The sequence below is a fragment of the Lysobacter olei genome (assembly GCF_054777355.1).
Genome location: NZ_BAAHAT010000002.1, coordinates 283691 through 339460, shown reverse-complemented (window position 1 = coordinate 339460; position 55770 = coordinate 283691). Strand labels below are relative to the sequence as shown.

Here is a 55770-nt window from a genome sequence, read left to right as displayed (position 1 = left end):
GGGCGATGCGTCACCACCATTGGCTGTTGGCTGCCGTCGTGTTGCTGGGGTTGTGGATGTGGTCCAAGCGGGTGGACAACCCCGATACCGTGCCGCCCACGCCCGCCACGCAATCGGCACCGCCGGCGCCCGCGGGCGTCGCAGCCCCCGAGGGCGATCGCGCCACGTCCCCAGCCGCACCTGCACCGGGCGATGCCGCCACCGTACCGCGCGATGCCGGCACCGCGGCGGCATACCCGGCATTCCTGCCGGCGCAAGCCCACCCGGTGCTGGACGCCATCGCCCGCGGCGGCCCCTACCGGTACCGCCAGGACGGCAACGTGTTCCAGAACCGCGAGCGCCGCCTGCCGGCGCAGGCCAGCGGCTACTACCACGAGTTCACGGTCGACACGCCCGGCTCCGACGACCGCGGGGCGCGGCGCATCGTCACCGGCGGCAACCCACCGGTCGAGTACTGGTACACCGATGACCATTACCGTACCTTCCGCCGCTTCGAACTGACGGACGCGACGCGATGAACGACACCGACCTGCGCAACGTGCTGGCCGACCCGGCGCAGAGCGGCGCCTACTTCGTCGAGGAAGACGACAGCGCGGCGATGGCCGAGGCCGGCGAAGCGCTGGACTACCACGTCTATCGCATCGACCTGACCGGCTGCCCGGACAAGGTGGAGCTGATGGAGCGGCTGGCGGCGGCGATGCGCCTGCCCACCTGGTTCGGCGGCACCTGGGATGCGCTCGCCGACGTGCTCGGTGACCTGTCCTGGCAACCGGCGGTGGGCTACCTGCTGCTGATCGAGCACGCCAGCGACCTGCGCGACGCGTCGCCGGAGGACTTCGATACGCTGCTGGAGATCCTCAACGAGGCCGCGTTCCGCTGGGCCGAGGACGACCGCCCGTTCTGGGCGATCCTGCCGATGCCGGCAGGGGCGTTGCCCGATGACGAGGGCGAGGACGACTAGTCGTCGCGTGTGGCCTCACGCGCAGGCCGACACGAAAACACGCAGGGTGGATCAGCGCGCCGACGGCTCCGGAGTGGCCTGGGCGGCATTCTCCGCCGGCACCTTCGCGAACTTCCACGCCAACGCCACGGCGCAGGCCAGCAACGCCGCGGCGATGAACCACGGCGCGCTGGGCAGTTGCACCGGCGCGGACTTACCAATGAAGTAACCGAAGCTGCCGGCAAACAACGACGGCCCGATGATCCCCGCGAGGCTGACCAGGCTCATCAGCGCGCCCTGGATGCGACCCTGCACCTGCGCGCCGACCTGGCGCGTGATCAGGGCCTGCGTCGATGGCGAGGCCAGCGCCCACAGCGCGCTGACCGGAATGCCCAGCCAGAACATCCAGCCCTCGCTGGCCAGGCCGTAGAGGATGAAACCGGTGACGCCGCACGACAGCCCGAACAGCAGCGCGCGACGCTCGCCGAACGCCTTGACCACGCGCCCGACCAGCGCCCCGTTCACGATGACGCTGCACACCCCCACCACCGCCAGCACCCACGCCACGTCGCGCGGGCCCCAGTCGAAACGGTAATCGGCGAACAGCACGAAGATGCTCGGGTACACGTAGTGCGCGAGGTTGGCGATGAACACCACCGCCGCCAGCCCGAACACCTGCGGGTACTGCTTGAGCAGCACCAGCGAGCCGACCGGGTTGGCATGCGACCAGTCGAACTTCGCGCTGCGCTTTTCCGGCGGCAGCGACTCGGGCAACACGAACCAGCCGTACAGGAAGTTGCACAGCGCCAGCGCCGCGGCAAACCAGAACGGCCAGCGCAGGTTGATCTCGCCCAGCCACCCGCCGATCAGCGGGCCGATGATGAAGCCCAGGCCAAACGCCGCGCCGATCAGGCCGAAGCTCTTCGCCCGCTGCTCGGGCGGGGTGACGTCGGCGATGTAGGCGTTGGCCGTGCTGAAACTGGCCGAGGTGATGCCGGCGATGATCCGCCCCACCAGCAGCCACGGCAGTGAGTTGACCAGCGCCATGAAGATGAAGTCGATGCCCAGGCCCAGGCACGACAGCAGGATCACCTTGCGCCGGCCGAAGCGGTCCGACAGTGCGCCCTGGATCGGTGAGAACACGAACTGCACCGCAGCGAACACCGTGCCGAACACGCCCACCCAGTAGGCGGCGTTGGCGGTGTCGCCACCGGCGAACTGTTCGATCAGGTGCGGCAGCACCGGGATGATCACACCGAACGACAGCACGTCGATCAGCACGGTGATGAAGATGAAGATCAGCGCGGCCTTGCGCACGCGCGGAGCAACGGAATCGGTCACGGACACTCGCCGGGCTCGGGGCAGTCGCGCAGTCTAGCGCGGGCGCGTGGAGCGCAGGTTCCAGCCACGCCGGGGATACTCGGGAAACAGGCGGCCGTTACGCAGGAAACTATTTCAGTTTCAACTATTTACGTATTTGCCGCGTTGCACAAAATGTGCTTTATTCGGGTCATACACGGACACGTACGGTCTGTCGCGGCGAACCCGGTCCGCGACGGACGGCCGTGCCCTGCCCCATCGCCAAGGAACCGTCATGTCCACTGCCGCCTCCACGCCGCTGTACGACCCGCGCGACGAGCACGACGCGTGCGGCTTCGGCCTGATCGCCCATCTGGACGACACGCCCAGCCGCGCCATCGTCGATCGTGGCATCGAGGCGCTGGTGCGCATGACCCACCGCGGTGGCGTGGCGCGCGACGGCCTCAGCGGTGACGGCTGCGGCCTGCTGCTGCGCCAGCCCAGCGCCTTCCTGCGCCGGCTGGCCGAGGAAAGCGGCATCGCGGTGCGTGGCCACTTCGCCTCCGGGCTGGTGTTCCTGCCGCACGATGCCGAAGACGCCGCCCGCGCGCGCGACACGCTCACTGCGCTGCTCGAGGATGAAAGGCTCGCGGTCGCCGGCTGGCGCGAAGTGCCAGTCGACCCATCGGCCTGCGGCGCGCTCGCCCGCGCCTCGATGCCGCGCATCGAGCAGGTGTTCGTCACCCCGACGGGCGGCTTCGATGCGGTCGGGTTCGAGCGCTCACTGTTCCTCGCCCGCCGCCGCGCCGAGCAGCAGTTGCGCGAGGTGGCCGACTTCTACGTGGTCAGCCTGTCGGCGGCGAGCATCGGCTACAAGGGCATGGTGCTGCCCGACCGACTGGCGCAGTTCTACCCCGACCTGCAGCGCACCGACCTGGCCGCAAGCGCGGTGGTCTTCCACCAGCGCTTCTCCACCAACACCACGCCGCGCTGGCCGCTGGCGCAACCGTTCCGCCTGCTGGCACACAACGGCGAGATCAACACCATCGCCGGCAACCGTGCCTGGGCGCAGGCGCGCGCGCACGTGTGGCGCACGCCCGCGCTCGATCTGCGCGAGTTCGACCCGGTGATCACCACCAGCGGCTCGGACTCGCAGAGCCTGGACGACATGCTCGCGCTGCTGCAGGCGGGCGGCATGGACCTGCTCAAGGCGATGCGCATCCTGATCCCGCCGGCGACGCAGTCGCTGGAATACAAGGACGCCGACCTCGCCGCGTTCTACGAGTACTACGCGCTCAATACCGAGCCGTGGGACGGCCCCGCCGGCATCGTCACCATGGACGCGCGCTACGCCGCCTGCACGCTCGATCGCAACGGCCTGCGCCCGGCGCGCTGGCTGCGCACCCGCGACCGCCATTTCCTCATCGCCTCCGAAGCGGGCGTCTGGGAACTGCCGCCCGAGGAGATCGAGGCCAAGGGCAAGCTCGGCCCGGGCGAGATGATCGCCGCCGACCTGTACTCCGGCGAGCTGCTCGACAGCGAGGACATCGACGCGATCAACCGCGCCCGCGCACCGTACAAGCGCTGGCTCAAGCAGGGCACCACCCACCTGCAGACCGAACTGATCGACCCCAACCTGACCGCCGATCCGTTCGACGCGGAAACGTTGGAAGGCTTCCAGAAGCTGTTCCAACTCACTCGCGAGGAACGCGAGCTGGTGCTGCGACCGATGGCCGAGCTGGAGCAGGAAGCCACCGGCTCGATGGGCGACGACGTGCCGATGGCCGTGCTCAGCCAGCGCGTGCGTCCGCTGTACGACTGCTTCCGCCAGGCGTTCGCGCAGGTGACCAACCCGCCGATCGACCCGCTGCGCGAGGACTGCGTGATGTCGCTCTCGACCCAGGTCGGGCGCGAGGGCAACGTGTTCGTCGACGGCCCGGGCAACGTCAACCACGTGGTGCTGAACTCGCCGATCCTCGCCCAGCGCAAGGTCAAGCAGCTGCTGTCGATGGCGCCGTACGACAGCTCGCACCACTACCTCGACCTCAACTACAAGCCCGAGGAAGGACTCGAAGCCGCGCTGCGCCGACTCTGCGCCGAGGCCGAAGCGGCCGCGCGCGAAGGCCACGTACTGCTGATCCTCACCGACCGCCGTCCGCAGCGCGGCTGCGTGATGATGCACGCGCTGCTCGCCACCGGCGCGGTGCACCAGCACCTGGTGCGCACCGGCCTGCGCTGCGACAGCAACCTGATCATCGAGACCGGCACCGCGCGCGACCCGCACCACTTCGCCTGCCTGATCGGTTTCGGCGCCACCGCGGTGTACCCGTACCTGGCCTATCAGACGCTGCACGACCTGGGCACGCGCGGCATCCTCAAGACCGCGAGCGGCGAGGTCACCGAGATCGGCCGCAGTTACCGCCGCGCGATCAAGAAGGGCCTGCTCAAGATCATTTCCAAGATGGGCATCAGCACCATCGGCAGCTACCGCGGCGCGCAGCTGTTCGAGATCATCGGCCTCGACAGGGACGTGGTGGAGCTGTGCTTCGCCGGCACCGCGGCGCGCATCGGCGGCGCGGGCTTCGATGCGCTGCAGGCCGACGCCGAGTTGCTCGCCGAGCAGGCGTGGGACGCGACCACGCCACCGGAGATCGGCGGCCTGCTGCGCTACGTGCCCGGCGGCGAGTACCACCTGTTCAACCCCGACGTGGTCACGCGCCTGCAGCGCGCGGTGCACACCGGCGACTGGGCCGACTGGCACCACTACGCCACCGCGGTCAACGAGCGGCCAACGGCCGCAATGCGGGACTTGCTTCAACTGCGCACCGCCACCACGCCCCTTCCGCTCGACGAAGTGGAACCGATTGAAGCAATTGTTCGCCGCTTTGACACGGCGGCGATGAGCCTGGGTGCGCTGTCGCCCGAAGCGCACGAAGCATTGGCCATTGCGATGAACCGCCTGGGCGGGCGCAGCAACTCCGGCGAAGGCGGCGAGGACCCGGCGCGCTACGGCACCGACAAGGTGTCGAAGATCAAGCAGATCGCGTCCGGCCGCTTCGGCGTCACCCCCGAGTACCTGGTCAACGCCGAGGTGCTGCAGATCAAGATGGCGCAGGGCGCCAAGCCCGGCGAGGGCGGCCAGCTGCCCGGCCACAAGGTCAACGCGATGATTGCGGAACTGCGTTACGCGCGGCCAGGCATCGGCCTGATCTCGCCGCCGCCGCACCACGACATCTATTCGATCGAGGACCTCGCGCAACTGATCTACGACCTCAAGCAGGTCAACCCGCAGGCGCTGATCTCGGTGAAGCTGGTCTCGCACGCCGGCGTGGGCACCATTGCCGCCGGCGTGGCCAAGGCCGGCGCGGACCTGGTCACCATCTCCGGGCACGACGGCGGCACCGGCGCGAGCCCGCTGTCGTCGATCCGCTACGCCGGCACGCCGTGGGAGCTGGGCCTGTCGGAGGCGCGGCAGGCGCTGCTGGCCAACGACCTGCGCGACCGCGTGATCGTGCAGGCCGACGGCGGGCTCAAGAGTGGCCTCGACGTGGTCAAGGCCGCGCTGCTTGGCGCGGAGAGTTTCGGCTTCGGCACCGCGCCGATGATCGCGCTGGGTTGCAAGTACCTGCGCATCTGCCACCTCAACAACTGCGCCACCGGCATCGCCACCCAGGACGACGCGCTGCGCCGCGACCACTTCACCGGCCTGCCCGAGCGTGTGGAGAACTTCTTCCGGCTGATGGCGGAGGAGGTGCGCCGCCTGCTGGCGCAGCTGGGCGTGCGCACGCTGGGCGAGATCGTCGGCCGCACCGACCTGCTCGAGCAGGTGGCCGGTCGCGGTGGCCGCCTGCCGCCGGCTGGGAAGGTAGCGATGGCAACTTCTTCAACTACCGGGACGGCAGCATCCACATCGGCCGCGAACGACGCGGCCGGCCCGCGCCAGCGCCACCTCGACCTGTCGCCGCTGCTGGCCAGCGACGGCCTGCTGCACGGCGGCCACTGCGGCGTGGCCGCGCCGCGCGAACTGGCCACCGGCCTCGCCGCGCAGCTCGACAGCGAGCTGCGCGACGCGATCACGCACAAGCGCGGCGGCCGCTTCGAATACGCCATCCGCAACACCGACCGCAGCATCGGCGCGCGCCTGTCGGGCCGCGTGGCGCGGCTGCACGGCAATCACGGCATGGCCGATGCCCCGCTGCACCTGCGCTTCAACGGCACCGCCGGGCAGAGCTTCGGCGCGTTCAACGCCGACGGCCTCAACTTCGAACTGATCGGCGAGGCCAACGACTACGTCGGCAAGGGCATGGCCGGCGGCCGCATCGTGCTGCGCCCACCGCAGGGCGCGCGCTGGCCGGCGCACGAGTCGCCGATCCTCGGCAACACCTGTTTGTACGGCGCCACCGGCGGCGAGCTGTATGCGGCCGGCCGCGCCGGCGAGCGCTTCGCGGTCCGCAACTCCGGCGCCACCGCGGTGGTGGAAGGCGCGGGCGACCACTGCTGCGAGTACATGACCGGCGGCGTGGTGGTGGTGCTCGGCCGCACCGGCCTGAATTTCGGCGCCGGCTTCACCGGCGGCATGGCCTACGTGCTCGACACCGACCGCGATTTCGTCGACCGCTACAACCACGAACTGGTCGACATCCTGCGCATCGCCGGCGACGGCTTCGAACACCACCGCGCGCACCTGCGCGGCCTGCTCGAGGCGCACCTCGCGCACACCGGCAGTGCCTACGCGCTGCGCGTGCTCAGCGACATGCGCGACTTCATGGGCAAGTTCTGGCTGGTCAAACCCAAGGCCGCCAGCTTCGCCTCGCTGGTCGAGAATCTGCGGAGGGCCGCATGAGCAAGAAGGACACCCCGAAGAAGGACGTCTTCCAGTTCCGCAACGTGCAACGTGAGATGCCCGCGCGCATCCCGCTGCAGCTGCGCCGCGACGGCGACTGGGGCGAGCTGTACGGCCGCTTCGGCGAGGCCGAGGCGCAACACCAGGCCGGCCGCTGCCTGGACTGCGGCAACCCGTACTGCTCGTGGAAGTGCCCGCTGCACAACATCATCCCGCGCTGGCTGGAGCTGGCGCGCGAGGGCCGCGTGCATGAGGCGGCGGACCTGTGCCACGAGACCAACCCGCTGCCCGAGATCTGCGGCCGCGTGTGCCCGCAGGACCGCCTGTGCGAAGGCAGCTGCACGCTAAACGACGGCTTCGGCGCGGTGACCATCGGCGCGGTGGAGAAATACATCGTCGACCGCGCACTGGCCGAAGGCTGGCGCCCGGGCCTGGACAAGGTGCAGCGCACCGGCCGCCGCGTCGCCGTGGTCGGCGCCGGCCCCGCCGGCCTCGCCTGCGCCGACCGCCTGGCGCGTGCCGGTATCGACGCGGTGGTGTTTGACCGCTACGAAGCGGTCGGCGGCCTACTGCAGTTCGGCATCCCCAGCTTCAAGCTCGACAAGTCGATCGTCGCCCTGCGCCGCGAAGTGCTGGAAGGCATGGGCGTGCAGTTCCGCCTCGGCGTCGAGGTCGGCCGCGACATCAGCCTTGACCAGCTGATCGCCGAATTCGATGCGGTGTTCCTCGGCTTGGGCAGCTACCGCTACACCGACGGCGGCCTGCCCGGCCAGGACCTCAAGGGCGTGCTGCCCGCGCTGCCCTTCCTCGTGCAGAACGGCCGCGTGGTGCACACCGTCACCCACCACGACGAAGGCGTGGACCCGACCGTGCACAGCCGCCCCATCGCCGGCTGGGAAGACCGCATCGACCTGCCCGACCTTGCCGGCAAACGCGTGGTCGTGCTCGGCGGCGGCGACACCGGCATGGACTGCGTGCGCAGCGCGATCCGCCTCGGCGCCGCGCAGGTCACCTGCGCCTACCGCCGCGACGAAGCCAACATGCCCGGCTCCGCGCGCGAGGTCGCCAACGCCCGCGAGGAAGGCGTGACCTTCCTGTTCAACCGCCAGCCGCTGGCCCTGCTCGGCGACGGCGCGGTGACCGGCGTGCGCGTCGCCGAAACCACCCTCGGCGCGCCCGACGCCAATGGCCGCCGCAACGCGGTGATCGTCGAAGGCAGCGAAACCGTGCTTGAGGCCGATGTGGTCATCATCGCGTTCGGCTTCCAGGCCGACGCACCGGAGTGGCTGTCCCGCCACGGCGTGGCGCTGGCCAGCAGCGGCCGCATCGTCACCAGCGGCGAGCACGGCGCGTTCCCCTACCAGACCGCCCACCCCCGCCTGTTCGCCGGCGGCGACTGCGTGCGCGGCGCCGACCTGGTGGTCACCGCCACCTTCGAAGGCCGCGAGGCGGCGGCGGGCATCGCGCGCTACCTCGCGCAGCAGCCGGAGGCTGAATTGGTGTCCACATCGAAGGTGGATGCGGCGGCGTAAAGCAGCGGAGCGATCGACTTCGGGTGGGTGGCGGCGGCCAGCCGGGGCATGGCTCCGCCCCTCCGTCCGCGCAATCCCGCGCGGAGTCGGGGCCGCGGACCATCCCTGGCCCGCTCTACGCCATACCCCGACTGTCCACCCCCACGCTTCTGCGGTGAATTTCCGGCGCGCCGATGGTCGGCTGAGGGGCGATTCCCACAGCATTTCTGAACGGCCACGGAGCGCTCGGGGCCGTAGGTGGGACTTTGAGGCCCGATAGCCACGCTTCAACGGTAATGAATGGCGGTTTTTTCGCCATCGATGAGCCCGCGCATGCCACGCGTGCTGCTATTTGCCGCACCTATGAGGAAATCAGGTCCAAGCGCCAGGCTTCTTGACTCGCGCACGAGTCTTCCAGGGGCGTGTGCGGGTCAAAAAGACTCACGCGTGAGGCTCACACCGCCGCCATCGAGACTGGTCGCCTCATGCAGGAGGCTTTTTGGCTCAGCCACAAGTCAACGAGTAGTGAGAGCGACCCTCCGACTTCATCGCCGAGGCCGCGTTTGCGTCACCGCAGGCTTTGCCCCGCTCTCCCCCGGACCCAACACCACGCGTCATCAGGCGTCGGGATGCGTGGGGTATCGCGTAGAGCGGGCCATGGGTGAGAGCGGGCTGCTTACGCGGCACTGCCGCGTGGCCCGGTCGAACGCCCGGCGCGCTGCGCCGGGCCGGACTGGCCCGCGGCCCGACTCCGCGCAGGACTGCGCGGACGGAGGGCCGAAGCGATGCCCCGCGCAGCCCGGCGCCATCCCGCCACCCGGTTTTGACGTTGAATCGCCGCTCAGGGCGAACTCAGCGCCCTGGCCCCACATCAATAAACCGCAGGAACTCCGCCCGCGTCCGCGCATCCTCGCGGAACGTGCCCAGCATCTTCGACGTGATCATGCTCACCCCGCGCTTGTGCACCCCACGCGTGGTCATGCACTCGTGCGCGCCCTCGACCACCACGGCCACCCCACGCGGCTGCAACACGTCCTGGATCACCTGCGCGATCTGCGCCGTCATCTTTTCCTGCACCTGCAGCCGCCGCGCATACGTCTCCACGACGCGGGCCAGCTTGCTGATGCCCACCACCTTGCCGTTGGGCAGGTAGCCCACGTGCGCCTTGCCGATGATCGGCGCCATGTGGTGCTCGCAGTGGCTCTCGAACTCGATGTCGCGCAACACGATCATCTCGTCGTAGCCCTCGACTTCCTCGAAGGTGCGCTTGAGGTACTCGGCCGGGTCCTCGATGTACCCGCTGAACCAGTCGCCATACGCTTCGACCACGCGCTTGGGCGTATCGATCAGGCCTTCGCGTGTCGGGTCGTCGCCGGCCCAGCTGAGCAGCGTGCGGATGGCGGCTTCGGCCTCTTCGCGACTGGGCTTGCGGGGGGTGTCGGCCATGACGGGGCTCCTGCGGCGTGGGGGACGGGCATCCTACTCCATGGCCGGGGCCGTCGCCCGCGCGGGCTCGTGGCCCACCGCGCCGTGCCCGGCGATGCGCGCGCTCACCAGGGCCCGCTCCGCCCGCGCCAGGAGCGTCGCCACCGAATCACCCGGCTGGGACATCACCACGCCGATGCTGATGGTGGCGGTGATCGCCTGGCCGTCAATGCGTAGCGGGCGCTTGCCGACCACGTCCGACAGCCGGTAGGCCAACTGCTCGCAGTCCTTGCGCTCGCATTCGGTCACCACGGCGAAGCTGTCGGCCTCCAGCCGGGCCACCACATCGTCGGGCCGCAGCACGCTGCGGATCCGGGCCAGCACCTGCTGCAGCACCGCGTCGCCCACGGCGCGACCGTACCGGTGGTTGAGCTGCCGCAGGTCGTCGTGGTCGATCAGCAGCAGGCCGTAGCGTTTCTTGGCCAGCCCGCCCAGGTGCTGCCAACCGTCGAGCAGCTGGTGGAAGGCCTTGGCGTTCATCGCCCCGGTCAGCGGGTCGCGCTCGACCGCCTCGCGTGCCAGCACGGTCAGGCGGTGGCGGTTGGCGGCGTGCTGGCTCAACGCCAGCACCAGCACGCCCGACTCCAGCACCGCCATCGCCGGCAGCCATTGCTCCGCCCAGGGCGCGTTGACCACGCCCAGCAGGTGGCCGGCGACCAGCAGCACCATCGCCAGCAGCGGCGCCCAGCCCAGCAGGTAATAGCCGGCGTAGGTCGCGCCCTTGCGCCACGCCCACACGGCCAGCACCAGCACCAGGGGCACGCAGAACACCAGCAGCCCGTTGCCGACCAGGTAGTACCAGCCCAGGACATGGCGGCCGCCCACCAGCAACGTCGCCAGCAGCGCGATGTGCAGCCATTGCAGCACGCGCACCAGTTGGGCCCCGGGACGCAGGCGCTGCGGCAGGTCCAGGAACAACCGGGTGAATTCCAGCTGGGCGATCACCGCCAGCGTGGCCAGCCCCCACTGGCCGATGAAACCGCTGCGGCTCAGCCACGCCAGGCCCCGCATCTCGGCCGCATCCCCGGACAGCAGCATCATGTACAGCGCCAGGCACACCAGGTAGGCGCCATAGCTGACGTACAGCCGTTCGCGGAAGTTCAGCCCGATCACCAGCATCACCAGCGCCATCAGCGCCAACCCGGTGAACGCGGCGGTGAAGAAGCGCGTCTGGGCCCGTTGCTCGCGGGCCAGCGTGGACACGTCGGAGAACCGCAGGCGCAGCGCCTCGGTCGAGGCCCCGCCGACCCGCAGGTACGCAACCGCGCCCGACGGCCAACCGTTGGGCAGCGCCAGCACCCAGCCCCGGCGCAACAGCCCGGACCCGCCGCGGCCGGATTCGTGCACCACCCGCACCGCGCCGGCCGGCGGGTAATAGATCACCGGGCCAAGGGCGTGGGCCCCCTCCAGGACCAGCACCCGGCCTTCACCGGGCCGGATCGTCCGGTCGGCGGTCAATCGCAGCCAATGGGTGCCCGGGTCATAGGGTGCGTTCAGGACCGCTTCGGGAGTGTGTGCATCGGTCCGCGCGGCCGCCAGCACGGACGCCGACAACGGCGGCGATGCGGACTCGCCCCCGTTCAACAACAGTTCCGCCTTCAGTGCCTGCGCGGCAACCGGGAAGGCGCATAACCACGCGCCCAGCACCAGCCACCACGCCCATCCCCTGCGCCGCATCCGTGTTCCCCCAACGTGCCGGGTCAGTCTAGCGCGAAGCGGCCACCGGCCCGTCGCGGGTGCACCGGCGGGGTGGGGGTGGTAGTCTGACCCACCCCCGACCGGTCGTTCCGCGCGAAGCCGCGAGCCTCGCGCCGACCCTCTTTTGCCTTTCCGGATTGACCCTGCCCGATCTATGGACGCTTGGCCCCGCTGCCTTGAACGCCTTGAAGCCGAATACCCGGTCGAAGACGTCCACACCTGGTTGAAGCCGCTGCAGGCCACCCGCCGCGACGACCTCACCGTGCTGTACGCCCCCAATGCCTTCGTGGTCGAGCACGTGCGCGACCGCTACCTGCCGCGCATCCGCGAGCTGCTGTCGTACTTTGCCGGCAGCGACCAGGTCGCGCTGGAAGTCGGCTCGCTGCCCCGCGCCCCCGCCGCGCCCTCGCCCACCGCGGCGCTGGCCGCCGCCCGGTCCGCCGCGCCGGCCCCGGCTGCCGAGCCCTTCCAGGGCCATCTGGACAACCACTACACCTTCGACAACTTCGTCGAGGGCCGCAGCAACCAGATGGGCCGCGCCGCCGCGTTCCACGCCTCGATCAAGCCCGGCGACCGCGCCCACAACCCGCTGCTGCTGTACGGCGGCACCGGGCTGGGCAAGACGCACCTGATGTTCGCCGCCGGCAACGCCATGCGCGCCAACAACCCGGGCTTCCGGGTGATGTACCTGCGCAGCGAGCAGTTCTTCAGCGCCATGATGAAAGCGCTGCAGGACAAGACCATGGATCAGTTCAAGCGCCAGTTCCAGCAGGTGGACGCGCTGCTGGTGGATGACATCCAGTTCTTCGCCGGCAAGGACCGCACGCAGGAGGAGTTCTTCCACACCTTCAACGCGCTGTTCGACGGCAAGCAGCAGATCATCCTGACCTGCGACCGCTACCCGCGCGAGGTCGAAGGGCTGGAGCCGCGACTGAAGTCGCGCCTGGCCTGGGGCCTGAGCGTGGCGATCGAGCCGCCGGACTTCGAGACGCGCGCGCAGATCGTGCTGAGCAAGGCGCGCGAGCGCGGCCTCGCCATCCCCGAGGATGTCGCGTTCCTGCTGGCCAAGAAGATGCGCAGCAACGTACGCGACCTCGAGGGTGCGCTCAACACCCTCGCCGCGCGCGCCAACTTCACCGGCCGCGCGATCAGCGTGGAGTTTGCCCAGGAAACCCTGCGCGACCTGCTGCGTGCGCAGCAGCAGTCGGTCGGCATCCCCAACATCCAGAAGGTGGTGGCCGACTACTACGGGCTGCAGATCAAGGACCTGCTCAGCAAGCGCCGCACGCGCTCGCTGGCGCGCCCGCGGCAGATGGCCATGGCGCTGACCAAGGAACTGACCGAGCACAGCCTGCCCGAGATCGGCGACGCCTTCGCCGGGCGCGACCACACCACCGTGCTGCACGCCTGCCGGCAGATCCGCACGCTGATGGAAACCGACGGCAAGCTGCGCGAGGACTGGGACAAGCTGATCCGCAAGCTCAGCGAGTAAGTCACGGCGTGCGGTGCGCCCGCACCAATGCCGGTCCCGACGAACGACCCGCCAGGCTTCCGGCCAGCGGGTCGTTTGCGTTTGGGGCCAGTGCGGCCCCGCGACCGGGTCAGGTGCCCCCTCCTCCGCCACCGCAGGCGCGTCAGGCGACGCCCGAGGCCACACGACGCCCTCCTTCATGCGCACACGCCCCAGGCGCGTCAGGAGCGCGCCAGGGCGCTTCTGGAGCGGTGGACAGCCTCCCGGGGTGTCGGGCCCTCACCGCGGCTCCTGGCGCGCGTTGTGGCGCGAAAACCGGGTGCGCCCAGCCCTAGTGGTCGGAAAGCAAGCAAAGTGCTTCAGATTGTGGAAAATGGCGGCAGTGCATCGGTTCTGGGAAACCTGTGGCTGCGCCGCGGACAAATTGTGGATAACTGAGCCTCCCGGCCAGACCCTGAAATTTGTCCACAGCTTGTGCGCACGCAACCGGGTCCGTTATACAGCCGTTTGGGTTGCCGAAATTCATATGTAAATCAAAGGCTTGATGTGGTTTTCCCGCGTTTTTCGCGACTCCACCGCCACTAAGCTTTTGATTTATTCAACAACTTGATCTTGGAAAGGGGAGCGGGTCCACATGCGTTTCAGCCTGCAACGCGAAGTGTTTCTCAAGCCGTTGGCTCAGGTCGTCAACGTCGTCGAGCGCCGCCAGACGCTCCCGGTGCTCGCCAACCTGCTGGTCCAGGTCAAGGACGGCCAGTTGTCGTTGACCGGCACCGACCTGGAAGTCGAAATGGTCTCGCGCATCGCCGTCGATGACGCCCAAGACGGCGAGACCACGATTCCGGCGCGCAAGCTGTTCGAGATCGTTCGCGCCCTCCCCGATGGCAGCAAGGTCACCATCAGCCAGAGCGCGGAGAAGATCACCGTGCAGGCCGGCCGCTCGCGCTTCACCCTGTCGAGCCTGCCTGCCAACGACTTCCCCTCGATCGAGGAGATCGAGACCACCGAGCGCGTGCGCGTGCCCGAAGCCTCGTTGAAAGAGCTGATCGAGCGCACAGCGTTCGCCATGGCACAGCAGGACGTGCGCTATTACCTCAACGGCCTGTTGTTCGACCTGCGCGAAAGCTCGCTGCGCTGCGTGGCCACCGACGGCCACCGCCTGGCGCTGTGCGAGGCCCAGCTGGAAGGCGGCGCGCAGACCAAGCGCCAGATCATCGTCCCGCGCAAGGGTGTCAGCGAGTTGCAGCGCCTGCTGGAAGGCGGCGACCGCGAGATCGAGATCGAGATGGGCCGCGGCCACATCCGGGTCAAGCGTGACGATGTCACCTTCACCAGCAAGCTGATCGACGGCCGCTTCCCCGACTACGAGGCCGTGATCCCGATCGGCGCCGACAAGGAAGTGCGCATCGACCGCGAGGTGCTGCGTGCGTCCCTGCAGCGCGCCGCGATCCTGTCCAACGAGAAGTACCGCGGCGTGCGCATCGAAGTGTCGCCGGGCCAGCTGAAGATCAGCGCGCACAATCCGGAACAGGAAGAGGCCCAGGAAGAAGTCGAGGCCGACACCCGCGTCGATGACTTGGCCGTGGGCTTCAACGTCAACTACTTGCTGGACGCGTTGACCTCGCTGCGCGACGAGCACGTGGTGCTGGCCCTGCGCGACGCCAACTCGTCGGCGCTGGTGCGTGAGGCTTCGAACGAGCGTTGCCGCCACGTGGTGATGCCGCTGCGGCTCTGACCCGCCGGCCGGTTTCGGGTGTTCCACGTGGAACAGTCGGAACCGCCCTGGCCCTGCTTCCTCTGGACGCCCGGCTTGCCCGGGCGTCCTTCTTTCTGTTTCCCTAGCCTGCCATGCACGTCACGCGCCTCGACATCCACCGCCTGCGTCGCTTCGACGAGGTGCAACTGTTGCCGGGACCCGGGCTGAACCTGATCACCGGGGACAACGGCGCCGGCAAGACCAGCGTGCTGGAGGCCTTGCACCTGATGGCCTACGGCCGCAGCTTCCGGGCCCGGGTACGCGATGGCCTGGTCCGCCAAGGGGCGGACGCCACCGAGGTGTTCGTCGAGTGGCGGGAACGCGCGACCTCCGGGGCAACCCTCTCTTCGGAAGGGGATCCGTTGACCGCCGCCGCTGGGTTTCGCACCCGGCGGGCGGGCTTGCGGCATTCCGGCCGTGACTGGGAAGGCCGGCTGGACGGGCAATCGGTGTCCCAGCTCGGCGACCTGTGCGCGGCGTTGGCCGTTGTGAGTTTCGAGCCGGGCAGCCATGCGTTGATCACCGGGGCCGCCGAGAACCGGCGTCGCTACCTCGATTGGGGCTTGTTCCACGTGGAACACGAGTTCCTGCCGCTGTGGCGCCGCTATGCGCGCGCCCTGCGGCAGCGCAATGCCCTCCTGAAGGCCCGCGCCGGCAATGACCAACTGGATGCCTGGGACCGTGAGCTGGCCCAAGCCGGTGAGCCATTGGGGCAATACCGCCAGCGTTACCTTGAGGCGATCGAGCCGGCGGTTGCCCAACTCGCGTCGGAATTGGCCCCGGGGCTGGGTGGCGTGCAGCTGAGTTACCAGCCGGGCTGGCGCCGGGATGAGTTTGCGCTCGTGGACGCCCTGCTGTTCTGCCGCGAACGCGACCGCGTGGCGGGCTACACCTCCGTCGGGCCGCACCGCGCCGACTGGCGGATCGAATTCGGTCTGGTGCCGGGTCGGGAGGCCTTGTCGCGGGGCCAGGCCAAGCTGGCCGCGCTGGCTACCCTCCTCGCCCAAGCGGAACATCACGCGGCTGTCCGCAACGATTGGCCGGTCATTGGCCTTGACGACCTAGCGTCGGAGCTGGATCGCCACCACCAGTCCCGCGTGCTGGCCTGGGTGGCCTCCACTGGAGCCCAAGCGTTCATCACCGGCACCGAGACGCCTGCCGTGTTGCAGGCGCCGGCCGAAGCGGTGGTCAGGTTCCACGTGGAACATGGGCAGGTCGTACGTACGGGCGGAACCTAGTTCGCATCCCGCATCCCGCACCCCGCACCCCGCACCCCGCACCCCGCAACCGATCACCAGCACCAGCACCAGCACCGGCACCAGCACCAGCACCAGCACCAGCACCAGCACCAGCACCAGCACCAGCACCAGCACCAGCACCAGCACCAGCACCAGCACCAGCACCAGCACCAGCACCGCTCGGCTGGCTGGCTGGCACCGCCTTCCTCGCACCTGTATCCAAGCCTCGTCGCTCGCTCTGGTGCCTCTGACCGACGATTCCGAAGGCAAACCGCGCCAATCTCGCGCGCCGTCCGGTGCCGCCCGTCGCCCACGACGGCCCCCAAGGGGCAATGCCCCTGTGGCCCCCGCGCCGTAGGGGTCTCCCGGACGCGCCTGACAACCCCGCGCCTTTCGCGGACGCGCTCACCCCCATGAACGCCGCACCCACCTCAGCCACCTCCGGCCCCGCATGTTCCACGTGAAACAAAGCGGCCAGCCCGGCTCCAAGCTCCCGCCTGCTATACTCGGACCACATCCCACTGATGTGTCCCGACGCGTCCGGGCCACCCCCGGACCCCGCGTCACCGGAGCCTTTTCCCGCATGACCCAGACCCAGCACGACCCCGCGCAAGACCCGGCCCAGGCCGACGCCCCGACCGCTGCCTCCCAGACCTACGACTCCAGCAAGATCACCGTCCTGCGTGGTTTGGAAGCCGTGCGCAAGCGTCCGGGCATGTACATCGGCGACGTGCACGACGGCACCGGCCTGCACCACATGGTCTTCGAGGTCGTGGACAACTCCATCGACGAGGCCCTCGCCGGCCACGCCGACGAGGTCACCGTGATCCTGCACGAGGACGGCTCCTGCTCGGTCTCGGACAACGGCCGCGGCATTCCGGTCGACATCCACAAGGAAGAAGGCGTTTCCGCGGCCGAGGTGATCCTCACCGTGCTGCACGCCGGCGGCAAGTTCGACGACAACAGCTACAAGGTTTCCGGCGGCCTGCACGGCGTGGGCGTGTCGGTGGTCAACGCGCTGTCCTCCAGCCTGTGGCTGGACATCTGGCGCGACGGCCACCACCACCAGCAGGAATACGCGCTCGGCGAGCCGGTTTACCCGCTCAAGCAGCTCGAAGCCTCGACCAGGCGCGGCACCACCCTGCGCTTCCTGCCGGCGAAGGAGATCTTCACCGACATCGAGTTCCACTACGACATCCTCGCCCGCCGCCTGCGCGAGCTGTCGTTCCTCAACTCGGGCGTCAAGATCACCCTGATCGACGAACGTGGCGAGGGCAAGCGCGACACCTTCCAGTACGCCGGTGGCATCCGCTCCTTCGTCGAGCACCTGGCCCAGCTGAAGAACCCGCTGCACCCGAACGTGATCTCGGTGTCGGGTGAAATGAACGGCATCACCGTGGACGTTGCCATCCAGTGGACCGACGCCTACCAGGAAACGATGTTCTGCTTCACCAACAACATCCCGCAGAAGGACGGCGGCACCCACCTTGCCGGCTTCCGCGCCGCGCTGACCCGCACGCTTAGCAACTACATCGAGCAGAGCGGGATTGCGAAGCAGGCCAAGATCAACCTGTCCGGCGACGACATGCGCGAAGGCATGATCGCGGTGCTGTCGGTCAAGGTGCCGGACCCGTCGTTCTCGTCGCAGACCAAGGAAAAGCTGGTCAGTTCCGACGTGAAGCCGGTCGTTGAAAGCACGTTCGGCGCACGTTTGGAGGAGTTCCTGCAGGAACATCCCCAGGAAGCCCGTGCCATCTGCGAAAAGGTGGTCGACGCCGCCCGCGCCCGCGAGGCCGCGCGCAAGGCCCGCGACCTGACCCGCCGCAAGGGCGCGCTCGACATCGCCGGCCTGCCCGGCAAGCTGGCCGACTGCCAGGAGAAGGACCCGGCGCTGTCCGAACTGTTCATCGTCGAGGGTGACTCGGCCGGTGGCTCGGCCAAGCAGGGCCGCAACCGCAAGACCCAGGCGATCCTCCCGCTCAAGGGCAAGATCCTCAACGTCGAGCGTGCGCGCTTCGACCGCATGCTCGGCAGCGCCGAGGTCGGCACGTTGATCACCGCGCTCGGCACCGGTATCGGCAAGGACGAGTACAACCCGGACAAGCTGCGCTACCACCGCATCATCCTGATGACCGACGCCGACGTCGACGGCAGCCACATCCGCACCCTGTTGCTGACGTTCTTCTACCGGCAGATGCCGGAGCTGATCGAGCGTGGCCACGTCTACATCGGCCTGCCGCCGCTGTACAAGATCAAGCAGGGCAAGAACGAGCTGTACCTGAAGGACGACGCGGCGCTGGACGCCTACCTGGCCAACAATGCGGTCGACGGTGCCAGCCTGATCCCCGCCGCCGGCGAGCCGCCGGTGGAAGGCGCCGCGCTGGAGAAGCTGCTGGTCACCTACGCCGCCGCACGCGACACCATCGCCCGCAACGCCTACCGCTACGACAGCCACGTGCTGGAAGTGCTGGTCGACCACACCGCGCTCGACCCGGAGCGCCTGTACGCCAGCGTCGACGAGCGTGCCGAGCTCGACGCGCTGGAGGCCCGCCTCAACCGTAGCGGCCTCGGCCGCCCGCGCTACCGCCTGGAACTGCAACCGGCCAACGAGCAGCGCCCCGCTGCCCTGCTCGTGCACCGCATGCACATGGGCGAGGAGCTGATCCAGGTGCTGCCGATGTCGGCCTTCGAAGGCGGCGAACTGCGTCCGCTGCGCGAGGCCGCCTCACAGCTGCACGGCCTGATCCGTGAAGGCGCGCAGATCGTGCGCGGCAACCGCTCGCAGCCCATCGCCAGCTTCGCCGAAGCGCAGGCGTGGTTGCTGGAAGAGGCCAAGAAGGGCCGCCAGATCCAGCGCTTCAAGGGCCTGGGCGAAATGAACCCCGAACAGCTGTGGGACACCACGGTGAACCCGGAAACCCGCCGCCTGCTGCAGGTGCGTATCGAGGACGCGGTCGCCGCCGACCAGATCTTCAGCACCCTGATGGGCGACGTGGTCGAGCCGCGCCGTGAGTTCATCGAAGACAACGCACTGAAGGTGTCCAACCTCGACGTGTGAGGCCCCAGGTCGGGCGCGCAGCCGCTAGACCGTGCGCGCGTCTTCGGCGGTGGTCGGGAACGCCCCTCCCCGGGGGCGGCCTTTGCTCGGCGCGACCGGTGGCCCGCAACGGGTCCGCCTAGCGCCGGCCCGCGCCGCATTCCGCCCATGGCCGCCGGGCCACGATCCGTGCGTTGACTCGGCCACACGCGTGCCTTTGGCTGAACGATCACCCATGGGCGCGTGCCGCAATTGACAGCGCATTCATGGCCTCGGGACTACATAGTTCACCAACATGAACCCCCCAAAGGTCCCTCCCATGAAGCGCGTCCTGCTCGCCCTTGCCGTCACCGCCACCGTCGCCGCCTGCGCCACCGCCACCTCCCCGACCGGCCGCACCCAGCGCGTGGGCGCGGTGTCGCAGGAGCAGCTCAACCAGATGGGCGTGCAGGCCTTCGAGCAGGCCAAAGCAAAGACCCCGCAGAGCACCAACGCCACCCAGACCGCCTACGTGCGCTGCGTGGCCAACGCCGTTACCCGTCAGCTGCCCTCGGAGTGGCAGGCCAACTGGGAAGTGGCGCTGTTCGCCGACAACTCGGCCAACGCCTTCGCCTTGCCCGGCGGCAAGATCGGCGTCAACACCGGCATCTTCACCGTGGCCAAGACCCAGGACCAGCTGGCGGCGGTGATCGCGCACGAGGTCGGCCACGTCATCTCGCGCCACCATGACGAGCGCCTGACCCGTCAGGCCGGCGCGCAGGCGGGCGTCAACCTGCTCGGGGCCCTGATCGGGTCGCGTTACGGCACCGGCGCCGCGCAGACCACCGGCCAGATCGCCGGCATCGGCGCGCAGACCTTGATCCTGCTGCCCAACAACCGCACGCAGGAAACCGAAGCCGATGTCGTCGGCCAACGCCTGATGGCGCAGGCCGGCTTCAACCCCGATCAGGCCGTCACGCTGTGGCAGAACATGATTGCCGCCAACGCGTCCCGGGCGCCGGAATGGATGTCCACCCACCCCAACCCCGAAAGCCGAATCAGTGAACTGCGCAGTCGTGCGGCGTCGCTGGCCCCCGTCTACCAGCAGGCTCGCGCGAGCGGCCATACGCCCAAGTGTGGATGAACAGGCTGTTCAGACTTCGGATCCGCCGCTACCGAATGCCCTGTCATTAGTGATAGTTTTGCGTCCCTCTCGCCTTGCCGATAGTCGGCACGGTGGTGCCTGTAGCAGTGATCGAGGTAGCCCATGAAGTCTTCCGTGTCCTTCAACCGATCCCTGGTCGCGATTGCCGTCGGTGCCGTCCTGGCACTGGGTGCGGTGTCGCAGGCCAGCGCGCAGTCCGCCAGCGAACGCCGTGCGCAGCGCGATGCCGAGCGCAGCAGCAAGGGCGCCGCCAAGAAGGCCGAACCGACCTACCCGCAGGCGACCCGCCAGGAGCCGGAAGCCAAGGCCAGCGCCAAGGCATCGACGAAGCTGCAGAAGCTGCTGAAGCTTTACGAAGACGACAAGGGTGACGAGGCACGTGCAATCGCCGCCGAAATCATCGCAGACGAGAAGAGCAACGCCTACGACAAGTCGTTCGCGGCGCAGATGGGCGCCCAGATCGCCTACGAGGCCGACGATAACGCCGCGGCCCTGGCGTACCTCAAGCAGGTGCAGGAGTTCAACGGCCTGGACAACAACGGCCACTTCGGCGCGATGCTGATGCAGGCGCAGTTGCTGCTGCAGGACGAGAAGTACGCCGAGTCGCTGGCGGTAATGGATCGCTTCCTGGCCGAAAGCAAGAGCCAGAAGCCTGAGCACCTGGTGATCAAGGGCAACGCGCTGTACCGCATGGAGCGCTACCCGGAGGCGGCCACCGTCATCAAGCAGGCCGTGGACGCCACGCCGGAGCCGAAGAACGACTGGCTGCAGCTGCTGATGGCCACCTACTTCGAAAGCGAGCGTTACCCGGAAGCCATCGCCATCGCCGAGAAGGTTGCCGCCCGCAGCCCCTCGGACAAGCGCGCCCAGCTCAACCTGGCCGCGGCGTACCAGAACGCCGACCAGATGGACAAGGCCATTGGCGTGCTGGAGAAGCTCCGCGCGGCCGGCCAGCTGACCGACGAGCGTGAGTACCGCCAGCTGTACGCGGCCTACCTCAACACCGATGGCAAGGAAAAGCAGGCCATCGCCGTGATCAACGAAGGCCTGCAGAAGGGCGTCCTCAAGGGCGACTACCAGACCTATCTCGCGCTGGCCCAGTCCTACTACTTCACCGACCAGCCGGGTCCGGCGATCGAGGCCTACCGCAAGGCCGCCCCGCTCTCCACCAACGGCGAGGCCTACCTCAACCTGGCCCGCCTGCTGTGGCAGGAAGACCGCATTCCGGAAGCCAAGGAGGCGGCCCGCCAGGCGCAGGCTAAGGGAGTGAAGAATGCGGCCGATATCAAGAAAATCCTGGCGCTGCCGTCCAAGTAACTGACGTCACGTTTCTGCCAGACCGGGCTTGGATTGGATCCCCCGGTTTGGTATATCCTAGTAGGTTCCCGCGGCGAGAAATTGTCTCGGAAATCGTTCCAAGCCCCGCGGCGCCTGTGCGTCCGGTCACCCCTCCCGAGTTGACGGCGCATGACGCAAGACCTCGCACATCACCACACCACCGACGATAGCGACGAAGGCCTGAACTGGCCGCGCATCGCCGGTATCACCATGGCGATCGCGGTACACGCCGCCGCGCTGCTCTTCATGCTGGCACCGATGGCTCCTCCTGCCCAAGACAAGGCAGAAGAGGAGGTCACGTTCGTCAACCTGATCAAGCCGCCGCCGCCGCCCCCGCCGCCGCCGCCGCCGCCGCCGCAGGAGATCAAGCCGATCACCCCGCCGAAGGATCTGACGCCGCCGAAGCCCTCGCCGCTTCCGCCGCCGCCGGAAGAGCCGCCGGTGGTCGTCGACGACCCGTCGCCGGTTGACGTCCAGGCCCCGCCGCCGGCCCCGCCGGCACCCCCGGCGCCGCAGACCTCGATCGACGTCGAGGGCGCGATCGACCCGACGTCGCGTCGCATGAACCAGCCCAAGTACCCGCCGGCTGAGTTGCGCGCGGGCGTGGGTGGCACGGTCGTGGTGATCGTGACGATCGACGGCAACGGCAACGTCACCGATGTGTCCATCGAGAAGTCGAGCCGCAACCGCAACCTCGACCGTGCCGCGATGGATGCGGCCCGCCGCTCGAAGTTCAATCCGGCCAAGAAGGGCGGCGTGGGCGTGCCGAGCCGCGTCCGCGTGCCGTACGAGTTCAACCTGGGCGAGTGATCGGACCCGCCCGGGCGCAACACGCAGTAATCACCAGTAACACCCAAACCTCTTTCCACGACATCGAAAGGTAAGCGTCATGCTGCAGGAAACCACCACCGCTGCTGCTGCCGGGGGCAACAACGCCGAAGCCCTCCAGCAGATGAGCTTCGCCCATCTGCTCCAGAACTTCGATACGGTCGGCTGGATCGTCTTCATCACGCTCGCGCTGATGTCGGTGATGTCGGTCTACTGGATCGTGATCAACTTCATCAAGAACATGCGCGTGCGCTCCACCGCGGACCGCGTGATCAGCACGTTCTGGGAAACCCCGAACGCGCAGGACGCCATCCGTTACATGGAAGAGCAGCCGAAGGCCGAGCCGTTCTCGAAGATCGCCCTCGACGCCGCCCAGGCCGCTGCCCACCACCAGCGCCATGAAGGTTCGCGCCTGGTCGAGTCGCTGAACCGTTCGGAGTTCGTGGACCGCGCCCTGCGCCAGGCCGTGACCCGCGAGAGCGGTCGCCTGGAAGACGGCCTGACCGTGCTGGCCACCACCGGTTCGACCGCGCCGTTCGTCGGCCTGCTCGGCACCGTGTGGGGCATCTACCACGCCCTGATCAAGATCGGTGCGACCGGCCAGGCCTCGATCGACGCCGTTGCCGGCCCGGTCGGTGAAGCGCTGATCATGACCGCGATCGGCCTGTTCGTCGCGATCCCGGCGGTGCTGGCGTACAACTTCTTCACCCGCCTGAACCGCGTGACGAACAACAAGTTCGACACCTTCGCGCACGACCTGCACGATTTCTTTGCCACGGGTGCACGCGTGGGCGAGATCGGCGGCAAGCGCTGATACCCGCAACAAGCGCCTTCTCTCCTTTAGCGCAGTAGTTGGAGTTTCGACATGGCTTTCAGTACAGGCAACGGCGGCGGCGGCCCGATGGCCGAAATCAACGTTACGCCCCTCGTGGACGTGATGCTGGTGCTGCTGATCATCTTCATGATCACCGCGCCCCTGATGTCGCATAAGATCAAGGTCGAGCTTCCCGAAGTCCAAATCGGGGCGAAGAAGGACGAGAAGGCGCCGGAAGTACCGCCGATCACTTTGGCGGTCAGGGAGAACGGCTCGCTGTTCTGGAACGACGAGCCGATCACCAAGGAACAGCTCGAGAGCCGTCTCTCGGTCGAGGCCCAGAAGACCCCGCAGCCGCAGATCAACGTTCGCGGCGACAAGACCACCAAGTACCGGATCGTCCAGGATGTCGTGAAGATTGCGCAGGCCCAAGGCATGCGCAAGGTCGGCTTCGTTGCGATCAAAGAACGCTAAGGAGACCTGACCATGGCTTTCGCATCCAACTCCGGTGGCGGTCCAATGTCGGACATGAACGTCACGCCCCTCGTGGACGTGATGCTCGTGCTGCTGATCATCTTCATGGTGACCGCCCCGATCGCGTCGTACCCGATCGAAGTGAACCTGCCGCAGAAGTCGCTGAACCCGCCGCCGCAGCTCAAGGAACCGCCGCCGCCGATCCGGCTGCGGATCGACGCCAGCGGCCAGGTGTACTGGAACGACCAGACGCAACCGGTTTCGGCCCTGCCGAACCTGATGCGTCAGGAAGTGGAGCGTGACCCGACCAACCAGCCGCTGCTCGAAATCGAGACCAGCAGCGACGCCGATTACGGCGTGTTGGCCAAGGTGCTCGCCCACGCCAAGAACGCCGAGATGGAAAAGATCGGCTTCGTGCAGAACGATTGACAGCAAGACACTTACCGTCGTGAAAACGCCGCCTTCGGGCGGCGTTTTTTTTGGGCGGGCTTGCGGGCCGCCTGACCCCGGGCGTACCGTCAAGGCGGACGCTCCGTCCGGCAGCAAGGAGGTGCACCATGGCCGTCTCCCTGTTCTCCACCGGTCGCGCCCCGCCCGAAATGGCCGAGATGAACATCACGCCGCTGGTCGATGTGATGTTGGTGCTGTTGGTGATCTTCATGATCGCGAGTCCGGTACTCACCCAAACCCTGGACACGCGTCTGCCGCAGACCGGACCGGTGCCACCGCGCTCGCCGCCTGAGCGCCTGCGGCTGGAGGTTACGGCCAGCGGGGAATACGTGTTGCGGGGCCAGATCCTGGGCGCGGCCGCGCTGCCCGCCGCATTGGCGAAGGAAGCCTCGCGCCAGCCGCAACCGCTGCTGGAAATTGCCGCCAATGCAGATGCGGACTACCAGGCGATGGCGTCGGCCTTGGCCGAGGCCAGCCGCCAGCAACTCGCGAACGTGACCCTCGCGGAGTGACGTAAGCCCGCGGCCCGGGTGGATCGCGTCGGCATCGGCCGCACCGTGTCCATCCGGTTCGCCGCGGTCGGTCCCACGGCGCAAACACGATGCCCTACGCCTCGGGCGCGGTGCCTTGCAGGATGGCCAGGTAGCCGCGCACCGTGGCGTCCAACCCGGCGTACAGGGCTTCGCCGATCAGCGCGTGGCCGATCGACACCTCCAGGACCCCCGGCACCGCACGCAGGAACGCGCCGAGATTGGCCTGGCTCAGGTCGTGGCCGGCATTCACCCCCAGCCCGACGGCCTGTGCGCGTCGGGCGATGCCGGCAAAGCGCTGCAGCATCGCGTCGGCCTGGCCGGCGGCATGGGCCTCAGCATAGGGGCCGGTGTACAGCTCGATGCGATCGGCGCCGGTTTCGGTGGCGCGCTCGATGGCGCCCGCCGCAGTATCCAGCCCCGGATCCCCATGCGCGTCAGCGAACAGGCTGACCCGGCAGCCGTAGCCCTTGAGCGCCGCCACCAGCGGCTTCAGGGCGTCCACGTCGCGGCTGAAGTCGAAGCCATGGTCGGAGGTGAGCTGGGCGTCGCTGTCGGGCACCAACGTGGCCTGCGCCGGCCGCACCTGCTCGCACAAGGCGAGGAAACCCGGGTAGCCGGGGCGCGGCGGAGCGAAGGGGTTGCCCTCGAGGTTGAACTCGACGCCGTATTCGCGGGTGAGCTCGGCCAGTGCGACCACGTCGTCGGCCCGGACATGGCGGGCGTCGGGACGCGGGTGCACGGTGATGCCGTGCGCGCCGGCATCCAGGCAGGCGCGGGCCGCGCGGACGACGTTGGGCTCGTCGCCCCCGCGCGAATTGCGCAGCACGGCGATCTTGTTGACGTTGACGCTGAGGACGGTCATCCGCGCAGTGTACGCCTGCGCGCCGGGGCTGTTCAGCGCGGTGCTTCGCCGGTGGCGGCGGCCTTGCGTGCTTCGGCCTGCTCGCGCATGCGGCGCAGCTCTTCGGGGTCGATCATCGCGTGCTCGGAGCGGCTGCGGCTGTCGATGCGCTGCGCGAGCAACGCCATCACCCAGGCCAGGATCAACCCGAGGGCGGCCAGCAGGCACAGCGCCATCAGGCCAACCGAGGCGGTCTTGAAGGCGACGGCCAATGCGCCGATCGCGAGCAGCAGGTAAACCCAGGCAATCATCGTCCGACTTCCTTCAACATGTCGCCGGAGTGTACCCGCCGCCCCGTGGCTTGGCAGCCCGACTGCGGTCACGGAATGGCCGTTGGTCGCCACCGGCCTGGCGCCGTGGTCCAACGCTCACAGCAACGGCGACACCAGCCGCGCCATGGCCTCTGGCAGGCGCACCGTCCACAGCCCGCGCGGCCGATCGCGCCGCACGGCGGCGGCGCGCGCGCACTCGCCGCGGATTAGCGTCGCCAACCCGTCGACCAGCCCGGCGTCGCGGAACAGCACCGACAGTTCGAAGTTGAGGCGGAAGCTGCGGTGGTCGAAATTGGCGCTGCCGATGATGGCCAGGTCGTCATCGCACAGCAGTGCCTTGGTGTGCAGCATGCGCGGGCCGTACTCATAGATGCGCACGCCCGCGTCGAGCAGTTCGTCGAAGTAGGAGCGCGCGGCGTAGGTCACCAGCCGGCTGTCGCTGAGCCGCGGCACCAGCAGGCGCACGTCGAGCCCGCCCAGTGCGGCGGACGAGAGCGCCATCCGGGCCGCTTCGCCGGGCACGAAGTAGGGCGTCACCAGCCAGACCCGCTGGCGCGCCTCATGGATGGCGCTGACGTGCAGGCGATGGATCGGCTCCCACGCCGAATCCGGGCCCGACACCAGCACCTGGGAAATGGTGTTGCCGCGCGTGGACGGCGGGTGCTCGGGCATGCGCGGCGCACGGCCGGTGGCATACGCCCAGTCCTCGGCGAACACCAGCTGCAGGTGGTGCACTACGTTGCCTTCCAGGCGCAGGTGCAGGTCGCGGTAGGCGTCGTCGCGGCGACGCTCGTCCTCTTCGTCGGTGATGTTGATGCCGCCGGTGAAAGCGATGCGGTCATCGATGACGATGATCTTGCGGTGCGTGCGCAGGTTGAGCCACGGCCTGCGCCAGAACCAGCGCAGGCGCATGGGGTGGAACCAGGCGACTTCGCCGCCGGCCTCGACCAGTGGTTGCAGGAAGCGCGCCTTGGTCTTGCCCGAACCGACCGCGTCCAGCAGCAGGCGCACGCGGACGCCGGCCCGGGCGCGCTCGATCAGCGCATCGCGCAACGCGGTGCCGATGTGGTCAGGCAGGTAGATGTAGTACTCGAGGTGGATGTGCTCGCGCGCCTGCGCAATGGCGCCCAGCACCGCGTCGAACTTGGCCGCGCCGTCGATCAGCAACTCGGCCGCGGTCGCGGTGGTGGGAGGCAGGCCGGTAGTGGACTGGGCGATGCGGGCCAGTTCGATCGCATCGCGGCTGGGGTGCAGGTCCGGCGGCAGCGGGGGCAGGGCCGCACGGGCCCGCACGCGCCGCAGGCGCTGGCGCTGGATGCGCTGCGGGCCCAGGAAGTAATAGATGACGAAGCCGACGTAGGGCAGCGCGGCCAGGCTGATGAGCCAGCTCAGGGTGGCGGCCGGTTCGCGCTTCTGCAGGATGATCCACCCGCCTAGGCCCACCAGGTAGCACGCCCAGCCGACCCACAGGTACACCCCGAGGTTGGGCAGGCCCAGGATCGTCGACCACAGCTCGAGCAGGGGTTGCGGCATCGGTGGCTCGGTTGGGGACAGGCACGGTCGTCGCAGTCGCTGCGACCCCATCGGCGTAGGCTAGCGGCATGGACGATGCGCGCAAACCCCAGGCACCAATAAAGGGCCGTGGCGCCGCCTCGCATGTCGTGGGCCGTTACCAGAAGGCGGTGACCACCGGCACCGACGACGGCTGGGGCTCGGTGTACGCCGACCAAGCCGAAGCCACTCCCTTGCGCACGCAGGTGCACGAGGAGCAGGCGCGCACCGTGATCAGCCGCAACGACTCGCCGGACGTGGGCTTCAGCCAGTCGGTGAACCCCTACCGCGGGTGCGAGCACGGCTGCGTGTACTGCTTCGCGCGGCCGTCGCATGCCTACCTCGACCTGTCGCCGGGCCTGGACTTCGAGACCCGGCTGTTCGCCAAGACCAATGCGGCGGAGCGGCTGCAGGCCGAACTGGCCAAGCCGGGCTACCGCTGCGTGCCGATCGCGCTGGGCATCAACACCGACGCGTACCAACCCATTGAGCGGCGATATCGCATTACCCGCGGCCTGCTGGAGCTGCTGGCCGAGTGCCGCCACCCGGTGAGCTTCGTCACCAAAGGCGGTCTGATCGAACGCGACCTGGACCTGCTGGCCGCGATGGCCCGGCAGCGGTTGGTCACCGTGTACGTGTCGGTGACCTCGCTCGACAACCGCCTGTCGGCGCGCATGGAACCTCGCGCGGCCGCGCCGCACACGCGCCTGCGGATCATTCGCGCGCTGCACGATGCCGGCGTACCGGTCGGCGTGCTGGTGGCGCCGGTGGTGCCGGCGATCAGTGACCACGAGCTCGAACACATCCTGGAGGCCACGCGCGAGGCCGGGGCGAAGGCGGCGGGCTACGTGATGCTGCGCCTGCCGCACGAGTTGAAGCAGGTGTGGCGGGAATGGCTGGACCTGCATTACCCGGACCGCGCCGCGCACGTGATGAGCCTGGTCCAGCAGATGCGCGGCGGCAAGGACTACGACAGTGCGTTCGGCACGCGCATGCGCGGGCAAGGGCCGGTGGCGGACCTGATCGCCAAACGCTTCGAAGTCGCGCATCGGCGCTTGGGCTTCACCCGGCTCCCGGCGTTGGACACCACCAGCTTCGTGCCGCCGCGACCCGTCTCACCACAGGGCGAGCTGTTCTGAAGAAGCAACAGCAATGAATCGCCGAAGCGGTTGGTGAGCGGGGTGGCGCGGAAAAGCGGGCCATGGATGGCCCGCGGCGCGACTCGGCGCAGGACTGCGCCGACGGAGCGCTGTAGCGCCGCCCCGCTCACCAACCGCCCAAAACGCAGCCGTCAGAACGGCAACAACGCCCCACCCAACCACAACCACTGCGCCATCCACGCACTGACCAGCGCGATCAGTACCGTCAGCGGCATGCCGATGCGCAGGAAGTCGTGGAAGCGATACTGCCCCGGCCCCAGGATCAGCAGGTTGCCGTGGTGACCGATCGGGGTCAGGAACGCCACCACCGCGCCGAGCGCCGTGCACACCACGAACGGCGTGACCGGCAGCCCCAGCGACTCGGCCAGCGACACCGCGATCGGCCCCAGCAGCACCGTGGTCGCCGCGTCCGACAGGATCTGGGTGAGCAGGGCGGCCACCGTGAATACCACCAGCAGCACGGCCAAGGCCGGCCAGCCGGCGACCACGTGCAGCAGCCCATCGGCCAGCAACTGCGCCGTGCCGGTCTGCTCCATGGCGATGCCCAGCGGGATCACGCCGGCGATCATCACGAAGATGCGCACGTCAATCTCGCGGTAGGCCTGTTCGACGTCCACGCAGCGGGTGGCGACCATCGCCACCGCGCCCAGCAGGAACGCCAGCGGTGCCGGCAGCAGTTCGGTGGCCGCCGCGAATACCGTTGCGGCGAGCACCGCCAGCGCCAGCGGCGCGCGCACCCGGCGCTTGGCCTCGCCCGCGAACGGCACCAGCATCAGGAAGCCGTGGTGCGCGGCCAGCTCGGTGAAGCGCGAGGGCCGGCCCCACAGCACCAGCAGGTCGCCCTCGCGCAGGCGCGCGTCCGCCAGCCGCGAATCGAGCTCGCCGCTGCGCCGCCACAGGCCGGCGATCACGGTGTGGAAGCGGCGGGCGAAGTTCAGCTCGCGGATGGTGCGCCCGATGAACTCCGAGCCCGGGGCGACCACGGCCTGCACCAGCTGGCGCTGGCCCTCGCCGGTGGCCCGGTTGCCGAAGCGGGCGAGGGCGTTGAGGTCCAGGCCCGGGTCGTCGTGCAGTGAGGCCAACGCATCGGCGGAGGCCTCCACCAGCAGGACGTCGCCGCTGATCAGCGGGCTGCTTGCGGTGAGGTCATCGCGCGGCAGGCCGTCGCGCAGCCAGCCGACCAGGCGGAACTTGTCGCCCAGCGCCTTCTCCAGCTCGGCCAGCGGCCGCGTGCTCCAGCGCGAGCCCTCCACGACCAGCAGCTCGGTGCGGTAGCGGTCCAGGCGCAGGTAGCCGTCGTCGCCGGCCTCGCCGGCGCGCTTGGGCAGCAGCCAGCGTGCCAGCAGCATGTAGACCAGCCCCACCACCACCAGCGCCAAGCCTATCGGGGTGATGGAGAAGATGCCGAGCCCTTCGGCGCCCGAGCGCTCGATCAGGTGGTCGGCCAGCAGGAACGCAGGCGCGCTGACCAGGGTCAGGGTGGTGCCCAGCGAGGCCGCGAAGGACATCGGCATCAGCAACCGCGACGGCGACAGGCCCTTGGCCCGCGCCAGACGGGTCAGGATCGGCAGCATCATCGCCGTGACCATCACGTGGTGGGTGAACGACGACAGCGCCGCCACCACCGGCATGGTGACCGCGATGGCGCGGGACTCGCTGGCGCCGGCCGCGCGCTCCACCCACTGGCCGATCTTCTCGGTCAGGCCGGTGGCGGCCAGCCCACCGGAGATCACGAACACCGCCGCCACGATGATCGCTGGCTCGCTGGCGAAGCCCGACAGGGCGGCTTTTCCGTCCAGCACGCCCGTCACCACCAGGGCGAGCAGGGTGAGCATGGCGGTGACGTCCACGCGCAGCCGCTCGCTGACGAACAGGTAGAGCGAGCCGGCGAGGATCAGGAGGAAAAGGATCTGGTCGAAGTCCATCCATTCATTGTGCGTGATGCGGGGGGCAGGGGGCGTCCACCCTCCGCTCACATCGAGTCCGGGTACACTCGACCCACACCACGTCCTGTGCCCATGTCCAGTTTCGCCAGCCCATCCGGACTTCCCGACGAGGAGCCCCGGCCCTCCCAAGGGAGCGCGCCTGTCGCCCCTGTTTCCGCCGCCGTGGGCGAGCGGGCCTTCGCCGACGCCCTCGCCCACGACCTGCGCGCGCCATTGCGGGCGATCGACAACTTTGCCGGCTTGCTGGAGCGCCGTGCGGGTGAGGCGCTGGATGAGACGTCCCGCGATTACCTGACGCGGATTCGCGCCGCCGCGGGTCGCATGGGCACGCTGCTGGCGGCGCTGTCGGATTTGTCGGCGGCGCAGCGCGCCGAGCCACAAAGCGCGCCCGTAGACGTCAGCCTGCTGGCGGAATGGGCCTTGGCGGAGTTGGCCGATGCCCATCCGCAGCGCCAGGTGGCCGTGGCGGTGCAGCCGGGCCTGGTGGTCCGGGGTGACGAACGCTGGCTGCGCCAACTGCTGCAGCGCCTGCTGCACAACGCGTGGGCATTCACCGCCGAGGTTCCCGAGGCGCGCATCGAAGTGACGGGCAGCGTCGGTCCAGCAGGCCAGCGGCTGGTGGTGCGTGACAACGGGGTCGGCTTCGACATGCGCTATGCGCACAAACTGTTCCAGCCGTTCCAGCGCCTGCACGCGCCGGATCAGGGGGCGGGCCACGGCCTTGGCCTGGCCATCGCCCAAACGATTGCCGCCCGTCATGGTGGGCACATCCGTGGCGAACACGCCCCCGACACGGGCACCGTGTTTACGTTTGAATGGCCGGTGCCGCCGGCCGGCGATACATGAGCCCCGCGCCGGGCGCGTGGGCTTAGGGGGCAGACGCATGATGCATAAGGAAATCCTGCTGGTCGAAGACAACCCCGACGACGTCGAGCTGACCCGCATTGCGTTCCGCGAGGCGAAGATCGCCAATTCGCTGACGGTGGTCACCGACGGCGCCGAGGCGTTGGATTACCTGTTCGCCCGTGGCGCGCACGCCGGCCGCAACCCCGCCGAGCTGCCCTCGATCGTGCTGCTGGACCTCAACCTGCCCAAGGTCAACGGCCGCGAGGTGCTGCAGGCGATCCGCGACAACGAGGCCACCAAGACCCTGCCGGTGGTGGTGCTGACCACCAGCGCCGAGCCGTTCGACGTGGAGACCAGCTACGCGCTGGGGGTGAACAGCTACATCCAGAAGCCGGTGGACTTCGAGCAGTTCGTCTGGGCGGTGAAGCAGGTGGGGCTGTACTGGCTGGTGCTCAACCACCCGCGCACGGGCGGCTGAGGGTCACTGCCCGCCGAACAACTGCTCGGCGCGCTGGAACAGGATCCAGCTGGTGGCGATGTACTTGTCGCCCCCCAAGGGGCGGTTGCCGCGGTGGGTGTGCGTGAACCCCGCGGGCGCGATCAGCAGCGAGCCGGTGCGCGGCGCGATCTTGCGCTGCTGGTAGAGGAACTCGGTTTCGCCTTCCTCGAACTCGTCGTTGAGGTACAGCGTCCACAGCAGGTGGCGGTGCAGAGTGTCGGCGCGCGGGTCGCGCGGGTACAGCTCGCAGTGCCAGTACGGGTAGCCGCCGCGGCCGCCGGTGTAGCGCTGCAGGTTGATCGAGCCGGGACGCAGCACGGTCTGCACAATCGGGGTCAGGGTGGCGTCGTCCATCGCCACCAGCCGCTCGGCGGTGAGACGGTGGCGTTTGCCGGCCTCGCCGGGCACTTCCAGCATCAGCGGCGCGATCAGGGTGTACGGGTAACGGCGCAGGAAGGACAGCAGCGCCTTGAACACCGCCTGGTTGAGCTGGCCTTCGACGTCGCGCCAAGCCGGCTTGCCGGACAGGGTCAGGTCGAGGCTGTCCTTCAACTCCGGCAACACGCCGCCGCCGACGCGGCCGGGGCCGGTCTCGCCGCTGGCATTGAAGCGCGCCAGCAACGCCGCGCACTGCTCGCGGCTGAGGACGTCGGGGAAGACTTCGATGAAGTCGGCGGTGGAGGACGGCGTCATGGCAATCGAGCGGCGGCGGGGCAGGGTCAGCGCCGAGGGTCGCACGTCGGGGCGCAGGCGTGAACCCGCTGCACCCACGCATGGGATCGGATGAAGCGCCGCGGGTGCACGAGGCGCACACCCATCATCCGTCTACCGGCCGGCCTCAGGAGGCCGCGTCGTGCTCGGCGTGGTAGCGCACCGCGGCCTCGACCTCGGCCTTGGAACCGAGGAACACCGGCACGCGCTGGTGCAGGCCGGTGGGCTGCACCTCCATCATGCGCTGGCGGCCGGTGCTGGCCGCGCCGCCGGCCTGCTCGACCAGGAAGCTCATCGGGTTGGTTTCGTACATCAGCCGCAGCTTGCCGCCCTTGGGCGCGCACTTGCTGTCCAGCGGATAGCTGAAGATGCCGCCCCGGGTCATGATGCGGTGCACGTCGGCCACCATCGAGGCGATCCAGCGCATGTTGAAGTCCTTGCCGCGCGGGCCTTCCTTGCCCGTCAGCATGTCACCGACGTAGCGCTGCATCGGCGGTTCCCAGAAGCGCTGGTTGGAGACGTTGACCGCAAACTCCTTGGTTTCTTCCGGGATGCGCATGCCGCGGGTGGTGAGCACGAAGCTGCCGACCTCGCGGTCGAGGGTGAAAGCGTGGGTGCCGTGGCCGACGGTCAGCACCAGCGTGGTCTGCGGGCCGTACACGCAGTAGCCGGCGGCGACCTGCGCGGTGCCCGGCTGCAGGAAGTGCTCGTCGTCCGGCGTGGTCACGCCCTCGGGGCAACGCAGCACCGAGAAGATGGTGCCGACCGAGACGTTGACGTCGATGTTGGACGAGCCGTCCAGCGGATCGAACAGCAGCAGGAAGTTGCCGCGCGGGTAGACGTCGGGGATGGGCATGCTGTGGTCCATCTCCTCGGAGGCGAGGCCGGCGAGGTGGCCGCCCCAGGCGTTGGCCTCGAGCAGCACGTCGTTGGCGATCACGTCGAGTTTCTTCTGCGCCTCGCCCTGGATGTTGCCGGTGCCGGCATCTCCCAGCACGCCGCCCAGTGCGCCCTTGCCCACGGCGATCGAGATGGTCTTGCAGGCGCGGGCGACGACTTCGATCAGCAGGCGCAGGTCGGCGCTGACGTGGCCGGCGCGCTCTTCCTCGATCAGGAAGCGGGTGAGGGAGATGGGGCTGCTGGGCTGGGTCATGGCGGGCACGGGTGGACGCGAGGCCGCCATTTTCGCCCATGTGGGCGGGGATTGCTTGGTCGCACGGTCTCGGGGCGCCGGCGGCATTGCTGCAGCGCTCCGTCCGCGCAGTCCTGCGCGGAGTCGCGCCGCCGGCCATCCCTGGCCGGCTTTTCCGCAATGCCGCCGGCGCCCCGAGACCTGATGACACGGTGCGGGTGGTACATGAGGCGCGTTTGCGCCCGGGGCACTGCTCCAGCGTTTGTTGCGCTATTACCGCTCAGGCGCGGGGCGTCGTGCGTCGTGCGTTAGGCGTCAGGCTTCAGGCCGCGAGGCGGCGGCGGGAGCGGTTGCGGCGGTGGACGACGCGGGTCAGCTGGTCGCGGGCCATGGCCAGCATCAGCAACGGCGCCTCGGGTTCGGCCGAGTCGGCGACGCGCTTGGCGGCTTCGATCGTCGCTTCCGCCGCATCGCTGTCGGCGGCGGGCAGCACGGCGCGCAGGCCGCGCAGGTGCGCGTCGAGCTGGCGCTCCAGCTCCGGTTCCAGACCGCGGCCGGCGCGGCGCACGACTTCGGTCAGCGTGGCGTCGGTGCGGGCGAGGGCGTCGTGCAGGCGGTCGGCGGAATCGGACATGGCATCGGAGCGGGCCGTGGCGGCCAGCGGTCGGTGGGGGGAGCGCGCCATCGTGCCTCTCCGGCTGTGAGCGACGGGTGCAGAGCGTGGCCTTCGCAGATGACAGGACGGCGAAGGCGCGATGACGCGTCAGCGCGCGTGCAGGTTTGTCGAGGGAGCGTGGCGGTGCTTGTCGCAGGCGCGATGCGCGCCGGGCGGCTCAGATCACCCGCAGCGTGATCGCCTTGAGCACCGCGCGCGTGCGGTCGCGGGTGTCGAGCTTGTCGAGGATGGTGGAGACGTAGTTCTTGACCGTGCCCTCGGCCAGGAACAGGGCGCGCGCGATCTCCTTGTTCGAGTAGCCGCCCGCGAGCAGGCGCAGGATGGCGATTTCGCGTTCGCTGAAGCGCTCCTGCGGCGCGTCGGCGGCGTGGTACTGGTAGCGCGCGCGCACCGGGTCGGTACTGACCGGTTGCAACAGGGTGTCGCCGCCGGCGATGCGCACGATGGCGTCGCGCAGGTCTTCGGGGGCGGCGTCCTTGAGCAGGAAGCCCTGCGCGCCGGCCTCGGTGGCGCGCAACAAAAGTTCGCTGTCGTCGAAGGTGGTGAGCAGCAGCACTGGCGTGGTGTCGCCGCGTGCGCGCAACTGCAGTAATGCCTCGATGCCGTCGGTCCCGGGCATGCGGATGTCGCTGAGCACCACGTCCACCGGCACCCGAGCCAGGCCGTCGAGCAGCGACGCGCCGTCCTCGGCCTCGAACGCGATGGTGATGCCCTGTCGCTCCAACAGGGCACGCAGGCCGGCACGCACCAGCCCCTGGTCGTCGGCGAGGGCGATGCGCACGGTATTCACGCCGGGATGCTCGCGTCGATGCGCAGCGCGCCGCGCGGCGAAGTGGAGAGGAGCAAGGTGCCGCCAACCGCGGCCAGGCGCTCGCGCATTCCGGCCAAACCGTTGCCCTCGTGCAGCGGCGCCTGCACGCGACCGTCATCTTCCGCAGTCACCTCGATGCGCGTGCCCTGGCGGCGAACCGCCACGTGCAGCGTCTGCGCGCCGCCGTGACGGGCACTGTTGGTCAGTGCTTCCTGCACCAGCCGCAGCACCGTATCGGCGACGGCGGGGTCGCCGATGCGCACGTCGTCGGCAATCGCCAGGCGCAGGGCGGGGCGGGGCAGCGGCGCGGCCAGTGCACGCAACGCGGTGCCTAGGTCCAGGCCGCGGCTGTCGCGCAGTTGCTGCACGACGTTGCGCAGATCGCCCATCAGCTCACTGGCCATCTGCTGGGCGACGGCAAGCTCGCGACGGTCGGCCAGGCCCGGATCGGCGGCGAGGGCGCGCAGGTTGAGGGTGAGGGCGGTGAGTTTGTGGCCGGCCACGTCGTGCAGTTCCCTCGCCACGCGCAAGCGCTCGCTGTCGCGCGCGCTGTCGGCCAGCAGCGCGCGGGTGGCCAGCAGGTCGGCGTTGACGCGGGCCAGGTTGTCGCGCGCACGCTCGGCGCTGGAGGCGTAGTGCGACGTCATCGCGGCGAAGGCCTGGAAGCCCATGTACAGCGTCACCATCACCGCCGGCGCTTCGTGGCCGCCATGGCGGATCAATCCGTAGGCGATGCCATTGGCGAGCAGCGCCGTAAGCAGCGTGGTGCGCGCAGGCAGCACGTAGGCCGCCACCCCCACCCAGACCACCAGCAGGATCTGCGGCGTGCCCAGGCGCGGAGCCAGGGCCAGCAACGCCAACGCCAGCGGCAGCTGCAACCAGAGCAACGCGCGAGCCAGTCGCGGGCGGGCATGCTCCAGCACGTCGCGCAGCACGAACGTCATGCCGAACGCCGCCAACAGGGCCATCGCCAGCCCCTGCCGCTGCGGCGGCAGCCAGTGCAGGGTCAGACCCAGCGCAACCAGCGTGGACATTCCAGCCAGGTTCAACGGCTGCAGGAAGTGGCGCAAGGCAGGGGACATGGACCCATGCTGCGGCGACGCGCGCGCCACGGCAATGGCTGGCGCGCAGAAAGTGACTTCCGGCAGGTCGATGCGGTGACTTCGGGAACTGTGGTCCGTGGCGCGGGAAACGCAGCCTGTGCATTCCCGAACCGGAGCCGTGTCATGTCCCCATCCGACGCCCTGCTTGCCGCCTATCCGTCCATCGCCGTGCTCCATGCCGTGATCGGCACCGTCGCACTGGCGACCTTCTGGACCGCCGCCTTTACCCGCAAGGGCAGCGTCCTGCACCGCCGCATCGGCCAGGCCTACCTGATGGCGATGGCCGGCATCGTGCTGACCGGCGCGTTGCTGGCGCTGGGGAAATGGCTGCAGGACCAGCCCGTGGCCGCGGCGTTTCTCGGCTACCTGCTGCTCATCACTGCCGCGGCGGTGTGGGGTGCCTGGCGTGCCGTGCGTGACCGCCATGACGTGGCGCACTACACCGGGCCGGTATTCGTCGCGCTGGGCGCACTGTCGCTGGTGGCCGGCGCGGGCATCTTCTGGTTGGGGCTGCGCGTGGGCTCGCCGCTGCTCATGGGTTTCTCCACCGTCGGGCTGGCCGCAGGTGGGGGGATGCTGAAGAAGCGCCTGCAGCGTGCACAACTGGCGCAGCGTCCGCTGTGGTGGCGGACCGAGCACTACACCGCGATGCTCGGCAATGCCGTGGCCACGCACATCGCCTTCCTGATCATCGGTCTGCCGAAACTGCTGCCCGCGGTCAGTGCGAGCGGGCTGTACTACGCCGCCTGGTTCGGCCCGTTGGTGGTAGCCTTGGGGGCCAAGGTCTGGCTGGACCGTCGCTACCGCCTGTCGCCGCGCATCGTGCGTGGCGCGCACCAAGCACCGGCCCACGTTGCTCATGCCTCCGGACGATAAGTCCCTGCACAAAGGTTCTCAGCGGATCGCCGTCTTGACGCAGCCCACACCGGGCGTCCGCGCGCATCGGCCTTACACGTCGCCGTCGCTCAGCCAGCCCTCGCCGGTGCCGCGGTTGAACACCACGTCGGTGTCGAGCACGCTGCCGGCGGGGATCGAGTCCTGCTGCGCCAGCTTGGCGTAGATCGGGGTGAAGTCCGGGCGCGTGGCGTCCATCAACTGCTCGTAGCTGTCGATGACGAAGTAGGTCTTCTGGTAGGTGTCGATGCGGTAGCGGGTGCGCATGATCCGCTCCAGGTCGAAGCCGATGCGGTTGGGCGCGGCGCTTTCCAGGCAGTGGATCGACTCGCCCTTCGACGACACGATGCCGCTGCCATAGATGCGCAGGCCATCGTCCTGTTTGATCAGGCCGAACTCCACGGTGTACCAGTACAGGCGCGTGAGGTTGACCAGCGCCTCCGGGCCGATCGCGTGCGCCTTGACCCCGCCGCGGCCGTAGGCGGCCATGTAGTCGGCGAACACTGGGTTCATCAGCAGTGGCACGTGGCCGAACAGGTCGTGGAACAGGTCCGGCTCGCTGAGGTAGTCCAGCTGCTCGGGCTTGCGAATCCACCACGTCACGGGGAAGCGGCGGTTGGCGAGGTGCTCGAAAAAGGTGAGCTCGGGCAGCAAACCTTCCACGCCGATGAGTTCCCAGCCGGTGGCCTTGCGCAGCACCTGGTTGAGCTCGTCGAACTTGGGGATGCGGTCCGGGGTCATGCCCATCGCGCGCTGCTGGCGCAGGAACTCGTCGCTGGCGCGGCCGACCAGGATGTCCTGCTGGCGCGCGAACAGGGTCTTCCACACGTCGTGGTCGGCCTGCGAATAGCTCGACCAGGGCTGCTCCACGATCGCGGTGGTGTACACCGGCACGTAGCCCTTGTCGGTGAGCTGGTGTTCGACGCGGGTGGGCGTGGCTGGGGTCATGGCAGGCTCGGGCAGGCAGGGTGGAGGGCGGGCAGGCGCGGTCCAGCTCACGCCGGGCTGCGGTCGGTGGAGGCGCCGGCCGGTAGGTGCATCAGGCTAGCGCGGCAGGCACGCAATCGGGTTGCGAGTTGTGGCGCCAAGTGCGCGCTCTGTCGTTCAAAGTTGCGCCATGGACAGTTATGGCGCACCATCATTGCGTCATTGATACTGAACGCGCACCAATATGCCGGCCACCGACCTCGACCGCACCGACCTGCTGCTGCTGGCGGAACTGCAGCGCAACGGCCGCCTCAGCAATGCCGAGTTGGCCGAGCGTGTGCACCTCTCGCCGTCGGCGACGCTGCGCCGCGTGCAGCGGCTGGAGCGCGAGGGGGTGATCGGGGGCTACCGTGCCGAGGTCAGCCCGGAGCAGCTCGGGCTGGGCCTGCAGGCCTTTGTCCGCGTGCAGCTTGGCCGCCACGACCGCGCCGCGGTGGGCGACTTCGCCGCTTTCGTCGACCAGTGGGACGAGGTGGTGGCATGCCACGCGCTCACCGGCGACATGGATTACCTGCTGCAGGTGGTGGTGCAGGACCTTGACCACTTCTCGCGGTTCCTGCTCGACCGGCTGCTCAACCAGGCCGGTGTGGCCGACGTGAATTCCAGCTTCGTGCTGCGCACGGTGAAGGCATTCCGCGGGTTGCCGCTGCCCAGGTGAGGCCGGTCACCGGCACACGTGAAAACGGCCGCACTGGGCGGCCGCGTGCCTGGAATCCGTTCGTCACCGCCGCATCCGTCTACCGCGGCGAGTGACGTCGACGCTGAGCGTGGCGGAGCGGGGGCTGCGCCTCGCTGACGTTACTGGGCGAGCGCCGCGCAATCCTCGCGCCGCAGCAGCTTATCCACCGTGCCCTGCCGCGCTTCGCACGCGGCCTGTGCCTTGGCCGCATTCTGCGTCGCCTGCACCCGGGCCTTCTGTTGCGCGGCGGCCACGCGCGCCTGCTGCAGCTGGGCAATCTTCGCCTTGATCTGCGGCATCGCCGCCAGCGCGGCGCGCTCGCCTTCCAGTATGGCGGTGTTCTTCTGCTCGAAGTCCGCCGCCCCGATCGCCAACACCTTGGGCCGCAGCACGATGTCGGCGCGCGCCAACTCCAGCGCGCCCAGCTTCTGCCCCATGATGGTGATCGACTGGTTGATGTTGCCCAGCAGGCTGCCCGGCGCCTTGCCATCGGCCTTGCTGGAGATGTCGACCGCGATGATGAAGTCCGCGCCCAGTTCGCGCGCCGCGTCCACGGGGACCGGGCTGACGACGCCGCCATCGACGTAGGTGCTGCCGCCGATCTTCACCGCCTCAAACACGCCCGGGATGGAGCTCGAAGCGCGCACCGCCTGCCCGGTGTTGCCGCGGACGAACACGGTGCGCTTGCCGTCTTCCAGCCGGGTGGCGACGACGGCCAGCGGCCGCTTCATCGCCTCCAGCTTGCGCTGGGCGACCAGTTCGTTGACGTAGTCCTGCAGCTTCTGGCCCTTGATCACGCCGCCCGAGAACAGGCTGACATCGCGGATGCGGTCCTCGTCCAGGGCGAATGCGACCTTCTGCATCTGGAACGCGTCCATGCCGCTGGCATACAGCGCGCCGACCACGCTACCGGCGCTGGTGCCGGATACCACCACGGGACGGATGCCGTTGGCCTCCAGCATCTTGATCACGCCGATGTGGGCGAAGCCCTTGGCCGCGCCGCCGCCCAAGGCGATGCCGACCTTCACCGGCGCCACGCGCACCGGCGCCACCGGGGTGGCGGTGGGTGGGGTTGGCTTGACGTTATCGCTGCCGCAGGCCCCCAGGAGCAGGGCGAGGGCGAGGAGCATCAGCGGGCGCATGGGGGCAAAGGGGCGGATCGGCATTGCAGCGCGGACGGGTGGGCAGGAACCCGGCAGCATACCCGCGGGCCCCCGCGGGCCGTACCGATGCGCGGCTCGCCGCGGTCCGCGCTCACCCGCCGTTCATCTCGACTGCACACACCATTGGGGGATCGGGCATCGGCCCGCGTTTTCCTCCTTGATGCGCCCCGTCACCTACTACGTCATCCAGATCGGCGACCAGTGGTCGGTCACCTGCTCCTATCGCGACGACCCCACGACCTTCCATCCCGACCGGGCGTCCGCCCTGCGCCATGCCGAGGCACGCGCGCGCCGCCGGTGGGAGGATCAGCACGCCGCCGCCGAAGTTCGCATCACCGAAGACGACGGGGTGTGGCACCCCGCCGCCGTGTTCGGCAGTCTGCTCGGCTAGCGCCGCGCGCCGCGGTCAGAAGCTGTTGTCGCCGTCGAGGATGCGGCCCAACCCGCCCAGCATCGAGCCTTCGCCGCGGTTCTGGCCGCCGCCCTGCGGCGCGGCCGCGAGCATGCGACCGGCCATGCGCGAGAACGGCAGCGACTGCAGCCACACCTTGCCCGGGCCCGTCAGGGTGGCCAGGAACACGCCTTCGCCACCGAACAGCATGCTCTTGATGCCGCCCACCGGGCGCACGTCCATGCTGACCGAATCGTGGAACGCGACCACGCAGCCGGTGTCCACGTCCAGGCGCTCGCCGGCCTTGAGCTCGCGCTCGACCAGCGTGCCGCCGGCGTGCACGAACACCCAGCCATCGCCCTCGAGCTTTTGCATGATGAAGCCCTCGCCGCCGAACAGGCCGGTGAGGATCTTGCGCTGCAGGTGGATGCCGACCGACACGCCGCGCGCACCGGCGAGGAAGCTGTCCTTCTGGCAGATCAGGCGGCCGCCGTGCTCGTCCAACTTCATCGCCACCACCGTGCCCGGGTAGGGCGCGGCGAACGCCACGTGCGCCTTGCCGGTGCCGGTGTGGGTGAACATCGTGGTGAACAGGCTCTCGCCGGTCAGCACGCGCTTGCCGGCGGAGAACAGCTTGTCCATGAAACCGCCGCCCTGGCCGCTGTGCGAGCCGTCGCCGAACACGGTGTCCATCTGCACGCTGGCGTCCTTGTACATCAGCGCGCCGGCTTCGGCGATCGCGCTCTCACCCGGGTCCAGCTCGACCTCGACGAAGGGCATGTCGTTGCCGACGATGCGGTAGTCGATGTCATCGCTGCGGCGACTGGAACCGCTGCTGCGTGCGGCCGGCGGCGGCAGGTGTTCGGGCAGTTCAGCGGCGGTGTCGCGCAGCTCGGCCACGTCGCGCACCGGCTTCCATTCGCTGAAACCCTCGCGCCAGCAGAACGCCGACGGGTTGCGCTGCGCGTGCTCGCGCGCGGCCGCCTCGTCCAGCGGGCCGATGCGGCTGCTGTCGCTGCCGGTGTGGAAATACCAACGGGTCATGGGAACGTCCTGTCTGGGGGTGAGGAGGGGGCACGGTAGCCGGCCGCGGACGCGGGCGCCTGTGCCTTACGTGGGGGTGTGCGGGGTCGGTCGGTGGCCCCGGGGCCGAACCGCTCGCCAAAAAAATCGCCCGGGAGCCATCGTGGCCGCTGGGGCTCGGCCGCGATGCGCTGCGCGAGGCGGGCGTTGAGACGCGCCAGGCGGGCCGCGTCCGCGTACTGGATGGACCGCGTCACGTCGTCGCCGGGTTGGTGGTAGTGCTCGCGCATGAACGCGGCAGCCGCTTCCTGGGGGTTATCGCCCCAGCCGCGGCCGTCGACGCCTCCCGTGAGGTACACCGCCGGAATGCCGGCGCGGATGAACGGGTACTGGTCGCTGCGCACGAACAGGCTCTGCTCGGGTGCCGGGTCGGGCGAAAGGCCTACACCGACGTCGCCCGCCGCCGCCTCCACCGCCGCCTGCAGCGTGGAATGACCGCTGCCGACCGGCACCACGTCATCGCTCGGTTCGAGCAGCAGCGGCATGTCGAGGTTGAGGTTGGCGACCAGGGCCTCACGCGGCACCGGCGGATGGCGCACGAACCACTCCGCGCCCAGCAGCCCGGCTTCCTCGGCGGTGGTGGCCACGAACAGCATCGAGCGGTCGGGCGGTGCCGGGGCGCGCGCCAGTTGCCGGGCGCTTTCCAGCATCACCGCCACGCCCAGGGCGTTATCGAGCGCGCCGTTGTAGACCGCGTCGCCGCGGACCGGGGCGCCAACGCCGACGTGGTCGAGGTGGGCCGTGAACACGACGTGTTCGGCGGCCCTCGGCCCGCGGCTGGGCAGGCGGGCGACCACGTTGTGCGACACCGTCGGCGTGATCCGGGTGCGCGTGGCTAGGGTCATCCTCCCCGGCAGCGCGAACCCGCGCAGCGTGCCGGCATCGGCGGCGTCCAGCAGCGCGGCATACTCGCGGCCGCTGCCGGCGAACAGGCGCGGGGCCGCATCGGTGCTGACGGTCGCCACCGCCTGCAGTTCGGGAAAGCTGTCGATCGCGCCGCCCGCGCCCCCGCAGGCCGGCGAATCGCAGCGCAATCGCAGCAGGGGCTGCGTCCAGTCCGCGGCCACGCGCGACCACGGCCGCTGCTCCTCGTCGCCGCGCGTGCTGACCAGCACCGCGCCGATCGCGCCGTGAGCCACGAGCAGCCCCAGCTTGCGACGCAGCGAACCGTGGAAGGCGCGCGCCTCGGGGGCCAACCGTGCCGGCGCGCCGTTGAGTACCACCGCGATCCGGCCGCGCAGTTCCAACCCCGCGAAGTCGTCGTGACCGGACGCCCGCGCTTGCACGCCCTGCCCCACGAACACCGCCGGCGCGGTCACCGCACTCGTCGCCCGGTTGAAATCGGGGGATGGCAGGTACTCGTCGGCGAAGGCGAACGCCGCGTCCTGTCCGCCGCGATGCACGACCAGCGCACTGCCTTCGCGCACACGAACGGCTGCCAGCAGCGGCACGCGCTGGAGGAATCCGCCCGCGTCGCCGGCGGGTACGAGCCCGAGCTGACCAAAGCGCGCGGCCACGTAGGCCGCCGCGCGTGCATGGCCCGGCGTGCCTGCGCGCCGGCCCTGCATGCGGTCGTCGGCCAGCTGGCGCACGTCGGCTTCGATCCAGGCCGACCCGGCCGCCCGAGCGTGGGGAAGGGCGTCGCGCTGGCAGGCCGCGGCCAGCAGCGTCGCCACGATCGCCAGGGCGACGTTGGCGCGCGGTCTTGGGCATTGCGGCGCGGGCAAATGGGGCGCGGGCACGTCGCTAGCGCGGTCGGCCACGGGGCGGTAACTCCAGGACCACGCCGCCATCGCGCCGGGGGGCGGCACGCTGCCAGAGGATCGGTACGTCGGTCGGCGACGGGGGCTCCAGCGTGTCGCGTTCGGCGGCCTCGGTCGCGAGCAAGTCCTCCTCGTCCTCCCAGCTGTACCGCTTGCGCGGCGGCAGTGGGTCGCGTCGGCGCCAGACCCACGCGGCCACCACGCCGGCCACCGCCCCGCCAAGGTGCGACTGCCAGGACACGCCCGCCTCACGCGGCAGCACGGTCAGCAGCATGCCGCCGTACAGCATGAACGCGATCATCGCCGCGGCGATGGACGGCCGGTCCCGGCGCAGCACGCCCAGCGTGAACACCAGGAACATCAGCCCGTGGGTGAGTCCGCTGGCGCCCAGGTGATGGGTGCCCGTCGTGCCGAGCGCCCATGCGCCCAGTCCCGACCCCAGCCACAGCATCGGCAGCGCGCGCAGCGTGGCCCGCGGATAGACCGCGCCCGCCAGCGCTCCAAGCAGCAGCAGGGAGATCGCATTGGCGGCCAGATGCTCCAGCGAGCCGTGCAACAGCGGCGCGGTGGCCAGTCCCAGCAAGCCCGCCGCCGACCCCGGGGTCACCGTCCACGGCGTCGGGTCGAAGCTGCCCTGCGCGGCGAACACCGCGCTCAGCAGCAGGACGAAGGCCAAGCTGGCGTTGAGCGCGCGCAGCAGCCGCGCGCGGTCGGCGCGGCGCTGGTCGGGACTGTCTAGCGGGTGCTCGGGTGTGGGCAGGTGCATTCCCATCACGTGGCGGCGGCGGCGCGGTTTGCAAGGCACCGCCCGGCCCGGGCCCGGTGCCTGTCGCCCGCCCAAGTGCGGGGGCGGGCCAGGACCGGGTCCGGGACGGTCCGGCACTCACTTCGGGTGCGTCGTCCGCGGCGGGAAGCGCAGGCTGAACGCCACCGTCGCGCCAATCACCGCGACCACCACGCCCAACGACACCGGCAGCGGGATCTTCACCACGTCCACCAACAGCATCTTGCTGCCGATGAACATCAGCACCAGCGCCAGCCCGTACGGCAGCAGGTGGAAGCGGTCGGCCATGCCGGCCAGCAGGAAGAACATCGCGCGCAGACCCAGCACCGCGAACACGTTGGAGGTCAGCACGATGAACGGGTCGGTGGTGATGGCGAAGATCGCCGGGATCGAGTCCACCGCGAAGATCACGTCGGTGATGCCGATCAGCACCACCACCAGGAACAGCGGGGTGAAGTAGCGCGCGCCGTCCTGCAGCACCGACAGCCGGTCGCCGTGGTACTGCGTGGTCAACCGCAGATGCCCGCGCATCCAGCGCAGCACCGGGTTGCGTTCCAGGTCCGGCTCCTTGCCGGCGAACCACAGCATCTTGATGCCGGTAACCACCAGGAACACGCCGAATACGTAGAGGATCCAGTGGAACTTCGCCAGCAGCACCGCGCCGGCGAAGATCATCACTGCACGCAGCACGATGGCGGCCAGCACGCCGATCACCAGCACCTTCTGCCGCTGCTCCTCCGGCACCGCGAAGAAAGTGAACAGCATCAGGAACACGAAGATGTTGTCGACTGCCAGCGACTTCTCCACCAGGTAGCCGGTGAGGAACTCCAGTGCCACGCGCTGGCCTTCCGAGGCGCCGGCCTGGCCGCTGACGTACCACCACAGGCCGAGGTTGAACAGCAGGGCCAGCGCCACCCAGCCGATGCTCCACAGCAGCGCTTCGCGGAAGGTGACGCGGTGCGGGCCGCCGTGGCGCATCAGCACCAGGTCGACCAACAGGGCAACAACAATGATGGCGGTGAATCCGCCCCACATCAGGGGGGTACCGATGGTGGTCATGCAAGGTCCTCGCAGGTTGGGCCATGGGCCACGGCGCAGGACGGATGGACGCACCTTCGCCGTGATCGGCGAAGGTCTTGCTCGCAACCCCGCTGGGGTTGCCGCCGGACCGGAACGCTAGACTGGGCTAGCCTCGTAATGACGGTCTCGACGAGTGGGAGCTACTCCCCTTCGAGCGCGAAGCCTAACCGACCGCCAGTTGCGTGGCAATGAAGGCGACGCCCGCCCGGTACAATGGGCGGATGAACCGCGACCCCCACGCCGAAATCCCCACCGTCCGCCTCAAGAACGCGTGGAAGTCCACCCACCCCTGGATCTTCCAGCGCCTGGTCGACAAGCCCGCGCAGCGGCCCAAGCCCGGCGCCATCGTCGATGTGCTGGGCGTGGACGGCGACTGGATCGGCCGCGGCTTCTACAACGGCCACTCGCGCATCGCCGTGCGCATCCTCGAAGTCGACCGCAACATTCCGGTCGATGCGGCGTGGTTTGCGCGCAAGATCGCCGAGGCGGTGTCGCTGCGCCGCGACGTGCTCCGGCTCGATGAGGTCAGCGACGCTTGGCGCGTGGTGCACAGCGAGGGCGACGGCCTGTCCGGCCTGGTCGTGGACCGTTACGGTGACCTGCTGGTGGTGGAATTCTTCAGCGCCGGCATGTTCCGCCACCGCGAGTGGATCTTCGACGCCCTGCGCGCGCAGTTCCCCGGCTGCCGCTTCTACAGCTTCGCGGAGGAGCACGTGCAGAAGCAGGAGTCGTTCGACTACCGCGGCAGCGACCCGGTGCCGCCGGCGACCATCACCGAGTACGGGGTGAAGTTCCGCGCCGACCCGGCCGGCGCGCACAAGACCGGCTTTTTCGCCGACCAGCGCGAGAACCGCGAGTGGCTGTCACGCCAGGTCGCGGGCAAGCGCGTGCTCGACCTGTGCTGCAACACCGGCGGTTTCGGCGTGTACGCCAAGGCCAAGGGCGGTGCCGAGGAAGTGGTCGGCATCGACATCGACCAGGACGTGATCGACATCGCACGCGGCAACGCCAAGCTCAACGGCGCGCAGGTGAAGTTCGTGCAGGCCGACATCTTCCCGTGGCTGCGCGATGCCGGTAACCGCGGCGACTTCTTTGACGTGGTGATCCTCGACCCGGCCAAGATGACCCGCGACCGCGACCAGGTGATCCCGGCATTGAAGAAGTACCTGGACATGAACAAGCTGGCGCTGAGCGTGGTCAAGCCCGGCGGCCTGTTCGCCACCTTCTCGTGCACCGGGCTGGTCAGTGAGGACCAGTTCCTCGACATGCTGCGCCGCGCCGCGTTCTATTCCGGGCGCACGGTGCAGGTGCTCAAGGTGGCCGGCGCCGGCGCCGACCACCCGTGGCTGGCGCAGGTGCCGGAGTCGCGTTACCTCAAGGCGGTGTTCTGCCGCGTGCTGGACTGAGGCAACCGCACCAGCGGCATGCCGCCTGCCCGGCGGTTGCCGCGCACCGGACGCCGCGTCCGTGTCCGGTGTCACGCAACCGGCTGGAATGGGCACGGGTTAGACCAAAGTGGGGTCAAGTCCGGTCGGCGCAGGCCGTAATCCTGCGCAGAGACCCCGGATCCCGCCCATGCGCCCCGCCCACCTGTTTGTTGCCGGCTTTATGGCCACCCTGCTGGCGTCCCAGGCTTGGGCCGGTGTGGGCGACGCTGCGGCGTTCGATCGCCAGGTGCACCAGCTCAACGCGCTGGAACTGACCTGGGACACCGAGGCCGACGGCCTGGCCATCCTCCAGCAACTGCGCGACCGGCTGCCGCCGGACGACGCACCGCGCGAGCGCATGCTGGCGGCGATGGAATGCGGCCTCCGTTACTACAACGATCCGCAGGCCGGGCTGAAGCATGCCGACCGCTGGTTGGCGCAGGCGCGCGCGGCCAACGACCAGGTGGCGCTGATCCACCTACTGCTGTGCCGCAGTAGCTACGTCGAACGCGTCGTCGGCAAGCAGGAAGGGCTCTCGATGGCGGAGGCCGCGCTGGCCGAGGCGCGGCGCCTGGAGGACCCGATGCTCATCGGCACCGCGCTGCGCACCCGCGGCGGTGCCCTGTCGATGATGGGGGACCAGGCCCGGGCGCTGATCGACTACCTGGAGGCCGACCGCCGTTTCCGCACGGCGCGACTGGAGCGGCTGGCCGAGGACAACCTGTTCTCGCTCGCCATGAGCTACCGGCGCATGGGCGATTTCCGGCAGGCCCTGACCTACCTCGGCCAGTACGAGGCTGCCGCCACCCGCCGCGGGCTGGATTACGAGCGCGCGCTGGCGGCGATCCAGGTCGGCTACGTGCATTTCGAGGCGAGTGACCAGCCCAAGGCGCTGCGCTCATTCGAACGCGCGATCTACCTGGCCGAAAAGATCGATGACAAGAGCTTGGCCGCGTCCGCGCGCGTCGGCGTGGCGGCCGCGCTGAACCGAATGGGGCGCTCGGCCGAAGCGCTGCCGCAACTGGATGCGGCGCAGCGCCAGTTCGAGCTCGATGCCGATCGCTACTTCACATCGATGATCAACATGCAGCGAGGCATCGCGCTGGCGCAGCTGGGCCGGCCGGCGCAGGCGATGCCGTTGTTCGATGCCGCCGAACAGGAGCTGGTGCGCGACGACAACCTGCGCTTCCTGTCGCTGCTCTACCCCGCGCGCAGCCTGGCGTGGGAGGCGCTGGGCGACACGCGGCGCGCCCTGCAGGACGAGCGCCGCTCGTCAGTGGTGCATGCGCGCCTGGACAGCGCCACGCGCAACCAGCAGGTTGACCTGATGCGCCACCAGTTCGACGCCGCCCGACGCGAGCGGGAGAACCAGCGGCTGCGATCGGAGCAGGACCTGCAGACGGTCAAGCTGGCGTCGCTGGAGCGGGTGCGGCGGTGGCAGTTGCTCGCGCTGGTGGCCGGCGGCGCGCTGGTGGCCCTGCTGCTGCTGCTGGCCTGGCGCCAAGTGCGGACGTCACGGCGCCTCGCGCGCATGGCCATGACCGACGAACTCACCGGCCTCCCCAACCGGCGCCGGGTCCTGGCGTTCGGGGAAACCGCGATCACCCGCGCACGTGCCGACAGCGCCGCGCTCACGGTCCTGACCTTCGACGTTGACTACTTCAAGCGCATCAACGACTCCTACGGGCACGAGGCCGGCGACCACGCGCTGCGCGCCATCGCCGCCGCGTGCACCGGCGGGTTGCGCGAACGTGACCTGCTCGGCCGCACCGGCGGCGAAGAGTTCCTGGTGGTCCTGCCGGGCACGCCGCTCACCGGTGGCCTGCTGGTCGCCGAGCGCCTGCGCGAAGCGGTGGCGAGCCTGGACCTGTCCGACGTCGTCGAGGGCCTGCGGCCGTCGATCAGCATCGGCGTGGCGGAACTGACCGCGCGTGATCGCGACCTGCGCGACCTGGTGTCGCGGGCGGACCTGGCCCTGTACCAGGCCAAGGCCAACGGGCGAAACCGGGTCGAGGTGGCGGATGCGGCCTCCGCGCCAGCACCGTTCGGACAGGACGACGGCGCGAAGGCGACCGTGCCCCTGACCTGATCGCGCCGCCGTCGCATCCACTGCGACGGCGGCCGGTACACTGGCGACATGCCAGAACCGTCCTTGTTGCTCCTTCTCGTCCTGCTCGCGGTCGTCGTGGCGCTCGTGCTGCAGGTGGTGCTGTTGCTCCGTAAACCCGAGGCCGCACTGGCGGACCTGCGCGAGCGGCTGGAACAGGCCCTGCGCGACGAGCAACGTGGGGGGCGCGGTGAGTTGCGCCAGCAACTGGACGGCCTGGCCGTGCAGCAGGAGCAGCGCATCGAAGGTTTCGGCGCGCGCCTGACGGACTTCACCGCCCGCACCGACGCCCGCCTGACCGAGCTCAGCACGCGCACCGACGCGCGCCTGGACGTGCTGCGCGAGGCGCTCGTCGACGACGCGCTCAAGGCGCGCAACGCCGCCATCGAGGATGCGCACCGTTTCCGTACCGAGGTGGCCGAGCAGCAGCAGCGCCATGCCGAGTCGCTGTCGCAGCGCTTGCAGGAACTCACCGCGCGCAACGAACTGCGCATCGGCGAAATGCGCACCACCCTGGAGCAGAAGCTGCGCGAACTGCAGACCGACAATGCGGCCAAGCTCGAGCAGATGCGCGCCACGGTGGACGAGAAGCTGCAGTCCACGCTGGAGACCCGCCTGGGCGAGTCGTTCCGATTGGTGTCAGAGCGCCTGGAGCAAGTGCAACGCGGCCTGGGCGAAATGCAGCAGCTGGCGACCGGCGTCGGCGACCTCAAGCGCGTGCTGACCAACGTCAAAACCCGCGGCACCTTCGGCGAAGTGCAGCTGGGCGCGTTGCTGGAACAGGTACTGACGATCGAGCAGTACGACAGCAACGTGGCGACCGTGCCCGGCAGCAGCGAGCGCGTCGAGTTCGCGGTGCGCCTGCCGGGTGCCCAGCCGGACCAGCCGGTGCGCCTGCCGATCGATGCCAAGTTCCCGCGCGAGGACTACGAGCGCCTGCTCGACGCGCAGGACCGCGCCGACGCCGATGCGGTGGCGACCGCTGCGTCCGCGATGGAGCGCCGGCTGCGCGACGAAGCCAAGAAGATCCGCGAGAAGTACCTCGCGCCCCCGCACACCACCGACTTCGCCCTGCTGTTCCTGCCGACCGAAGGCCTGTACGCGGAAGCCCTGCGTCGCCCGGGGCTGTTCGACACGCTGCAGCGCGAACAGCGCGTCACCCTGGTCGGGCCCACCACGCTGCTGGCATTGCTCAACTCGCTGCAGATGGGCTTCCGCACGCTCGCCATCGAGCAGCGCTCCAGCGAGGTCTGGCAATTGCTGGGCGCGGTCAAGACCGAGTTCGGCAAATTCGGCGCGGTGCTGGAGAAGACCCGCAGCCAACTCGACACGGTCCGCAACAGCATCGACGCCGCCGGCGTGCGCACCCGCGCCATCGAGCGCAAGTTGCGCGGCGTGGAGTCATTGGCGAACGACGACAGCCAGCGCCTGCTCGGCGAGGCGCTGGACGTGGTGGACGAGGACTAGTTGCCGCCGTCGGTCGGCATCACCGGGATGGCGTCCACCGGCACGATCGGGTTGTTCTCGTCCTTGAGGTAGTCCGGCAACGTGTCGTCGCTGTCGAGCAACCGGTCGCCGGAGATCTGGTAGTCGCGGCGTTGCATCCACGCATCGCGCACCAGCGCGTAATCATCTTCCGCGCCCTCGCGCAGGCTGTCGATCGCCAGCAGCTGGGCGCGCACGTCGACCAGCTGCAGCCCCTGCAGGCCCACCCGCACCTTGTCTTCCTCGATGCCGCGCACCGGGCTCAGCGGGGCGTCGGCGACCATGCCGAAGGTGTCGCGCAGCGTGCGCGGCCCGAACAATGGCAATTCGACGTAACGCGAACGCTTCCAGCCCCACACGCCCAGGGTCTGGCCGAAGTCCTCGCGGCGGTTGTCCAGCTTGGCGTCGGTGGCCGGGTCGAAAATGCCGGCGATGCCCAGTGTGGAATTGACCACGAAGCGCCCCAGCGAGTGCGCGGCCTGCCCCGGCTTGCCCTGCAGCAGTGCGTTGACCGCCGAGACCGGCTGGCCGAGGTTGTTGAAGAAATTGGTCACGCCCAGGCGCACCGGGCGCGGCACCGCCCGCACGTACGTCCGCGCGAGCGGCTGGGCGACCGTGCGGTCAACCACGTTGTTGAAGCGGTGCATTGAGCGGTTGTAGCGCTCCCACGGATCGTAGGCGGCGCCAATGCGCGCCGGCGGCGGCAGGTTCGGGTCCGCGACCGGGTTGTAGGGTTCGCCGTTGCCGTACAGCGCGTCGAAGTCGCGCTCGGCAGCGCTGCGCGCGTCGGTCGGTGTCGGCGTAACGTCGCGGATCGGCGCGGGCGCCGGCACCGGATCGGTCGGGGCCGTGGCGGCCACCGGCGGATGCTGTGCATCCGCTTGCGCCGCGTCCTGGGCGAAAGCGTGTGACGTGCCGACCAGCAGGCCGGCGATGGCAAGGGCGAGTCCGTGTGCGCGCATGGCGATCATTCTAGTGGCTGGGGTGGCCGCGCGGCGGTCGCGACTGACACCACCACCGCAATGCTGTGTGTAGCGTCAGCGCGCAAACGCCAGCGTTTCGTCCAGCCGGTAGGCCGTGCGCAGGTCGCGGAGGCCTTCGGGCAAGCCCGTGATGGCCACGTTGCCGCCCGCGCGGGAGGCCAATTCAGCCAACAACGCCAGGCCGGCGCTGTCGACCGTACGCGCCCCGGCGAGGTCCAGCCGACGCACGCCGGCCAGTTGCGGCAGCGCCTGTTGCCACAGCCGCGCCACCGCGTCGCGGGTCAGCGCGCCGGAAAACTCCAGCGCCTCGCTGTTGCGGCGCAATGACGCGCCTGTGTCGTCCTGGCCTGCCACGTGGGCCATCGTCAGTTGGCCGTGGCCTGCAGGCGGCCGGCCTTGATGTCGGCGGCCACCTGGACGATCGGCTTGCGCTTCAGTGGCGCGTCGAACTGGTTGCGGAAGGTCTGCACGAAGCTGACGCCTTCAACCAGCACGTCGAACGCCTTCCACTCCGAACCCACCTTGCGCATCAGGTAGTCCACCGGCACCGGTTCGGCGCCTTGGCGCAGGTACTCGCTGGACACCTTGACGATGGCGCCACCGCGCAGCGGCGTCTCGGACTTAACCCGCACTTTGAGCTTGGCATTGAGGTCGAGTAGCGACGAGCCGTAGCGCTGCATCAGGCTGTCGGCCAACGCATCGGCGAACACCTTGATGTCGGCTTCCGACGCGCCGCGGCCGTGCACGCCCAGCACCAGGCGGGCGGCGTAGTCGCGGTCGAACAACGCGTCGAACTCGCTGGCGACGAATGCGCGCAGCGCGCCACGGTTCTTGGTGAACTCGCCGCGGCGGGCTTCCAGCGTGGTCAGGATGCGCGTGCTGTTGGCCAGCACCAGTTGGCTCGGGCTGCCCGCCTTGGCTGCGGTGGCAGCCGGAGCGGCCTTGGCCTGCGCGAACACCGAGGCCGAAGCCGCGGTCAGCAGCGCCGAGGCGATGACGATCGTGAGGAAGGAGCGCTTCATGACGGGGGATTATTCCTTGGGGGTCGGGGTCTCGTCCTGCAGGTAGTCTGGCACGTCGCCGGCACCTTCGGTCGAGGGCGTCGCATTGTCGCCGGCCTTGGCTCCACCGCCGCTGAACATGTACTTGCCCACCAGCTGGATCAGGTCCACCGCCGACTGGGTCATGTAGATCTCGTCGCCGGCCTTGAGCGTCTCGGGGTCGCCGCCGGGGGCGAGGTTGATGTAGCTCTCGCCCAGCAGGCCGCTGGTCAGGATGCTGGCGGCGGTATCGGACGGCAGGTCCTTGTAGCGGCTGTTGATCGCCAGGGTGACCACCGAGTCGAACTTCACCGGATCCAGCTCGATGTTCTCGACCTGGCCGATGGCCACGCCGCCGATCTTGACCGGTGCGTTGGGGCGCAGCGCGCCGATGGTGGTGAAGCGCGCCTTCAGCGGGTAGCTGTCGGTGCCAAACCCCCACTTGCCGTTGGTGGACGCCACCGCGAGCACCATCAGCGAGGCCAGGGCCAGCAACAGGAAGGCGCCGACGGCGAATTCGATACGGGGAGTGCGTGTGCTCATGCGTGGATCACCTTGCGAACGCGCGCCGCGGTGCGCGCACGGGTAGGAAACGGGAGGCTGGCGGCACGGCACAGGCCGGTCCGGCCCGGGCCGGGGAAAAGCCGGCGGCTCATTTGAACAGCAGCGCCGACATGACGAAGTTCAGCATCAGCACCAGCAGCGAGGCATTGACCACCGCGCGCGTGGTGGCCACCGAGGTGCCCTCGATGGTCGGTTCGGCGTGGAAGCCGACGTAGGCCGCGGTCAGCGCCGCGGTCGCACCGAACACCGCCGACTTCAGCAGCGACACCAGGAAGTCGTCGACGAAATCGACGTTGTCCTTCAGCGCCGGCCAGAAATAGCCCGCGTCTAGGCCGATCACGTGGACCGCCTCCAGGAAGCTGGCGGCGATGGCGAAGCTGCAGAAGAAGCCGGTCAGCAGCGGCACGCTCAGCACCGCCGCCCAGAAGCGCGGCGCCACGGCCTTGCCCACCGGGTCGATGGCCATCAGCTCCAGCGCGGTGATCTGGTCGGTGGCGCGCATCAGCCCCAGTTCGGCGGCGATGGAGCTGCCGGCACGGCCGATGAACAGCAGCGCGGTCAGCACCGGGCCCAGTTCGCGGTAGAGCGACAGGCCCAGCAGGGTGGACAGCGAGTTGCTGGCGCCAAACGTGGCGAGCGTGCGGTAACCCTGCAGGGTCAACACAAGACCCACGAACGCGCCGCCAACGGCAATGATCGGAAGCGAACGCGCGCCGATCTTGTAAATTTCGCGGGTCAGCTCGCGCCAGAAGTCGAGGCTCGGCCGGGACGCGCGGAACACCGACAGGGCGAAGAGCCCGGCCTGGCCCAGCGATCGGGTGGTGGCGGCGAACGGCATCAGCAGCCCTCCGGGGCGTACGGGCGGTAGGGGGCGGTCATGCGGCCTCCGGGGTGCGCGGTGCGGCGTCGAACGCGATCGGGCCGTCCGGGGCGCCCTGCAGGAACTGGCGCACGAACGGGTCGTCGCTGGCCTCCAGTTCGGCCGGGGTGCCGGCGAAGACGATGCCGCCGTTGGCGATGACGACGGCCTGGTCGGCCACCGGCAGTGTCTCGTGCACGTGGTGGGTGACCACGATGCTGGTCAGGCCCAGGGTGTCGTTGAGTCGGCGGACCAGGTCCATGACCACGCCGCTGGCGATCGGGTCCAGCCCGGTCAGCGGCTCGTCGTAGATCATCAGCGGCGGGTCCAGTGCCAGCGCGCGGGCCAGCGCCACGCGCCGGGCCATGCCGCCGGACAGTTCGCGCGGGTAGGCGTCGGCAGCGGCCTGCAGGCCCACCGCGTGCAGTTTCATCAACACCAGCCGGCGGATCACCGGCTCGGGCAGGTCGGTGTGGGTGCGCAACGGCAGGCCGACGTTCTCGGCCGCGGTCAGGTCGGTGAGCAGACCGTTGCCCTGTAGCAGCACGCCCAGGCCGCGGCGCAGCGCCAGCAGTTCGCGCTCGCCGCGCGGCACTGGCTTCCCCAATACTTCCACCGTGCCGGCGGCTTGCACCAGCTGTCCGGTCAGCGCCGACAGCAGGGTCGACTTGCCGCAGCCCGACGGGCCCAGCACCGCCACCACCTGCCCGCGCGGGACATCGAGGTTGAGGTCGCGCAGGATCACGCGCCCGCCGCGTTCAAGGCGGACGTCGCGCAGGCGGACAATGGGCGAAGCGTCGGTCATGCGGTTCCCGGAGGGGTTGGATCGGGCGGCGCGCAGCGGCACCGGGCGCGCCGGGATGGACAAAACCCGTGCAGCTTGGCCCTTGTCGGCTGAACAGGAGACGAAAGCGGAGTATCATTGTCGCAGGCCGCTGGCCGGCGTGCGCGCCGCCGCGGTCGTTCAGGACGACGGTCCGCTTGGGTTGACCGGGGCGCGACTGCGCGCTATCCTCCCCAGTCTTTTCCCGCATAAACGCAGAGCCGGATCATGGCCACCAAGCGCACCTACCAGCCCAGCAACCTCAAGCGCGCCCGCGACCACGGCTTCCGTGCCCGCATGGCGACCGCCGACGGCCGCAAGGTCCTCGCCCGCCGTCGCGCCAAGGGCCGCAAGCGTCTCTGCGCCTGAGCGCAGATTGACTCCGGCCGCCCCGCGTGGCCGTAGACGCCCGATGGCGCTGAACCGCTACCCGCGCACCGCGCGGGTTCGCGCGGGTTCCGACTTCGACCGCATCTTCAAGCACGGCCGCCGTGTGGCGTTGCCCGTGCTTGCGTTGCATTGGCACTCCGCATCGGCGCCCGGCGTCCGTGCGGATGAGGTGGGCGCTGCGGCGCCCGCCGCGCCTGCCGAGGCCTCGCGCCTGGGCCTGGCGGTGTCACGCAAGGTCGATCCGCGTGCCGTGGGGCGCAACCGCATCAAGCGCATCCTGCGCGAGACGTTCCGCCTGCATCGGGGACGGCTTGCCGCGGGCGACTACGTCGTGGTCGCTCGCCCTGGGGCCTCGCGCTGCAGTGGTGACGAACTGCGTACTGCCTTTCTCGGCCTGCTGAAGCGGGCCGGCGCCTTGCGCGCGGCCGAAGCGCCCGCATCTCAGGGCAGTATTGAATTGCCCGTGACTCCGGCGCCCGGCACAATGCCGGCCGTTCCCCCGTCCACCGATCCCGCGTCCTGACCCGACGCCGGCCGAGCCTGCCTGCCCATGAACCAGACCCGCACCTTCCTGATCTTTGCCTGGCTGATGGTGGCCGCGCTGTTGTGGATGGAGTGGGGCAAGGAGAAGGCCGCACCGGCGACCCCGGCGGCCGTGGCCCAGACGGCCGGCGCGCCCACCGTGCCCGCCGCCGGCAGCGTGCCCAGCGCCGATGCCGTGCCGGGAACCCCGGCCGCCGTACCGCTGGCCACCGTGGGCGCCAGCCCGGCGACTGCGCCGGCCGCGACCGTCACCGTCAC

Annotated in this window: 51 protein-coding genes (1 of these 51 running past the window's edge); 27 read left to right on the top strand and 24 right to left on the bottom strand. The window is 69.4% G+C overall.

Features of this window, described 5'->3' with window-relative positions:
- Positions 1–5 precede the first annotated feature (5 nt).
- Both ACYVBS_RS04190 and ACYVBS_RS04185 read left to right on the top strand, forming a co-directional pair.
- Positions 6–518: a guanyl-specific ribonuclease gene (locus ACYVBS_RS04190; protein ID WP_460821989.1), complete on the top strand. Its 513-nt coding sequence runs from the start codon at positions 6–8 to the stop codon at positions 516–518.
- Complete coding sequence (locus ACYVBS_RS04185) at positions 515–961, top strand: barstar family protein (RefSeq protein WP_460821988.1); 447 nt, start codon at positions 515–517, stop codon at positions 959–961. The genes ACYVBS_RS04190 and ACYVBS_RS04185 overlap by 4 nt, the downstream gene beginning before the upstream one ends.
- A gap of 51 nt (positions 962–1012) precedes the next feature.
- Here the strand turns inward: ACYVBS_RS04185 and ACYVBS_RS04180 are convergent, their stop codons facing one another.
- A complete protein-coding gene (locus ACYVBS_RS04180; protein WP_460821987.1) occupies positions 1013–2287 on the bottom strand; it encodes a TCR/Tet family MFS transporter in 1275 nt (424 codons plus the stop codon).
- A 247-nt stretch (positions 2288–2534) separates the two neighbouring features.
- On the opposite strand from ACYVBS_RS04180, the gene gltB reads away from it, so the two are divergent.
- Both gltB and ACYVBS_RS04170 read left to right on the top strand, forming a co-directional pair.
- Positions 2535–7082 carry a glutamate synthase large subunit gene (gltB, locus tag ACYVBS_RS04175; RefSeq protein ID WP_460821986.1) on the top strand — a complete coding sequence of 1516 codons (4548 nt, stop codon included), beginning with the start codon at positions 2535–2537 and terminating at the stop codon, positions 7080–7082.
- Positions 7079–8614 carry an FAD-dependent oxidoreductase gene (locus tag ACYVBS_RS04170; protein WP_460821985.1) on the top strand — a complete coding sequence of 512 codons (1536 nt, stop codon included), beginning with the start codon at positions 7079–7081 and terminating at the stop codon, positions 8612–8614. Before gltB ends, ACYVBS_RS04170 begins: the two co-directional genes overlap by 4 nt.
- An 831-nt stretch (positions 8615–9445) precedes the next feature.
- On the opposite strand, the gene folE is transcribed toward ACYVBS_RS04170, so the two are convergent.
- Positions 9446–10039, bottom strand: a complete 594-nt coding sequence (gene folE, locus ACYVBS_RS04165) for a GTP cyclohydrolase I FolE (RefSeq protein WP_460821984.1) — start codon at positions 10037–10039, stop codon at positions 9446–9448.
- A gap of 33 nt (positions 10040–10072) precedes the next feature.
- Positions 10073–11755 carry a sensor domain-containing diguanylate cyclase gene (locus tag ACYVBS_RS04160; protein WP_460821982.1) on the bottom strand — a complete coding sequence of 561 codons (1683 nt, stop codon included), beginning with the start codon at positions 11753–11755 and terminating at the stop codon, positions 10073–10075.
- A gap of 175 nt (positions 11756–11930) precedes the next feature.
- On the opposite strand from ACYVBS_RS04160, the gene dnaA reads away from it, so the two are divergent.
- The 11 genes from dnaA (at position 11931) to ACYVBS_RS04105 (ending at position 24838) form a co-directional block, all read left to right on the top strand.
- Positions 11931–13268 (top strand): chromosomal replication initiator protein DnaA, encoded by a 1338-nt coding sequence (gene dnaA / locus ACYVBS_RS04155; RefSeq protein ID WP_460821980.1) that lies wholly within the window; start codon positions 11931–11933, stop codon positions 13266–13268.
- Between the two features lie 613 nt (positions 13269–13881).
- A complete protein-coding gene (dnaN, locus tag ACYVBS_RS04150; RefSeq protein ID WP_460821978.1) occupies positions 13882–14982 on the top strand; it encodes a DNA polymerase III subunit beta in 1101 nt (366 codons plus the stop codon).
- 113 nt (positions 14983–15095) lie between these two features.
- Positions 15096–16241 (top strand): DNA replication/repair protein RecF, encoded by a 1146-nt coding sequence (recF, locus tag ACYVBS_RS04145; protein ID WP_460821977.1) that lies wholly within the window; start codon positions 15096–15098, stop codon positions 16239–16241.
- A gap of 583 nt (positions 16242–16824) precedes the next feature.
- Entirely contained in the window at positions 16825–19299 is a 2475-nt protein-coding gene (gene gyrB / locus ACYVBS_RS04140; RefSeq protein WP_460821975.1) for a DNA topoisomerase (ATP-hydrolyzing) subunit B, read from the top strand.
- Positions 19300–19597: 298 nt separating this feature from the next.
- On the top strand, positions 19598–20401 hold the full coding sequence (locus tag ACYVBS_RS04135) for a M48 family metallopeptidase (RefSeq protein WP_460821974.1): 804 nt from the start codon (positions 19598–19600) through the stop codon (positions 20399–20401).
- A 123-nt stretch (positions 20402–20524) separates the two neighbouring features.
- Positions 20525–21739: a tetratricopeptide repeat protein gene (locus ACYVBS_RS04130; RefSeq protein WP_460821972.1), complete on the top strand. Its 1215-nt coding sequence runs from the start codon at positions 20525–20527 to the stop codon at positions 21737–21739.
- A gap of 150 nt (positions 21740–21889) precedes the next feature.
- Positions 21890–22570, top strand: coding sequence for an energy transducer TonB family protein (locus ACYVBS_RS04125; protein WP_460821970.1), 681 nt, complete (start codon positions 21890–21892; stop codon positions 22568–22570).
- A 79-nt stretch (positions 22571–22649) separates the two neighbouring features.
- Positions 22650–23402: a MotA/TolQ/ExbB proton channel family protein gene (locus ACYVBS_RS04120; protein WP_460821968.1), complete on the top strand. Its 753-nt coding sequence runs from the start codon at positions 22650–22652 to the stop codon at positions 23400–23402.
- Positions 23403–23453: 51 nt separating this feature from the next.
- The gene (locus ACYVBS_RS04115) at positions 23454–23876 is read left to right on the top strand and encodes an ExbD/TolR family protein (RefSeq protein WP_460821967.1); all 423 of its coding nucleotides are present in this window, start codon (positions 23454–23456) and stop codon (positions 23874–23876) included.
- 12 nt (positions 23877–23888) lie between these two features.
- The gene (locus ACYVBS_RS04110) at positions 23889–24305 is read left to right on the top strand and encodes an ExbD/TolR family protein (RefSeq protein WP_460821966.1); all 417 of its coding nucleotides are present in this window, start codon (positions 23889–23891) and stop codon (positions 24303–24305) included.
- 128 nt (positions 24306–24433) lie between these two features.
- On the top strand, positions 24434–24838 hold the full coding sequence (locus ACYVBS_RS04105) for an ExbD/TolR family protein (RefSeq protein ID WP_460821964.1): 405 nt from the start codon (positions 24434–24436) through the stop codon (positions 24836–24838).
- Positions 24839–24932: 94 nt separating this feature from the next.
- Here ACYVBS_RS04105 and ACYVBS_RS04100 read toward each other — a convergent pair whose 3' ends face one another.
- The 3 genes from ACYVBS_RS04100 to cls all read right to left on the bottom strand — a co-directional run bounded on the left by ACYVBS_RS04100 (position 24933) and on the right by cls (position 27565).
- Entirely contained in the window at positions 24933–25721 is a 789-nt protein-coding gene (locus ACYVBS_RS04100) for a pyridoxine 5'-phosphate synthase (protein WP_460821963.1), read from the bottom strand.
- Between the two features lie 32 nt (positions 25722–25753).
- Positions 25754–26008, bottom strand: a complete 255-nt coding sequence (locus tag ACYVBS_RS04095; RefSeq protein WP_460822178.1) for a hypothetical protein — start codon at positions 26006–26008, stop codon at positions 25754–25756.
- Between the two features lie 120 nt (positions 26009–26128).
- The gene (gene cls, locus ACYVBS_RS04090) at positions 26129–27565 is read right to left on the bottom strand and encodes a cardiolipin synthase (protein WP_460821961.1); all 1437 of its coding nucleotides are present in this window, start codon (positions 27563–27565) and stop codon (positions 26129–26131) included.
- 68 nt (positions 27566–27633) lie between these two features.
- Between cls and ACYVBS_RS04085 the strand changes: the two genes are divergently transcribed.
- Complete coding sequence (locus ACYVBS_RS04085) at positions 27634–28722, top strand: PA0069 family radical SAM protein (protein ID WP_460821960.1); 1089 nt, start codon at positions 27634–27636, stop codon at positions 28720–28722.
- A gap of 152 nt (positions 28723–28874) precedes the next feature.
- Here ACYVBS_RS04085 and ACYVBS_RS04080 read toward each other — a convergent pair whose 3' ends face one another.
- Complete coding sequence (locus ACYVBS_RS04080; protein WP_460821958.1) at positions 28875–30668, bottom strand: SLC13 family permease; 1794 nt, start codon at positions 30666–30668, stop codon at positions 28875–28877.
- A 93-nt stretch (positions 30669–30761) separates the two neighbouring features.
- Here ACYVBS_RS04080 and ACYVBS_RS04075 point away from each other — a divergent pair, with 93 nt between their 5' ends.
- Positions 30762–31535, top strand: a complete 774-nt coding sequence (locus ACYVBS_RS04075; RefSeq protein ID WP_460821957.1) for a sensor histidine kinase — start codon at positions 30762–30764, stop codon at positions 31533–31535.
- A 37-nt stretch (positions 31536–31572) separates the two neighbouring features.
- Positions 31573–32013 (top strand): response regulator, encoded by a 441-nt coding sequence (locus ACYVBS_RS04070; RefSeq protein ID WP_460821956.1) that lies wholly within the window; start codon positions 31573–31575, stop codon positions 32011–32013.
- Between the two features lie 3 nt (positions 32014–32016).
- Here ACYVBS_RS04070 and ACYVBS_RS04065 read toward each other — a convergent pair whose 3' ends face one another.
- From ACYVBS_RS04065 to ACYVBS_RS04045, 5 genes are all read right to left on the bottom strand, one after another.
- Positions 32017–32727: a 2OG-Fe(II) oxygenase gene (locus tag ACYVBS_RS04065; protein ID WP_460822177.1), complete on the bottom strand. Its 711-nt coding sequence runs from the start codon at positions 32725–32727 to the stop codon at positions 32017–32019.
- A gap of 145 nt (positions 32728–32872) precedes the next feature.
- Complete coding sequence (locus tag ACYVBS_RS04060; RefSeq protein WP_460821955.1) at positions 32873–33898, bottom strand: class 1 fructose-bisphosphatase; 1026 nt, start codon at positions 33896–33898, stop codon at positions 32873–32875.
- 301 nt (positions 33899–34199) lie between these two features.
- Positions 34200–34562: a hypothetical protein gene (locus ACYVBS_RS04055; RefSeq protein WP_460821954.1), complete on the bottom strand. Its 363-nt coding sequence runs from the start codon at positions 34560–34562 to the stop codon at positions 34200–34202.
- A gap of 148 nt (positions 34563–34710) precedes the next feature.
- Entirely contained in the window at positions 34711–35343 is a 633-nt protein-coding gene (locus ACYVBS_RS04050; RefSeq protein WP_460821953.1) for a response regulator transcription factor, read from the bottom strand.
- Positions 35340–36446, bottom strand: coding sequence for a sensor histidine kinase (locus ACYVBS_RS04045; protein WP_460821952.1), 1107 nt, complete (start codon positions 36444–36446; stop codon positions 35340–35342). The genes ACYVBS_RS04050 and ACYVBS_RS04045 overlap by 4 nt, the downstream gene beginning before the upstream one ends.
- A gap of 144 nt (positions 36447–36590) precedes the next feature.
- Here ACYVBS_RS04045 and ACYVBS_RS04040 point away from each other — a divergent pair, with 144 nt between their 5' ends.
- On the top strand, positions 36591–37343 hold the full coding sequence (locus tag ACYVBS_RS04040) for a DUF2306 domain-containing protein (protein ID WP_460821950.1): 753 nt from the start codon (positions 36591–36593) through the stop codon (positions 37341–37343).
- Positions 37344–37415: 72 nt separating this feature from the next.
- Here ACYVBS_RS04040 and phhA read toward each other — a convergent pair whose 3' ends face one another.
- Positions 37416–38309, bottom strand: coding sequence for a phenylalanine 4-monooxygenase (gene phhA / locus ACYVBS_RS04035; protein ID WP_460821949.1), 894 nt, complete (start codon positions 38307–38309; stop codon positions 37416–37418).
- 223 nt (positions 38310–38532) lie between these two features.
- Between phhA and ACYVBS_RS04030 the strand changes: the two genes are divergently transcribed.
- Positions 38533–39006 (top strand): Lrp/AsnC family transcriptional regulator, encoded by a 474-nt coding sequence (locus ACYVBS_RS04030; protein WP_460821947.1) that lies wholly within the window; start codon positions 38533–38535, stop codon positions 39004–39006.
- Positions 39007–39146: 140 nt separating this feature from the next.
- Here ACYVBS_RS04030 and ACYVBS_RS04025 read toward each other — a convergent pair whose 3' ends face one another.
- Positions 39147–40169, bottom strand: a complete 1023-nt coding sequence (locus tag ACYVBS_RS04025; RefSeq protein WP_460822176.1) for a patatin-like phospholipase family protein — start codon at positions 40167–40169, stop codon at positions 39147–39149.
- 181 nt (positions 40170–40350) lie between these two features.
- Here ACYVBS_RS04025 and ACYVBS_RS04020 point away from each other — a divergent pair, with 181 nt between their 5' ends.
- Positions 40351–40581 carry a hypothetical protein gene (locus tag ACYVBS_RS04020; protein ID WP_460821946.1) on the top strand — a complete coding sequence of 77 codons (231 nt, stop codon included), beginning with the start codon at positions 40351–40353 and terminating at the stop codon, positions 40579–40581.
- A gap of 15 nt (positions 40582–40596) precedes the next feature.
- On the opposite strand, the gene ACYVBS_RS04015 is transcribed toward ACYVBS_RS04020, so the two are convergent.
- The 4 genes from ACYVBS_RS04015 to ACYVBS_RS04000 form a co-directional block, all read right to left on the bottom strand.
- Positions 40597–41625 (bottom strand): TIGR00266 family protein, encoded by a 1029-nt coding sequence (locus tag ACYVBS_RS04015; protein ID WP_460821944.1) that lies wholly within the window; start codon positions 41623–41625, stop codon positions 40597–40599.
- A complete protein-coding gene (locus tag ACYVBS_RS04010; RefSeq protein ID WP_460821943.1) occupies positions 41622–43427 on the bottom strand; it encodes a M20/M25/M40 family metallo-hydrolase in 1806 nt (601 codons plus the stop codon). The genes ACYVBS_RS04015 and ACYVBS_RS04010 overlap by 4 nt, the downstream gene beginning before the upstream one ends.
- Positions 43411–44193, bottom strand: a complete 783-nt coding sequence (locus ACYVBS_RS04005; protein WP_460821942.1) for a rhomboid family intramembrane serine protease — start codon at positions 44191–44193, stop codon at positions 43411–43413. The genes ACYVBS_RS04010 and ACYVBS_RS04005 overlap by 17 nt, the downstream gene beginning before the upstream one ends.
- Before the next feature lie 117 nt (positions 44194–44310).
- On the bottom strand, positions 44311–45270 hold the full coding sequence (locus tag ACYVBS_RS04000) for a TerC family protein (protein WP_460821941.1): 960 nt from the start codon (positions 45268–45270) through the stop codon (positions 44311–44313).
- Between the two features lie 242 nt (positions 45271–45512).
- Here ACYVBS_RS04000 and ACYVBS_RS03995 point away from each other — a divergent pair, with 242 nt between their 5' ends.
- The 3 genes from ACYVBS_RS03995 (at position 45513) to ACYVBS_RS03985 (ending at position 50292) form a co-directional block, all read left to right on the top strand.
- Entirely contained in the window at positions 45513–46697 is a 1185-nt protein-coding gene (locus ACYVBS_RS03995) for a class I SAM-dependent rRNA methyltransferase (RefSeq protein WP_460821939.1), read from the top strand.
- A 169-nt stretch (positions 46698–46866) separates the two neighbouring features.
- A complete protein-coding gene (locus ACYVBS_RS03990; RefSeq protein ID WP_460821938.1) occupies positions 46867–48807 on the top strand; it encodes a GGDEF domain-containing protein in 1941 nt (646 codons plus the stop codon).
- A 48-nt stretch (positions 48808–48855) separates the two neighbouring features.
- On the top strand, positions 48856–50292 hold the full coding sequence (locus tag ACYVBS_RS03985; protein WP_460821937.1) for a DNA recombination protein RmuC: 1437 nt from the start codon (positions 48856–48858) through the stop codon (positions 50290–50292).
- On the opposite strand, the gene ACYVBS_RS03980 is transcribed toward ACYVBS_RS03985, so the two are convergent.
- The 6 genes from ACYVBS_RS03980 to ACYVBS_RS03955 all read right to left on the bottom strand — a co-directional run bounded on the left by ACYVBS_RS03980 (position 50289) and on the right by ACYVBS_RS03955 (position 54561).
- Entirely contained in the window at positions 50289–51272 is a 984-nt protein-coding gene (locus ACYVBS_RS03980; RefSeq protein WP_460821936.1) for an MlaA family lipoprotein, read from the bottom strand. The two genes, ACYVBS_RS03985 and ACYVBS_RS03980, sit on opposite strands and share 4 nt — an antisense overlap.
- 75 nt (positions 51273–51347) lie before the next feature.
- Entirely contained in the window at positions 51348–51656 is a 309-nt protein-coding gene (locus ACYVBS_RS03975) for an STAS domain-containing protein (protein ID WP_460821935.1), read from the bottom strand.
- 2 nt (positions 51657–51658) lie between these two features.
- Positions 51659–52315, bottom strand: coding sequence for an MlaC/ttg2D family ABC transporter substrate-binding protein (locus tag ACYVBS_RS03970; RefSeq protein WP_460821934.1), 657 nt, complete (start codon positions 52313–52315; stop codon positions 51659–51661).
- A 9-nt stretch (positions 52316–52324) separates the two neighbouring features.
- A complete protein-coding gene (gene mlaD / locus ACYVBS_RS03965) occupies positions 52325–52876 on the bottom strand; it encodes an outer membrane lipid asymmetry maintenance protein MlaD (protein WP_460821932.1) in 552 nt (183 codons plus the stop codon).
- Positions 52877–52985: 109 nt separating this feature from the next.
- Positions 52986–53735, bottom strand: coding sequence for an MlaE family lipid ABC transporter permease subunit (locus ACYVBS_RS03960; RefSeq protein ID WP_460821930.1), 750 nt, complete (start codon positions 53733–53735; stop codon positions 52986–52988).
- 37 nt (positions 53736–53772) lie between these two features.
- On the bottom strand, positions 53773–54561 hold the full coding sequence (locus tag ACYVBS_RS03955) for an ABC transporter ATP-binding protein (RefSeq protein WP_460821928.1): 789 nt from the start codon (positions 54559–54561) through the stop codon (positions 53773–53775).
- Positions 54562–54807: 246 nt separating this feature from the next.
- On the opposite strand from ACYVBS_RS03955, the gene rpmH reads away from it, so the two are divergent.
- The 3 genes in view from rpmH to yidC are tightly spaced (at most 43 nt apart) and all read left to right on the top strand, a layout consistent with a single transcriptional unit that may run on beyond the window.
- Positions 54808–54948 carry a 50S ribosomal protein L34 gene (rpmH, locus tag ACYVBS_RS03950; RefSeq protein WP_144811792.1) on the top strand — a complete coding sequence of 47 codons (141 nt, stop codon included), beginning with the start codon at positions 54808–54810 and terminating at the stop codon, positions 54946–54948.
- A 43-nt stretch (positions 54949–54991) separates the two neighbouring features.
- The gene (gene rnpA, locus ACYVBS_RS03945; RefSeq protein WP_460821927.1) at positions 54992–55492 is read left to right on the top strand and encodes a ribonuclease P protein component; all 501 of its coding nucleotides are present in this window, start codon (positions 54992–54994) and stop codon (positions 55490–55492) included.
- A 27-nt stretch (positions 55493–55519) separates the two neighbouring features.
- Positions 55520–55770, top strand: the 5' portion of a protein-coding gene (yidC, locus tag ACYVBS_RS03940; protein ID WP_460821925.1) for a membrane protein insertase YidC. The gene runs 1450 nt beyond the window's last position; the window shows 251 of its 1701 coding nt (coding positions 1–251); the start codon lies at positions 55520–55522; its stop codon lies beyond the right edge, outside the window.

Bases quoted from the DNA above. Each gene is read 5' to 3' on its own strand.
- ACYVBS_RS04190 (WP_460821989.1), top strand. From the start codon at position 6: ATGCGTCACCACCATTGGCTGTTGGCTGCCGTCGTGTTGCTGGGGTTG.
- ACYVBS_RS04185 (WP_460821988.1), top strand. From the start codon at position 515: ATGAACGACACCGACCTGCGCAACGTGCTGGCCGACCCGGCGCAGAGC.
- gltB (WP_460821986.1), top strand. From the start codon at position 2,535: ATGTCCACTGCCGCCTCCACGCCGCTGTACGACCCGCGCGACGAGCAC.
- ACYVBS_RS04170 (WP_460821985.1), top strand. From the start codon at position 7,079: ATGAGCAAGAAGGACACCCCGAAGAAGGACGTCTTCCAGTTCCGCAAC.
- folE (WP_460821984.1), bottom strand. From the start codon at position 10,039: ATGGCCGACACCCCCCGCAAGCCCAGTCGCGAAGAGGCCGAAGCCGCC.
- ACYVBS_RS04160 (WP_460821982.1), bottom strand. From the start codon at position 11,755: ATGCGGCGCAGGGGATGGGCGTGGTGGCTGGTGCTGGGCGCGTGGTTA.
- dnaA (WP_460821980.1), top strand. From the start codon at position 11,931: ATGGACGCTTGGCCCCGCTGCCTTGAACGCCTTGAAGCCGAATACCCG.
- dnaN (WP_460821978.1), top strand. From the start codon at position 13,882: ATGCGTTTCAGCCTGCAACGCGAAGTGTTTCTCAAGCCGTTGGCTCAG.
- recF (WP_460821977.1), top strand. From the start codon at position 15,096: ATGCACGTCACGCGCCTCGACATCCACCGCCTGCGTCGCTTCGACGAG.
- gyrB (WP_460821975.1), top strand. From the start codon at position 16,825: ATGACCCAGACCCAGCACGACCCCGCGCAAGACCCGGCCCAGGCCGAC.
- ACYVBS_RS04135 (WP_460821974.1), top strand. From the start codon at position 19,598: ATGAAGCGCGTCCTGCTCGCCCTTGCCGTCACCGCCACCGTCGCCGCC.
- ACYVBS_RS04130 (WP_460821972.1), top strand. From the start codon at position 20,525: ATGAAGTCTTCCGTGTCCTTCAACCGATCCCTGGTCGCGATTGCCGTC.
- ACYVBS_RS04125 (WP_460821970.1), top strand. From the start codon at position 21,890: ATGACGCAAGACCTCGCACATCACCACACCACCGACGATAGCGACGAA.
- ACYVBS_RS04120 (WP_460821968.1), top strand. From the start codon at position 22,650: ATGCTGCAGGAAACCACCACCGCTGCTGCTGCCGGGGGCAACAACGCC.
- ACYVBS_RS04115 (WP_460821967.1), top strand. From the start codon at position 23,454: ATGGCTTTCAGTACAGGCAACGGCGGCGGCGGCCCGATGGCCGAAATC.
- ACYVBS_RS04110 (WP_460821966.1), top strand. From the start codon at position 23,889: ATGGCTTTCGCATCCAACTCCGGTGGCGGTCCAATGTCGGACATGAAC.
- ACYVBS_RS04105 (WP_460821964.1), top strand. From the start codon at position 24,434: ATGGCCGTCTCCCTGTTCTCCACCGGTCGCGCCCCGCCCGAAATGGCC.
- ACYVBS_RS04100 (WP_460821963.1), bottom strand. From the start codon at position 25,721: ATGACCGTCCTCAGCGTCAACGTCAACAAGATCGCCGTGCTGCGCAAT.
- cls (WP_460821961.1), bottom strand. From the start codon at position 27,565: ATGCCGCAACCCCTGCTCGAGCTGTGGTCGACGATCCTGGGCCTGCCC.
- ACYVBS_RS04085 (WP_460821960.1), top strand. From the start codon at position 27,634: ATGGACGATGCGCGCAAACCCCAGGCACCAATAAAGGGCCGTGGCGCC.
- ACYVBS_RS04080 (WP_460821958.1), bottom strand. From the start codon at position 30,668: ATGGACTTCGACCAGATCCTTTTCCTCCTGATCCTCGCCGGCTCGCTC.
- ACYVBS_RS04075 (WP_460821957.1), top strand. From the start codon at position 30,762: ATGTCCAGTTTCGCCAGCCCATCCGGACTTCCCGACGAGGAGCCCCGG.
- ACYVBS_RS04070 (WP_460821956.1), top strand. From the start codon at position 31,573: ATGATGCATAAGGAAATCCTGCTGGTCGAAGACAACCCCGACGACGTC.
- ACYVBS_RS04065 (WP_460822177.1), bottom strand. From the start codon at position 32,727: ATGACGCCGTCCTCCACCGCCGACTTCATCGAAGTCTTCCCCGACGTC.
- ACYVBS_RS04060 (WP_460821955.1), bottom strand. From the start codon at position 33,898: ATGACCCAGCCCAGCAGCCCCATCTCCCTCACCCGCTTCCTGATCGAG.
- ACYVBS_RS04055 (WP_460821954.1), bottom strand. From the start codon at position 34,562: ATGGCGCGCTCCCCCCACCGACCGCTGGCCGCCACGGCCCGCTCCGAT.
- ACYVBS_RS04045 (WP_460821952.1), bottom strand. From the start codon at position 36,446: ATGTCCCCTGCCTTGCGCCACTTCCTGCAGCCGTTGAACCTGGCTGGA.
- ACYVBS_RS04040 (WP_460821950.1), top strand. From the start codon at position 36,591: ATGTCCCCATCCGACGCCCTGCTTGCCGCCTATCCGTCCATCGCCGTG.
- phhA (WP_460821949.1), bottom strand. From the start codon at position 38,309: ATGACCCCAGCCACGCCCACCCGCGTCGAACACCAGCTCACCGACAAG.
- ACYVBS_RS04030 (WP_460821947.1), top strand. From the start codon at position 38,533: ATGCCGGCCACCGACCTCGACCGCACCGACCTGCTGCTGCTGGCGGAA.
- ACYVBS_RS04025 (WP_460822176.1), bottom strand. From the start codon at position 40,169: ATGCGCCCGCTGATGCTCCTCGCCCTCGCCCTGCTCCTGGGGGCCTGC.
- ACYVBS_RS04020 (WP_460821946.1), top strand. From the start codon at position 40,351: ATGCGCCCCGTCACCTACTACGTCATCCAGATCGGCGACCAGTGGTCG.
- ACYVBS_RS04015 (WP_460821944.1), bottom strand. From the start codon at position 41,625: ATGACCCGTTGGTATTTCCACACCGGCAGCGACAGCAGCCGCATCGGC.
- ACYVBS_RS04005 (WP_460821942.1), bottom strand. From the start codon at position 44,193: ATGCACCTGCCCACACCCGAGCACCCGCTAGACAGTCCCGACCAGCGC.
- ACYVBS_RS04000 (WP_460821941.1), bottom strand. From the start codon at position 45,270: ATGACCACCATCGGTACCCCCCTGATGTGGGGCGGATTCACCGCCATC.
- ACYVBS_RS03995 (WP_460821939.1), top strand. From the start codon at position 45,513: ATGAACCGCGACCCCCACGCCGAAATCCCCACCGTCCGCCTCAAGAAC.
- ACYVBS_RS03990 (WP_460821938.1), top strand. From the start codon at position 46,867: ATGCGCCCCGCCCACCTGTTTGTTGCCGGCTTTATGGCCACCCTGCTG.
- ACYVBS_RS03985 (WP_460821937.1), top strand. From the start codon at position 48,856: ATGCCAGAACCGTCCTTGTTGCTCCTTCTCGTCCTGCTCGCGGTCGTC.
- ACYVBS_RS03980 (WP_460821936.1), bottom strand. From the start codon at position 51,272: ATGCGCGCACACGGACTCGCCCTTGCCATCGCCGGCCTGCTGGTCGGC.
- ACYVBS_RS03975 (WP_460821935.1), bottom strand. From the start codon at position 51,656: ATGGCCCACGTGGCAGGCCAGGACGACACAGGCGCGTCATTGCGCCGC.
- ACYVBS_RS03970 (WP_460821934.1), bottom strand. From the start codon at position 52,315: ATGAAGCGCTCCTTCCTCACGATCGTCATCGCCTCGGCGCTGCTGACC.
- mlaD (WP_460821932.1), bottom strand. From the start codon at position 52,876: ATGAGCACACGCACTCCCCGTATCGAATTCGCCGTCGGCGCCTTCCTG.
- ACYVBS_RS03960 (WP_460821930.1), bottom strand. From the start codon at position 53,735: ATGCCGTTCGCCGCCACCACCCGATCGCTGGGCCAGGCCGGGCTCTTC.
- ACYVBS_RS03955 (WP_460821928.1), bottom strand. From the start codon at position 54,561: ATGACCGACGCTTCGCCCATTGTCCGCCTGCGCGACGTCCGCCTTGAA.
- rpmH (WP_144811792.1), top strand. From the start codon at position 54,808: ATGGCCACCAAGCGCACCTACCAGCCCAGCAACCTCAAGCGCGCCCGC.
- rnpA (WP_460821927.1), top strand. From the start codon at position 54,992: ATGGCGCTGAACCGCTACCCGCGCACCGCGCGGGTTCGCGCGGGTTCC.